This window comes from Alsobacter ponti (genome assembly GCF_024294805.1).
Taxonomy (GTDB): domain Bacteria; phylum Pseudomonadota; class Alphaproteobacteria; order Rhizobiales; family Beijerinckiaceae; genus Alsobacter; species Alsobacter ponti.
Genome location: NZ_JANCLU010000027.1, coordinates 1 through 51,947, shown reverse-complemented (window position 1 = coordinate 51,947; position 51,947 = coordinate 1). Strand labels below are relative to the sequence as shown.

General features: G+C 69.1%; 48 protein-coding genes and 1 tRNA gene. 27 read left to right on the top strand and 22 right to left on the bottom strand.

The annotated features are described in order from the left end of the window. Positions 1–239 precede the first annotated feature (239 nt). Positions 240–1,535, top strand: coding sequence for a UDP-N-acetylglucosamine 1-carboxyvinyltransferase (gene murA, locus NK718_RS20005; RefSeq protein WP_254745993.1), 1,296 nt, complete (start codon positions 240–242; stop codon positions 1,533–1,535). Positions 1,536–1,553: 18 nt separating this feature from the next. Here the strand turns inward: murA and NK718_RS20000 are convergent, their stop codons facing one another. Further along, positions 1,554–1,853 carry a hypothetical protein gene (locus NK718_RS20000; protein WP_254745991.1) on the bottom strand — a complete coding sequence of 100 codons (300 nt, stop codon included), beginning with the start codon at positions 1,851–1,853 and terminating at the stop codon, positions 1,554–1,556. 188 nt (positions 1,854–2,041) lie between these two features. Between NK718_RS20000 and NK718_RS19995 the strand changes: the two genes are divergently transcribed. From NK718_RS19995 to NK718_RS19970, 6 genes are all read left to right on the top strand, one after another. Beyond that, a complete protein-coding gene (locus tag NK718_RS19995) occupies positions 2,042–2,467 on the top strand; it encodes a DUF2948 family protein (protein ID WP_254745989.1) in 426 nt (141 codons plus the stop codon). A gap of 42 nt (positions 2,468–2,509) precedes the next feature. Next, positions 2,510–3,805, top strand: a complete 1,296-nt coding sequence (gene hisD / locus NK718_RS19990; RefSeq protein WP_254745987.1) for a histidinol dehydrogenase — start codon at positions 2,510–2,512, stop codon at positions 3,803–3,805. Between the two features lie 5 nt (positions 3,806–3,810). Next, the gene (locus tag NK718_RS19985) at positions 3,811–4,320 is read left to right on the top strand and encodes a UPF0262 family protein (protein WP_254745985.1); all 510 of its coding nucleotides are present in this window, start codon (positions 3,811–3,813) and stop codon (positions 4,318–4,320) included. A 1-nt stretch (position 4,321) separates the two neighbouring features. Then, a complete protein-coding gene (locus tag NK718_RS19980) occupies positions 4,322–4,783 on the top strand; it encodes an arsenate-mycothiol transferase ArsC (RefSeq protein WP_254745983.1) in 462 nt (153 codons plus the stop codon). A gap of 119 nt (positions 4,784–4,902) precedes the next feature. Further along, the gene (locus tag NK718_RS19975) at positions 4,903–6,534 is read left to right on the top strand and encodes an alpha-D-glucose phosphate-specific phosphoglucomutase (RefSeq protein ID WP_254745981.1); all 1,632 of its coding nucleotides are present in this window, start codon (positions 4,903–4,905) and stop codon (positions 6,532–6,534) included. Between the two features lie 103 nt (positions 6,535–6,637). Then, a complete protein-coding gene (locus NK718_RS19970) occupies positions 6,638–8,341 on the top strand; it encodes a Na/Pi cotransporter family protein (RefSeq protein ID WP_254745979.1) in 1,704 nt (567 codons plus the stop codon). Positions 8,342–8,344: 3 nt separating this feature from the next. Here the strand turns inward: NK718_RS19970 and NK718_RS19965 are convergent, their stop codons facing one another. Genes NK718_RS19965 through NK718_RS19945 form a run of 5 tightly spaced genes read right to left on the bottom strand, consistent with a single transcriptional unit; the run spans position 8,345 to position 11,915 of the window. Further along, complete coding sequence (locus NK718_RS19965; protein WP_254745977.1) at positions 8,345–8,662, bottom strand: AzlD family protein; 318 nt, start codon at positions 8,660–8,662, stop codon at positions 8,345–8,347. Next, positions 8,659–9,384, bottom strand: a complete 726-nt coding sequence (locus NK718_RS19960; protein WP_254745975.1) for an AzlC family ABC transporter permease — start codon at positions 9,382–9,384, stop codon at positions 8,659–8,661. The genes NK718_RS19965 and NK718_RS19960 overlap by 4 nt, the downstream gene beginning before the upstream one ends. Then, positions 9,381–10,067 (bottom strand): TerC family protein, encoded by a 687-nt coding sequence (locus NK718_RS19955; protein ID WP_254745973.1) that lies wholly within the window; start codon positions 10,065–10,067, stop codon positions 9,381–9,383. Before NK718_RS19955 ends, NK718_RS19960 begins: the two co-directional genes overlap by 4 nt. A 53-nt stretch (positions 10,068–10,120) precedes the next feature. Continuing rightward, positions 10,121–10,804, bottom strand: a complete 684-nt coding sequence (locus tag NK718_RS19950; RefSeq protein WP_371877330.1) for a TerC family protein — start codon at positions 10,802–10,804, stop codon at positions 10,121–10,123. Positions 10,805–10,838: 34 nt separating this feature from the next. Beyond that, a complete protein-coding gene (locus tag NK718_RS19945; protein WP_254745969.1) occupies positions 10,839–11,915 on the bottom strand; it encodes a tartrate dehydrogenase in 1,077 nt (358 codons plus the stop codon). A 135-nt stretch (positions 11,916–12,050) separates the two neighbouring features. Here NK718_RS19945 and NK718_RS19940 point away from each other — a divergent pair, with 135 nt between their 5' ends. The 9 genes from NK718_RS19940 to NK718_RS19900 all read left to right on the top strand — a co-directional run bounded on the left by NK718_RS19940 (position 12,051) and on the right by NK718_RS19900 (position 22,457). Then, on the top strand, positions 12,051–12,542 hold the full coding sequence (locus NK718_RS19940; RefSeq protein WP_254745967.1) for a tripartite tricarboxylate transporter TctB family protein: 492 nt from the start codon (positions 12,051–12,053) through the stop codon (positions 12,540–12,542). A gap of 7 nt (positions 12,543–12,549) precedes the next feature. After that, positions 12,550–14,052, top strand: a complete 1,503-nt coding sequence (locus NK718_RS19935; protein WP_254745965.1) for a tripartite tricarboxylate transporter permease — start codon at positions 12,550–12,552, stop codon at positions 14,050–14,052. A 168-nt stretch (positions 14,053–14,220) separates the two neighbouring features. Beyond that, positions 14,221–15,267: an ABC transporter ATP-binding protein gene (locus tag NK718_RS19930; protein ID WP_256515736.1), complete on the top strand. Its 1,047-nt coding sequence runs from the start codon at positions 14,221–14,223 to the stop codon at positions 15,265–15,267. Further along, the gene (locus tag NK718_RS19925; RefSeq protein ID WP_254745961.1) at positions 15,264–16,385 is read left to right on the top strand and encodes an ABC transporter ATP-binding protein; all 1,122 of its coding nucleotides are present in this window, start codon (positions 15,264–15,266) and stop codon (positions 16,383–16,385) included. The genes NK718_RS19930 and NK718_RS19925 overlap by 4 nt, the downstream gene beginning before the upstream one ends. A gap of 73 nt (positions 16,386–16,458) precedes the next feature. After that, positions 16,459–18,006, top strand: a complete 1,548-nt coding sequence (locus NK718_RS19920; RefSeq protein ID WP_371877328.1) for an ABC transporter substrate-binding protein — start codon at positions 16,459–16,461, stop codon at positions 18,004–18,006. 73 nt (positions 18,007–18,079) lie between these two features. After that, positions 18,080–19,024 (top strand): ABC transporter permease, encoded by a 945-nt coding sequence (locus NK718_RS19915; RefSeq protein ID WP_254745959.1) that lies wholly within the window; start codon positions 18,080–18,082, stop codon positions 19,022–19,024. Further along, positions 19,024–19,902, top strand: a complete 879-nt coding sequence (locus tag NK718_RS19910; RefSeq protein ID WP_254745957.1) for an ABC transporter permease — start codon at positions 19,024–19,026, stop codon at positions 19,900–19,902. The genes NK718_RS19915 and NK718_RS19910 overlap by 1 nt, the downstream gene beginning before the upstream one ends. Before the next feature lie 37 nt (positions 19,903–19,939). Then, positions 19,940–21,733 carry a gamma-glutamyltransferase family protein gene (locus tag NK718_RS19905; RefSeq protein WP_254745956.1) on the top strand — a complete coding sequence of 598 codons (1,794 nt, stop codon included), beginning with the start codon at positions 19,940–19,942 and terminating at the stop codon, positions 21,731–21,733. Between the two features lies 1 nt (position 21,734). Continuing rightward, positions 21,735–22,457: a DUF1028 domain-containing protein gene (locus tag NK718_RS19900; RefSeq protein WP_254745954.1), complete on the top strand. Its 723-nt coding sequence runs from the start codon at positions 21,735–21,737 to the stop codon at positions 22,455–22,457. On the opposite strand, the gene NK718_RS19895 is transcribed toward NK718_RS19900, so the two are convergent. Next, positions 22,442–23,104, bottom strand: coding sequence for a TetR/AcrR family transcriptional regulator (locus NK718_RS19895; protein WP_254745952.1), 663 nt, complete (start codon positions 23,102–23,104; stop codon positions 22,442–22,444). The two genes, NK718_RS19900 and NK718_RS19895, sit on opposite strands and share 16 nt — an antisense overlap. A gap of 172 nt (positions 23,105–23,276) precedes the next feature. Between NK718_RS19895 and NK718_RS19890 the strand changes: the two genes are divergently transcribed. After that, a complete protein-coding gene (locus NK718_RS19890) occupies positions 23,277–24,464 on the top strand; it encodes an HlyD family secretion protein (protein ID WP_254745950.1) in 1,188 nt (395 codons plus the stop codon). Positions 24,465–24,531: 67 nt separating this feature from the next. Continuing rightward, positions 24,532–26,106 (top strand): DHA2 family efflux MFS transporter permease subunit, encoded by a 1,575-nt coding sequence (locus tag NK718_RS19885; RefSeq protein WP_371877329.1) that lies wholly within the window; start codon positions 24,532–24,534, stop codon positions 26,104–26,106. 57 nt (positions 26,107–26,163) lie between these two features. On the opposite strand, the gene NK718_RS19880 is transcribed toward NK718_RS19885, so the two are convergent. After that, positions 26,164–26,673, bottom strand: a complete 510-nt coding sequence (locus NK718_RS19880; protein ID WP_254745948.1) for a Spy/CpxP family protein refolding chaperone — start codon at positions 26,671–26,673, stop codon at positions 26,164–26,166. Between the two features lie 546 nt (positions 26,674–27,219). On the opposite strand from NK718_RS19880, the gene NK718_RS19875 reads away from it, so the two are divergent. Next, positions 27,220–28,143 carry an MBL fold metallo-hydrolase gene (locus NK718_RS19875; RefSeq protein WP_254745946.1) on the top strand — a complete coding sequence of 308 codons (924 nt, stop codon included), beginning with the start codon at positions 27,220–27,222 and terminating at the stop codon, positions 28,141–28,143. Positions 28,144–28,150: 7 nt separating this feature from the next. Here NK718_RS19875 and NK718_RS19870 read toward each other — a convergent pair whose 3' ends face one another. The 8 genes from NK718_RS19870 to NK718_RS19835 all read right to left on the bottom strand — a co-directional run bounded on the left by NK718_RS19870 (position 28,151) and on the right by NK718_RS19835 (position 37,539). Continuing rightward, complete coding sequence (locus NK718_RS19870) at positions 28,151–30,343, bottom strand: CHASE2 domain-containing protein (protein ID WP_254745944.1); 2,193 nt, start codon at positions 30,341–30,343, stop codon at positions 28,151–28,153. A 165-nt stretch (positions 30,344–30,508) separates the two neighbouring features. Continuing rightward, a complete protein-coding gene (locus tag NK718_RS19865) occupies positions 30,509–30,883 on the bottom strand; it encodes a BA14K family protein (protein ID WP_254745942.1) in 375 nt (124 codons plus the stop codon). Positions 30,884–31,004: 121 nt separating this feature from the next. Next, a complete protein-coding gene (locus NK718_RS19860) occupies positions 31,005–32,162 on the bottom strand; it encodes a mandelate racemase/muconate lactonizing enzyme family protein (RefSeq protein WP_254745940.1) in 1,158 nt (385 codons plus the stop codon). Between the two features lie 25 nt (positions 32,163–32,187). Continuing rightward, positions 32,188–32,928 carry a ribonuclease activity regulator RraA gene (locus NK718_RS19855; protein ID WP_254745938.1) on the bottom strand — a complete coding sequence of 247 codons (741 nt, stop codon included), beginning with the start codon at positions 32,926–32,928 and terminating at the stop codon, positions 32,188–32,190. Positions 32,929–33,036: 108 nt separating this feature from the next. Next, entirely contained in the window at positions 33,037–34,134 is a 1,098-nt protein-coding gene (locus NK718_RS19850) for an ABC transporter ATP-binding protein (protein WP_254745936.1), read from the bottom strand. Positions 34,135–34,146: 12 nt separating this feature from the next. Continuing rightward, entirely contained in the window at positions 34,147–35,028 is an 882-nt protein-coding gene (locus NK718_RS19845) for a carbohydrate ABC transporter permease (protein ID WP_254745934.1), read from the bottom strand. Further along, complete coding sequence (locus tag NK718_RS19840; protein ID WP_254745932.1) at positions 35,028–35,984, bottom strand: carbohydrate ABC transporter permease; 957 nt, start codon at positions 35,982–35,984, stop codon at positions 35,028–35,030. Before NK718_RS19840 ends, NK718_RS19845 begins: the two co-directional genes overlap by 1 nt. 70 nt (positions 35,985–36,054) lie before the next feature. After that, a complete protein-coding gene (locus NK718_RS19835) occupies positions 36,055–37,539 on the bottom strand; it encodes an ABC transporter substrate-binding protein (RefSeq protein WP_307730386.1) in 1,485 nt (494 codons plus the stop codon). A 185-nt stretch (positions 37,540–37,724) separates the two neighbouring features. On the opposite strand from NK718_RS19835, the gene NK718_RS19830 reads away from it, so the two are divergent. From NK718_RS19830 to NK718_RS19820, 3 genes are all read left to right on the top strand, one after another. Further along, the gene (locus NK718_RS19830; RefSeq protein ID WP_254745995.1) at positions 37,725–38,438 is read left to right on the top strand and encodes a GntR family transcriptional regulator; all 714 of its coding nucleotides are present in this window, start codon (positions 37,725–37,727) and stop codon (positions 38,436–38,438) included. Positions 38,439–38,491: 53 nt separating this feature from the next. Next, positions 38,492–39,652 (top strand): mandelate racemase/muconate lactonizing enzyme family protein, encoded by a 1,161-nt coding sequence (locus NK718_RS19825; protein ID WP_254745930.1) that lies wholly within the window; start codon positions 38,492–38,494, stop codon positions 39,650–39,652. A gap of 79 nt (positions 39,653–39,731) precedes the next feature. Continuing rightward, entirely contained in the window at positions 39,732–40,907 is a 1,176-nt protein-coding gene (locus NK718_RS19820) for an enolase C-terminal domain-like protein (protein ID WP_254745928.1), read from the top strand. A gap of 164 nt (positions 40,908–41,071) precedes the next feature. Here NK718_RS19820 and NK718_RS19815 read toward each other — a convergent pair whose 3' ends face one another. Next, entirely contained in the window at positions 41,072–42,268 is a 1,197-nt protein-coding gene (locus NK718_RS19815; protein WP_254745926.1) for a mandelate racemase/muconate lactonizing enzyme family protein, read from the bottom strand. A gap of 272 nt (positions 42,269–42,540) precedes the next feature. On the opposite strand from NK718_RS19815, the gene NK718_RS19810 reads away from it, so the two are divergent. The 4 genes from NK718_RS19810 (at position 42,541) to NK718_RS19795 (ending at position 47,047) form a co-directional block, all read left to right on the top strand. Then, positions 42,541–43,347: a FadR/GntR family transcriptional regulator gene (locus NK718_RS19810; RefSeq protein WP_254745924.1), complete on the top strand. Its 807-nt coding sequence runs from the start codon at positions 42,541–42,543 to the stop codon at positions 43,345–43,347. After that, positions 43,344–44,495, top strand: a complete 1,152-nt coding sequence (locus tag NK718_RS19805; RefSeq protein ID WP_254745922.1) for a mandelate racemase/muconate lactonizing enzyme family protein — start codon at positions 43,344–43,346, stop codon at positions 44,493–44,495. The genes NK718_RS19810 and NK718_RS19805 overlap by 4 nt, the downstream gene beginning before the upstream one ends. A gap of 152 nt (positions 44,496–44,647) precedes the next feature. Then, positions 44,648–45,547, top strand: coding sequence for a hypothetical protein (locus NK718_RS19800; protein WP_254745920.1), 900 nt, complete (start codon positions 44,648–44,650; stop codon positions 45,545–45,547). Between the two features lie 69 nt (positions 45,548–45,616). Continuing rightward, entirely contained in the window at positions 45,617–47,047 is a 1,431-nt protein-coding gene (locus NK718_RS19795) for a DUF1254 domain-containing protein (RefSeq protein ID WP_254745918.1), read from the top strand. A gap of 75 nt (positions 47,048–47,122) precedes the next feature. Here the strand turns inward: NK718_RS19795 and NK718_RS19790 are convergent, their stop codons facing one another. Further along, positions 47,123–48,016 (bottom strand): LysR family transcriptional regulator, encoded by an 894-nt coding sequence (locus NK718_RS19790; protein WP_254745916.1) that lies wholly within the window; start codon positions 48,014–48,016, stop codon positions 47,123–47,125. A 97-nt stretch (positions 48,017–48,113) separates the two neighbouring features. Between NK718_RS19790 and NK718_RS19785 the strand changes: the two genes are divergently transcribed. After that, a complete protein-coding gene (locus NK718_RS19785) occupies positions 48,114–48,518 on the top strand; it encodes a cupin domain-containing protein (RefSeq protein ID WP_254745914.1) in 405 nt (134 codons plus the stop codon). A 93-nt stretch (positions 48,519–48,611) separates the two neighbouring features. Here NK718_RS19785 and NK718_RS19780 read toward each other — a convergent pair whose 3' ends face one another. From NK718_RS19780 to NK718_RS19765, 4 genes are all read right to left on the bottom strand, one after another. After that, positions 48,612–50,042 carry a homospermidine synthase gene (locus NK718_RS19780; protein ID WP_254745913.1) on the bottom strand — a complete coding sequence of 477 codons (1,431 nt, stop codon included), beginning with the start codon at positions 50,040–50,042 and terminating at the stop codon, positions 48,612–48,614. 156 nt (positions 50,043–50,198) lie between these two features. Further along, on the bottom strand, positions 50,199–50,627 hold the full coding sequence (gene rnk, locus NK718_RS19775; protein ID WP_254745912.1) for a nucleoside diphosphate kinase regulator: 429 nt from the start codon (positions 50,625–50,627) through the stop codon (positions 50,199–50,201). Positions 50,628–51,196: 569 nt separating this feature from the next. Beyond that, positions 51,197–51,273 (bottom strand) — tRNA-His (locus NK718_RS19770). Positions 51,274–51,371: 98 nt separating this feature from the next. Further along, a partial coding sequence (locus NK718_RS19765; protein ID WP_254745910.1) for a phasin family protein occupies positions 51,372–51,947 on the bottom strand: 576 nt, incomplete at its 5' end.

Genomic DNA, 51,947 nt, shown 5'->3' with positions numbered 1-51,947 from the left:
GGAGTGCGTGACGCTCCCTCGAACCGGCCACCGCCCCCCACCCGCATCGGCCACGCTGCAGACGCCCCTTCCTCGGGAGAGGACGAGAGCCATATAGGCATAAATTCCTTCGCATGTCAAGCGCGAAATTGCGTCGAGCCGACGGCGGTGACGAATCGGCCATAATCGGGCCATAGCTGCGCCGCATGGCTGCCGGCGGCGGCGCTCGGGCTGGCGCGCCTGATCGAACGGGGACACGCATGGATCGCATCCGCATCGTCGGCGGCCACAGGCTGAACGGTTCAATTTCCATCTCGGGCGCGAAGAACGCGGCGCTGCCCCTGATGATCGCCAGCCTGCTGACGCCGGAGACCGTGGTGCTGGAAAACACGCCGCGGCTGTCGGACGTGCGGCTGCTCATGCGCATCCTCGGCAACCATGGCGTCGACGCCTCCATCGACGGCAAGCGCGTCGGCCAGACGCAGGAGACCGGAGAAACGATCCGGCTCTCCGCCGCCAACATCGTCGACACCACCGCGCCCTACGAGCTGGTGTCGCGCATGCGCGCCAGCTTCTGGGTGATCGCGCCGCTGCTGGCCCGCATGGGCGAGGCGAGGGTGTCGCTGCCCGGCGGCTGCGCCATCGGAACGCGGCCGGTCGACCTGCTGATCATGGCGCTGGAGCGGCTGGGCGCGACCATCGACATCGACGGCGGCTACGCCGTCGCCCGCGCCAAGAACGGGCTGCGTGGTGGCGACATCGTCTTCCCCAAGGTCACGGTGGGCGGCACCCACACGGCGCTGATGGCGGCGGTGATGGCGCGCGGAACGACGGTGATCGACAACGCGGCGCGCGAGCCGGAAGTGGTCGATCTCGCCGATTGCCTCGGCAAGATGGGCGCGAAGATCGAGGGCGCGGGCACGTCCCGCATCGTCGTGGAGGGCGTCACGTCGCTCGGCGGCGCGCGCCACGCGGTGCTGCCGGACCGCATCGAGACGGGCACCTACGCCATGGCCGCCGCCATGACGGGCGGCGACGTGACGCTGCTCGACACCCGCGCCGACCTGCTAAGCGCGGCGCTCGACGTGCTGATGCGCGCCGGCGCGGAGGTGACGTCGACGCACAATTCGATCCGCATCCGGCGCGGCGACGGCCCGATCGCGCCCGTCGACGTGACGACCGAGCCCTATCCGGGATTCCCGACCGACCTCCAGGCCCAGTTCATGGCGCTGATGACGCGAGCGAGGGGCGTGTCGCACATCCGCGAGACGATCTTCGAAAACCGCTTCATGCACGTGCAGGAGCTGGCCCGCCTCGGCGCGCATATCCGGCTCGACGGCGACCTCGCCGTGGTGGAGGGCGCGCCGGCGCTGAAGGGCGCGCCGGTGATGGCGACCGATCTGCGCGCCTCGGTGTCGCTGGTCATCGCCGGCCTCGCCGCCGAGGGCGAGACCACGGTCCACCGCGTCTACCATCTCGACCGGGGCTTCGAGGCGCTGGAGAAGAAGCTGGCGCGCTGCGGGGCCGAGGTCGAGCGCATTTCGGGCGAGGGCTGAGCCCCTGCCCGCCTGGGCTCAGCGCACGCCGCCGCGCTTATTGCCGAAGCCGGGGATGTAGCAGGTGCAGGACGAGCCGACCGGCCGGGCCCGGCCCATCGCGCAGCTGCCGCGCGAGGTGATGCACATGCGGCCGTAATAGCCGGACCGGTAGTAGGGCGATTGGCCATAGTAAGGCCCGGGCCGGTAGACGCCGCCATAGGGCGGCGGCGGCGGGCGGTAGGGATCGTAATACTGCGCCTCGGCGGCGCCGGACATCAACAGCGCCCCCGCCAGCGTCGCGATGAGGGCGGTCGCGGATCTCGGGCTCGGTCGCATGCTGTTCTCCGGGTCGGCTGCGAATCTCTGTCTGAAAACGAGTGTAGCCGGGTTCCGTTGCCTTAGGCGAACGCGCTTGCGCGCCCGCGCCCGAAATGAGAATTCCCCTTTTGCGCGTCCTGTTCTACAGGATCAGCGGCGGGACGCGCCCGCCACGGCCGCCGAACGCCACGGGAGACCGATCGCGCATGGACACGCTGAAGCTCGCCGCCCTCGACCGGGACGACCTGGCCGTCGTCTCCGCGCATCTCCAGGACGCCGTGCTCAAGGTCGCGGACATGGCGTGGCTGCCGCGCGAGAAGCGCTTCGCCTTCGTCGCCAACCGCTTCGACTGGGAGTCGGCCGCTTCCGGGGCCAATCGCCGCCGGCGCACCGGCGTGCGCTTCGACCGGGTGAAGCGCGCCCAGTTCTCCAGGCTGAGGCCGGACGACAAGGAGGCCGTGCTGAACCTGCTCGCCGTCACCTTCGAGGAGACTGACCCTCCGTCGGGGTTCGTGACGCTGGTGTTCTCCGGCGGCGCGGCGGTGCGCCTGGAGCTCGAATGCCTCGAATGCGAGATGCGGGACCTCGGCCCCGTCTGGGAGACCGCCAGCCAGCCCCGCCACACCGACTGACCCCGACCTTCCGCCGGCCCGCCACAGACCAGGACGCCCTCCATGCCCATGCGGCTCGACGCCAGCTCCGCCAGCTTCGCGCGCGACTTCCAGACGCTCCTCGCCATGAAGCGGGAGGTGTCGGAGGACGTCGACGCGGCGGTCAAGGCGATCATCGAGGACGTGGTCGCGCGCGGCGACGCGGCGCTGATCGACTACACGCGCCGCTTCGACCGGCTGGAGCTGACGCCGGCGACGCTGCGGGTCACCGAGGCCGAGGTCGACGCCGCGCTGGCGCAGTGCGACCCCGACGCGGTCGCCGCGCTGCGGCTGGCGCGCGAGCGCATCGAGGCGTACCACGCCCGCCAGAAGCCCGCAGACGAGCGCTTCGTCGACGCGCTGGGCGTCGAGCTGGGCCATCGCTGGACGGCGGTGGAGGCCGCCGGGCTCTACGTGCCGGGCGGCACGGCGAGCTATCCCTCCTCGGTGCTGATGAACGCCGTGCCGGCGCGGGTCGCCGGCGTGCCACGCATCGTCATGGCCGTGCCCTCGCCGGGCGGCGAGCTGAACCCGCTGGTGCTGGCGGCGGCCCGCATCGCCGGCGTCTCGGAGATTTACCGCGTCGGCGGCGCGCAGGCGATCGCCGCGCTCGCCTACGGCACGGCCACCATCGCGCCGGTCGCCAAGATCGTCGGCCCGGGCAATGCCTACGTGGCGGCGGCCAAGCGGCGCGTCTTCGGGCAGGTCGGCATCGACATGATCGCGGGGCCCTCCGAGGTGGTGGTGATCGCCGACGACCACGCCAATCCCGACTGGATCGCCGCCGACCTGCTCGCCCAGGCGGAGCACGACACGGCGGCGCAGTCGATCCTCGTCACCGACAGCCCCGCCCTGGCCGACGCCGTCGAGGCCGCCGTCGCGCGCCGCCTCACCACGCTGCCGCGCGCCGACATCGCGGCGGCGAGCTGGCGCGACTATGGGGCGGTGATCGTCCTGCCGGACCTCGCGTCGTGCGCGCCGCTCGTCGACCGGCTCGCCCCCGAGCACCTGGAGATCGAGACGCGCGACCCCGAGGCGCTGGCCGCCGGCATCCGCAACGCGGGCTCGATCTTCCTCGGCGCGCACACGCCGGAGGCGATCGGCGACTACGTCGCCGGGCCGAACCACGTGCTGCCCACGGCGCGCTCGGCGCGTTTCTCCTCGGGGCTCGGCGTTCTCGACTTCATGAAGCGCAGCTCGATCCTGAAATGCGGGCCGGAGGCGCTGAGGGCGCTGGGGCCGGCGGCGATCGCGCTCGGCCGCGCGGAGGGGCTGGAGGCGCACGCCCGCTCCGTGGCGGTGCGACTCAACCTGGGATAAGCGGCATGGCGCAGCACGATCCGGGCAAGCAAAAGGACGCGGCCGGATCGCGCCGCCGGCTCGTCGCCGTCACCCTCGACGACGTGTCGATCGGGCGCGGCGGCCCCGAGCAGGAGCACGAGCGCGCCGTCGCGATCTACGACCTCCTGGAAAGCAACGATTTCCGCCCCGCCAACGATTCCGAAGGCCCCTACGCCCTGCACATCTCGCTGGTCTCGGGCAAGCTCTCGCTGGAGGTGCGCGGCGAGCAGGGCGAGGCGATCGCCACGCACATCCTCTCGCTGGCCCCGTTCCGGGGTGTGCTGCGCGACTATTTCATGGTGTGCGAGAGCTATTACGCGGCCATCCGCACCGCCAGCGCGGCGCAGATCGAGGCCATCGACATGGGCCGTCGCGGCCTGCATAACGAGGCGGCCGAGCTGCTGCGCCAGCGCCTCGCCGGCAAGATCGAGGTGGATTTCGACACCGCCAGACGGCTCTTCACGCTGATCATGGCCCTGCACTGGAAGGGCTGAGATGAGCGGGACCGGGCAGGAGGCGACGCGCGGAGGGCGGGTCGGCGCGGTGCTCTTCGCCTGCGCGCTCAACGCCGTGCGCTCGCCGATGGCCGAGGCCATCGCCCGCCACTATTTCGGCCGCTCCGTCTACGTGCAGTCCGCCGGCGTCCGCAAGGGCGAGCTCGACCCCTTCATGGTCGCGGTGCTCGACGAGATCGGCATCGATGCCTCCCGACACAAGCCGCGCACCATCGACGAGCTCGAGGAGTGGGAGGGCATGAACTTCGACCTCATCGTCACGCTCAGCCCCGAGGCGCACCACCGCGCGCTGGAGCTGACGCGCACCAACGCGCTCGAGGTGGAGTACTGGCCGACTCCGGACGCGACGCTGGCGCACGGCACGCGCGAGCAGGTGCTCGACGCCTACCGCGCCGTGCGCGACGGGCTGGTGGAGCGCATCAAGGCGCGCCTGCGGACCTGACGACGGAACGAAGCCGGCGCCGCGCCGGTTCACGCCCCGGCGGCTTGCGCGCCCGCCATCCGCGCGCCACAAAGCGGGCGCGATACGGCCCCGTGCGACACACGACCCGAGGGAAGACGATGCCCATCCAGCGCCTTGCCACCACCCCGTTCCCCGACCAGCGCCCCGGCACGTCCGGCCTGCGCAAGACGGTGCCGGTGTTCCAGACGGCTTGCTACGTCGAGAACTTCGTGCAGTCGATCCTCGACTGCATCGAGGGGCGCGAGGGCGCGACGCTCGTGCTGGGCGGCGACGGACGCTACTTCAATCGCGAGGTGGTGCAGATCGTGCTGCGCATGGCCGCCGCCAACGGGGTGGGGCGCGTCGTCGTGGGGCGCGACGGCCTGCTCTCGACGCCGGCCGCCTCCAACCTCATCCGCACGCGCAAGGCCATCGGCGGCATCATCCTCTCGGCCTCGCACAACCCGGGGGGCCCGCACGGCGATTTCGGCATCAAGTTCAACGCCTCCAACGGCGGTCCGGCCCCCGAGCCCGTGACCGAAGCAATCTTCCGGCGCGCCAGCGCCATCACCGAGTACAGGACGCTCGACACGCCCGACCTTGACCTCGGCCGCGAGGGCGAGACGTTGCTGGAGGGCATGCGGGTCGAGATCGTCGACCCGGTGACAGCCTACGCCGCGATGATGGAGCGCATCGTCGATTTCGATCGCATCCGAGCCATGGTCGCCGGCGGGTTCCGCATGCGCTTCGACGCGCTGAGCGCGATCACCGGCCCCTACGCCGCGGAAATCCTGGAGCGGCGGCTGGGCATGCCCGCGGGCACGGTGGTCAACGGCACGCCGTTGCCCGACTTTGGCGGCCACCACCCGGATCCGAACCCCGTTCATGCGCGCGAGCTGATGGAGCTGATGACCGGCCCGGACGCGCCGGACTTCGGCGCCGCCTCGGACGGCGACGGCGACCGCAACATGATCGTCGGCCGCGGCCTGTTCGTGACGCCGAGCGACAGCCTGGCCGTGCTCGCCGCCCACGCCCACGTCGCTCCGGGCTACCGGGGCGGGCTGGCGGGCGTGGCGCGCTCGATGCCGACCAGCCGCGCCGTCGACCGCGTCGCCGCCCGGCTCGGACTGCCGTGCTACGAGACGCCGACCGGCTGGAAGTTCTTCGGCAACCTGCTCGACGCCGGCCGCATCACGCTGTGCGGCGAGGAGAGCGCCGGCACCGGCTCCAACCACATCCGCGAGAAGGACGGGCTGTGGGCGGTGCTGCTGTGGCTGGACATCATCGCCGCGCTCGGCAAGCCGGCCGACCGCATCGTGCGCGACCACTGGCGCGAGTATGGCCGCGACTACTACGCCCGGCACGACTACGAGGGCGTCGAGACGGAGGCGGCCGACCGGCTGATGACGGAGCTGCGCGCCGCCCTGCCGGGGCTCGTCGGCAAACGATTCGGCGGGCTCACGGTGCGCGAGGCCGACGATTTCGCCTATTCCGACCCGGTCGACGGCAGCGTCACGCCGCGCCAGGGCGTGCGCGTCCTGTTCGCCGAGGACGCCCGCGTGGTGTTCCGCCTGTCTGGAACCGGCACCTCGGGCGCGACGTTGCGCGTTTATCTGGAACGCTACGAGCCGGCCGACGGACGCCACGACCTGCCGACCGCCGACGCATTGGCCGAGGTGGCGGCGGCGGCGGACGCCATCGCCGGCATAAGGCGCCATACCGGACGGGACGAGCCTTCGGTCGTGACCTGAGCAGCTTGCGTCGCCTGGGCGCAAACGGGAACAATCTTAACCGACCACTGTCATCAATCGGGGGCATGTCGCGGGGCGAAACCCGCAGGGAGTCGACGCGGCCTTGGTCCATTCCGGCGCGACGGTGCTGACCGTCACACTCATCGGCAGCGTGGCGCTCCTCATCTGGGGCGTCCGGCAGGTCAGGCTCGGCGTGACCCGCGCCTTCGGGGCGGAGCTGCGGCGGCTGCTGGCCGCCGCCAGCGCGAACCGCCTCATGGCGTTCACGGCCGGCGGCTTCATCAGCGGCCTGATGCAATCCTCCACCGCCACGGCGCTCCTGCTCGGCGCGCTCGCGGGGCGCGACCTGCTGACCCTGCCCGTGGCGCTGGTGATGATGCTGGGGGCCGACGTCGGCTCGACCCTCGCCGCCCAGCTCTTCGCCTTCGACATCAAGTGGATCTGGGCGCTGCTGATCGCCGCCGGCGTCTTCGTCGCGCAGTCGACCGAGGCGGACAAGCCGCGCGGCCTGGCGCGCATCGCCATCGGGCTCGGCGTCATGCTGCTCGCCCTGAAGGAGATCGGCGACGCCGCCGCCGCGCTGCGCGGCTCGGAGGTCTTCCGCATCGTGCTCGGCGGTCTGGAGGGCGAGCCGCTGATGGGCGTCGCCATCATGGCGATCGTCACCTGGCTCAGCCATTCCAGCCTCGCGATGGTGCTGTTCATCATGTCGCTGGTCGCCTCCGGCGCCATCGGCGCGCCGCTGGCGCTGGCCTTCGTGCTGGGGGCGAACATCGGCGGGGCCTTCGCGCCGCTGGTGTCGCTGTCGGGTTCGCCGCCGGCCGCGCGGCGCGTGCCGCTCGGCAACCTGTTGATGCGCTTCGCGGTGGCGCTGCCGCTGCTCGCCGTGCTCGGCCCGCTGGAGCAGCTCGTGAGCGAGTGGGCGTTCTTCTCGCCCGGACGCCTCGTGGTGGTCGCGCACACCGCGTTCAACGTGCTGGTGGCGCTGCTCTTCTTGCCGTTCACCGGCCTCGTCGCCCGGCTGTGCGAGCGTATGATCCCCGATGCGCCGGCGGACGGCAGCGCGCCGCGCCACCTCGATCCCAACCTGCTCGGCTCCCCCTCGGAGGCGCTGGCCTGCGCCATGCGCGAGGCGCTGGAGATGGGCAACCAGGTCGCCGCCATGCTGCGGCGCGTGCTCGACGCGCTGGAATCGTCGGACCTGCGCGTCGCCCGCGACATCGAGCGCATGGACGACCGCGTCGACACCCAGTTCGAGGCGATCAAGCTCTATCTCGTGCAGATCACGCGCGCCGAGATGCGCGACGACGAGAGCCGGCGCGCCGTCGAGATCCTGTCCTTCACGACCAATCTCGAACATATCGGCGACATCATTGACAAGAACCTGATGGAGCTGGTCGGCAAGAAGGTGCGCAAGGGCATGGCCTTCTCGCCCGAGGGGCAGGAGGAGCTTCGCCGCTTCCACGCGCTGGTGCTCGACACCATGGCGCTGGCGCTCAACGCCTTCGCCAGCCGCGACCCGCAGCTCGCCCGCCGGCTCGTCGAGGACAAGGTGACGATCCGCACCGCCGAGCGCGAGACGCTGGAGCGCCACTACGCGAGACTGCGCGCGGGGCGCGTCGAGTCGATGGAGAGCAGCGCCGTCCATCTCGACTTCATCCGCGACCTCAAGCGCATCCACGGCCACCTCGCGGCGACCGCCTACCCGATCCTCGAAGCCATCGGCGAACTGGGCGAGTCGCGCCTGCGCCAGCGCGACGACGAGGGCGCCGCCGAACCGCTCAACCCGCGCCCGGCGGCCCGCTGAGCCTCACAGCCCGAAAGCGCGCGCCCCCGAGGCGACGGCGAGCCCGACGAAAAGGGCGATCAGCTCGTTGCGCCGCACCAGCATCGCCGCCATCGCCGCCGCCAGCGCCAGCACGGCCGGCAGCCCCGCCTTCACGCAAAGCGGCAGCACGACGGCGACGACGATGGAGCCCGGCAGGGCGGCGAGGCCGTCGCGGACCGGCTGGGTGAGCGGCACGTGGGCCATCAGCCAGACGCCGAGGACGCGGCACAGATAGGTCGCCGCCGTCATGCCGAGAATGGCGGCGAACGCGCCGGGCGAGACCGAGAACGCTTCGCTCATCGCCGCGCCGCCATGCCGATCGCCGCTCCAGCCAGCGCGCCCGCGAGCGGGCCGGCTACCATGAAGGCGTAGCCCGGCACGGCGTACCACGTCGCCACCGAGACGAGGCCGGCTACGGACCAGGCGATGGTGTCGCGCCGCCCCTTCCACAGCGGCACGATCATGGCGCTGAAGAAGATCGGCAGGACGAGATCGACGCCGAAGCGCTTGGGATCGTCCATCAGCCCGCCGAGCAGCGCCCCGGGCAGGGTGAAGGCGAGCCACGCCACCCACAGCACGAGGCCCGAGCCGAGCAGGACGCCGAAATCGTCGCCGCCGCGGTCGCGGTAGCGTTCGGTGATCACCCAGTTGGCGTCCGTGAGCAGGAACAGCGTCGGCCACTTCGCCGCGCCCGGCACCTCGCGCAGCCAGGGCTGCAGCGACGCGCCCTGCAGGATCATGCGGGCGTTGACGGTGAAGGTGACGACGGCGATAGCCAGCAGGGCCGCGAAGGTCCAGGTGTCGGTCCACAGCTCCAGCCCGACGAGCTGGGACGCGCCGGCGAACACGAGGGCGCTCGACAGCGCGGCCTCGGCCACCGTCATGCCCTTCTGCTGGGCCGCCGCGCCGAAGGCGGCGGCGAACACGCAGATGCCTGGCAGCACCGGCGCGACGAGGCGCGCGCCCTCGCGCACGCCCGCCAGCGTCACGCGCCGCGCGGTCTCGGAAGGCTCCTTCGTCATGCGCCCTCCGTCGCGGCGCGACGGCGCAGCAGCAGTCCGGCGGCGACGACCAGCGCCGCGCCGGCTCCCGCCAGCGCGTACTCGACCTCGCCCAGGGCCTCCTCGCCGAAGCGGGCGACCAGCCAGGGGTCGGTGTCCAGCATCTCGCCGGCGACCCAGCCGAGCAGCGCCGCGCCCGCCCACACCAGCAGCGGGAAGCGGCCGAGCAGCGCCATGATGAGCGTCGCCCCCGCGACGATCAGCGGGATCGAGATCACCAGCCCCAGCACCAGCAGGACGGTGTTGTTCTTGGCCACGGCGGCAATCGCCAGCACGTTGTCGAGGCTCATCACCATGTCGGCGACGGCGATGGTCCACACCGCGCCCATCAGCTTGTCGCTCGCCTTCACCCGGTCCTCGTCGCCGTCCTCCTCCTCGACGAGCAGCTTCACGGCGATCCACAGCAGCAGCAGGCTGCCGGCGATGCGCAGGAACGGCGTCTCCAGGAGTTGCACGACGATCAGCGTGAACACGACGCGCATCAGCACCGCCACGCCGGAGCCGAGCACCAGGCCGAGCCGGCGCTGGCGCAGCGGCAAGCCCCGGCAGGCCAGCGCGATCACCACCGCGTTGTCGCCGGAGAGCAGGACGTTGATCCAGATGACCTCGAGGACCGCGATGAGGCCGTGCAGGCTGAAATCCATGGCCAGTGGGTTATCCCCTTGCCCCTGTGTTGGCAACCGGCGCGGGGCGCGGGTCAGCCGCGCCGCGCGGTCCGCGCGGCCGCCTTGCGCAGGGCGAACGCGATCAGCACCACCAGCACCGCGCCGAGCAGGGCGACGGGCTTGTCCCAGGCGTCCGCCGAGGGGCCCAGCGCCTGCTTCACCCAGGGGTCGGTGACGATCATCTCGCCGCCGATCCAGCCCAGCAGCGCCGCGCCGCCCCACACGAAGATGGGGAAACGGGAGATCAGCGCCATCAACAGGGTCGAGCCCATGACGATGAGCGGGATGGAGACCAGCAGGCCGAAGATGAAGAGCGCGACATTGCCGTCGGCCGCCGCGGCGATGGCCACCACGTTGTCGAGGCTCATCACCGCGTCGGCGATGACGATGGTGCGCACCGCCTGCCAGAGCGTCTCGCTCTCGCTGACATGCGCCTCCTCCTCCTCGCCGGTGATGAGCTTGACGGCGATCCAGAACAGCAACAGGCCGCCCGCCGCGCCGAGGAACGGCACGCCGAGCAGCCAGGTGATGACGAGCGCGAACAGGATGCGCAGCGCCACGGCGGCCCCGGAGCCCAGCACGATGCCCATGCGCCGCTTGCGCGGCGGCAGCGAGCGGCACGCCAGCGCGATGACCACGGCGTTGTCGCCCGACAGCAGCAGGTCGATCCAGATGATCTGGAGGACGGAAACCAGGGTCTGGGCGTTGAACTCGATCATGCGGGGTCCGTTCGCTCGCGGGGGAGGGCGGTCAGCCCAGGGCTTCGACGACGGCCTTGCCGCATTCCACCGTGTTGGCGCGCCCGCCGAGGTCGCGCGTGCGCAGCTTCTCCTGCGCCAGCACGCGCTCGATGGCGGCCTCGATGCCGCGCGCGGCGTCGTGCTCGCCGAGATGGTCCAGCATCATCGCCGCCGACCAGATCTGCGCGATCGGGTTGGCGACGCCCTGCCCGGCGATGTCCGGCGCCGAGCCGTGAACCGGCTCGAACAGCGAGGGGAAGGTCCGCTCCGGATTGATGTTGCCCGAGGGCGCGATGCCGATGGTGCCGGTGCAGGCGGGGCCGAGGTCGGACAGGATGTCGCCGAACAGATTGGAGGCCACCACCACGTCGAACCAGTCCGGATGCAGCACGAAATGGGCGGTGAGGATGTCGATGTGGAACTTGTCGACGTTCACGTCCGGGAAGGCGGCCGCCATCGCCTCCACCCGCTCGTCCCAGTAGGGCATGGTGATGGAGATGCCGTTCGACTTGGTGGCCGAGGTCAGGTGCTTCTTCGGCCGCCTGTTCGCGAGGTCGAAGGCGAAGCGCAGGATGCGGTCGACGCCGACGCGCGTCATCACCGTTTCCTGCATCACCACCTCGCGCTCGGTGCCGGGGAAGATGCGGCCGCCGATGGAGGAATATTCGCCCTCGGTGTTCTCGCGCACGACGAAGAAATCGATGTCGCCCGGCTTGCGGCCTGCGAGCGGGCAGGGCACGCCGGGCATCAGCCGCACCGGGCGCAAATTGACGTACTGGTCGAACTCGCGGCGGAACTGGATCAGCGAGCCCCACAGCGAGACGTGGTCCGGGATCTTGGCCGGCCAGCCCACGGCGCCGAAGAAGATGGCGTCGTGCGAGCCGATTCGCTCCTTCCAGTCCTCCGGCATCATGCGCCCGTGGCGGGCGTAATAGTCGTAGGAGGCGAAATCGAAGCTGTCCTGCTGGAGGGTGAAGCCCCAGCGCTTCGCCGCGGCTTCCAGCACGCGCAGGCCTTCCGGCACGACTTCCTTGCCGATGCCGTCGCCGGCGATGACCGCGACGCGGTGGACCCTGTTGCTCGTCATGCGTGTCTCTTCCCAAAGGCGCCGACGATCGGGGCGACGCCCCGCCGCCCGCCGGCTTGACTTGCAGTTCTCTATTGCAACAACTGCCGCTCAACAACAGCGCGGGACGCGGGACCGCCGGGCACGGACAGACCAATGACGCCAGCCGAAGGTGGTTCCGGAGACGAACCCGGCGCGCCGCTCAGCGACCGCGCGTCGCGCGACGTCGCGGCGGGGCTGGTCCTGGTCGCCGTCGCCCTGTTCGCGCTGTGGGCGGGGGCGGACCTTCCGCTCGGCACGCTGAGCGCCATGGGCGCGGGCATGCTGCCGCGCTCGCTCGCGGTGCTGGTCGGCCTGTTCGGGGTCGCCATCGCCGCCTCGGGCTGGCTGTCGGCGGGCGAGGGGCTGGGGCGCTGGAGCCTGCGCGGCCCGTTCTTCATCCTCGGCTCGGTGGTGGTGTTCGCGGCGACGGTGCGCTCGCTCGGGCTCGCCTTCGCAGGGCCGCTGTCGATGCTGGTCGGGTGCCTCGCCAGCCACGAGACGCGCTGGGGCGAGGCGGCGCTGTTCTCGGTGGCGCTGACGGCGTTCTGCATCGTGCTGTTCAGGTCGCTGCTCGGCCTGCCGATCCCGATCGCCTGGTTCCTGTAGGCGCCGCGTGGGAGACCTGTTCGGCAACCTCCAGCTCGGCTTTTCCGTCGCCCTCGGCTGGCAGAACCTCGCGCTGTGCTTCGTCGGCTGCCTGGTCGGCACGCTGATCGGCGTGCTGCCGGGCGTCGGGCCCATCGCCACCATCGCCATCCTCCTGCCGGTGACGTTCAAGCTGGACCCCGCCGGGGCCCTGATCATGCTCGCCGGCATCTTCTACGGGGCGCAGTACGGTGGTTCGACCACGGCGATCCTCGTCAACATCCCCGGCGAGGCCACCTCCGTCGTCACCACGCTGGACGGCCACCAGATGGCGCGCCAGGGCCGCGCCGGCGTGGCGCTTGGCATCGCCGCGCTCGGCTCGTTCTTCGCCGGCACGGTGACGACGGTCATCGTCGCCGCGCTCGGCGGCCCGCTCACCGCGCTCGCTTTGCTGTTCGGCCCGGCGGAATATTTCTCGCTGATGGTGATGGGCCTCGTCTTCGCCGTGGTGCTGGCCCGCGGCTCGCTCCTCAAGGCGCTGGCGATGGTGCTCACGGGGCTGCTGCTCTCGACCGTGGGCACGGACCTGGAGAGCGGGCAGGCGCGGATGACGCTCGGGCTCGAGGCCCTGATCGACGGCATCGACTTCGCCGTGCTCGCCATGGGCGTGTTCGGCTTCGCCGAAATCCTGCGCAACGTCGAGACGCCGGAATCGCGCGACGTGGTGCGCGGGGAGATCGGTCCGCTGCTGCCGGACCGCGCCGATCTGCGCCGCTCCGCCTGGCCCGTGGTGCGCGGAACGCTGGTCGGCGCGCTGCTCGGCATCCTGCCCGGGAACGGCGCGGTGCTCGGCCCCTTCGCCTCCTATACGCTGGAGAAGCGGCTGGCGCGCGACCCGCGCCGCTTCGGCCGGGGCGCCATCGAGGGCGTGGCCGGGCCGGAATCGGCCAACAACGCCGGCGCGCAGGCCTCCTTCATCCCGCTGCTGACGCTCGGCATCCCGCCCAACGCCGTGATGGCGCTGATGGTGGGCGCCATGACCATCCACGGCATCATCCCCGGCCCGCAGGTGATGACCAAGAACCCGGACCTGTTCTGGGGCATGGTCGCCTCGATGTGGATCGGCAACGCCATGCTGCTGGTCATCAACCTGCCGCTGGTCGGGGTGTGGGTGCGGCTGCTGAAGGTGCCCTACCGGCTGATGTTCCCGGCCATCCTGCTGTTCTGCTGCATCGGCATCTACTCCATCAACAACAACGTCATGGACGTGGCCCTGGCGGCGTTCTTCGGCGGCGTCGGCTATGTCCTGATCAAGCTCGGCTTCGAGCCCGCGCCGATGCTGCTCGGCTTCGTGCTCGGTCGGCTGATGGAGGAAAAGCTGCGCCAGGCGCTGATCCTCTCGCGCGGCAGCTTCGCCACCTTCGTCGAGCGTCCGGTTTCGCTCGGTCTGCTGCTCGCGGCGGCGGCAATGCTGGCGATCGCCGTCGTCCCGGCGATCCGCAGGGGGCGCGACGACGTATTCACCGAATGATCGGGCGCGGCGCGCCGCCGTCCGGTTCCACCTTCCGGGATTCCTCGACCCTGGGCCTCCCCGGCCCGCCTTTCGCCGCCCGATAACCCGCCTGCCGGGGTCGAGCGGGGTTGAAACCGATTTCATGCGGCTTAGGATCAGCGCGTGCCCGCAACCAAGAACACCGACATGCCCTTTTCGTCGTCCCTGGCGCCGCGCCCGTCCGAGGCCGGAGAACCCGTGCTGCGCGTCGAGGGCCTCGGCGTGGCCATCGGCCCGGCCGAGCGGCCGGTGACGCTGGTCGAGGACGTGTCGCTGGAGATCGCGGCGGGGCGCACGTTGTGCGTGGTCGGCGAATCCGGCTGCGGCAAGAGCCTCACCTCGCTCGCCATCATGGGGCTGCTGGCGACGCCGCCGCTGCGCGTCGCGTCCGGCCGCGTGCTGTTCGAGGGGCGCGACCTGCTGACCATGGAGCCGCGCGAGCGCGCCGACCTGCGCGGCGACCGCATGACCATGATCTTCCAGGAGCCGATGACCTCGCTGAACCCGGCCTTCACCATCGGTGACCAGATCGCCGAGGTCGTGCGCCGCCATCGCGACATTTCCGCCGAGGCGGCGCGGGCCACGGCGCTGGAGATGCTGCGCCGCGTCCGCATCCCATCGCCCGAGAAGCGGCTCGACGAATATCCCCACCAGATGTCGGGCGGCATGCGTCAGCGCGTCATGATCGCCATGGCGCTGGCCAACGGCCCGCGCCTGCTGATCGCCGACGAGCCGACCACGGCGCTGGACGTCACCATCCAGGCGCAGATCCTGTCGCTCGTCCGCAATCTCCAGCGCGAGACCGGCACGGCGCTGCTGCTGATCACCCACGACCTCGGCGTCGTCGCCGAGGTCGCGGACGAGGTCGCCGTCATGTATGCCGGCCGCATCGTCGAGCGCGGGCCGGTCGAGGCCATCTTCGACGACCCGCAGCACCCTTATACGATTGGCCTGATGGGCTCGCTGCCCTCGCTGGCCGGCGACCAGGAGCGGCTGGTGACCATCCCCGGCTCCGTGCCGCCGCCCGAGCGCATGCCGCGGGGCTGCCGGTTCTCGCCGCGCTGCCCCTTCGCAATCGCCGGGTGCCACACCGCGCCGCCGCCCTTGGCCGAGATCACGCCCGGTCACTGGGCGGCCTGCATCCGCGCGCCGCTGGAGGCGTTCGTCGGAGCGCCCGCCGGGGAGGCCGCATGAGCACGATCCTCGAGGCGACCGACCTCACCAAGCACTTCCGCAGCGGCGGCGGCCTGTTCCACAAGCCGACCATCGTGCGCGCCGTCGACGGCGTCAGCTTCGCCGTCAGGACCGGCGAGACGCTCGCCATCGTCGGCGAATCCGGCTGCGGCAAGTCGACCGTCGGCCGGCTGGCGCTGCGCCTGCTGGAGGCGACCTCGGGCTCGGTGAAGTTCGAGGGCAAGGACCTCGCGTCCATGGACGAGGACGCGCTGCGCGGCCTGCGCCGCGAGATGCAGATGGTGTTCCAGGACCCGTTCTCCTCGCTGAACCCGCGCATGACGCTCGGCGACATCGTCGGCGAACCGCTTTGGCTTCACGGCATGGGCTCGGCGCGGGAGCGGCGCGAGCGGACGCGCGAATTGCTGAGCATCGTCGGGCTGCGGCCGGAGCACGCGCAGCGTTATCCGCACGAGTTCTCGGGCGGCCAGCGCCAGCGCATCGGCATCGCCCGGGCGCTCGCCTCCAACCCGCGCCTCGTCATCGGCGACGAGCCGGTGTCGGCGCTGGACGTGTCGATCCAGGCGCAGGTCATCAACCTGCTGGAGGATCTCAAGGATCGCTTCTCGCTCACGCTGGTCATCATCGCCCACGACCTGGCGGTGATCCGCCACATGAGCGACCGTGTGATAGTCATGTATCTCGGCAAGATCGTCGAGACCGCGCCCACCGCCGCGCTCTACGCCGAGCCGCTGCACCCCTATACGCGCGCATTGCTGGCAGCGATCCCGCTGCCCGCGCCGGGGCTGCGCGCCGAGCGCAAGCTGCTGGAAGGCGACATCCCGAGCCCGGCCAACCCGCCGTCCGGCTGCCGCTTCCACACGCGCTGCCCCTTCGCGCAGGCGCGCTGCCGCGAGGAGGAGCCGGCGCTGCGCGACGCGGGAGGCCGCGAGGTCGCCTGCCACTTCTACGAGACGCTGCCACGCGCCGACGCGGAGCGCGCCGTCGCCATCCCGGAAAGCGCCGCGAAGCGCCGCCGCATGGCGCTCTATCGCGAGCACCGGGACCGTCAGGAATCGGACGCCGCCGCGGCGGCGCCCGCGGCTACCGCCGGCCGCGCCCTGGAGCCTTCGGCCTGAGGGTGCGCCGACGCAGACAGGCTCGCGGCCGGCCGACGCCGGCCCGCGCGTCATCAACGAGGGGAGACGAACGATGAAGCAATCACCACGCAGACAGCGCCGCCTGGGGGCGTCGCTGTTCCGGGCCGCGCTGCTCGGAACCCTGGTCGCCGGTTTCGCCGGGGCGGCGGCGGCGCAGTCGCTGCGCGTCGGCCTCGCCGAGGATCCGGACGTGCTCGACCCGCACCAGGCGCGCACCTTCGTCGGGCGCATCGTCTTCACGGCGCTGTGCGACAAGCTGGTCGACATCACGCCGGAGCTGCAGTTCGTGCCGCGCCTCGCCACCTCGTGGGAGTGGGGGCCGGACACCAAGTCGCTCACCTTCAAGCTGCGCGAGGGCGTCAAGTTCCATGACGGCGAGCCCTTCAACGCCGAGGCGGTGAAGTTCAACATCGAGCGCGCCAAGACCCTGCCGGAATCCCGCCGCAAGAGCGAGATTACCTCGGTCGCCAGCGTCGACGTGGTCGACCCGATGACGGTGCGGCTCAACCTGTCGCAGCCCGACGTCACCGTGCTGGCCCAGCTCTCCGACCGCGCCGGCATGATGCTGTCGCCCAAGGCGGCCGCGGCCGCGGGCGCCAACGCCGGCGCCAAGCCGGTCTGCTCGGGCCCGTACAAGTTCGTCGAGCGCGTGCAGAACGACCGCATCGTGCTGGAGCGGTTCCCCGACCACTGGAACAAGGGCCAGTACGCGTTCGAGAAGATCACCTACCTGCCGATCCCGGACTCCACCGTCCGTCTCGCCAACCTGCGCTCCGGCGACCTCGACATCATCGAGCGGCTGGAGCCCACCGACGTGAAGACCGCCAAGGGGGACGCCAACCTCAAGACCGCCTCGGCGGTCGGCCTCGGCTACCAGGGCCTCAACATCAACGTCGCAAACGGCGAGCGCGCCAAGAACCCGCTCGGCCAGGACAAGCGCGTGCGCCAGGCGCTTGAGGCGTCGATCGACCGCGACGCCATCAACCAGGTGGTGTTCGAGGGCCAGTTCACCCCGGGCAACCAGTTCTTCCCGCCCAACAACCCGTATTTCGCCAAGGACATCCCGATCGGCGCGCGCGACGTCAAGAAGGCGCAGGCGCTGTTGAAGGAAGCCGGGGTGAAGACGCCGGTCGCGGTGGAAGTGACGATGTCCAACAGCCCGCGCTCGCTGGCCATCATGCAGGTCATCCAGTCGATGGCCAACGAGGCCGGCTTCGACGTCAAGCTCAAGTCGACCGAGTTCGCCACCATGCTCAACGAGGGCACCAAGGGCGACTTCCAGGCCAACCAGTACGGCTGGTCCGGCCGTCCCGATCCGGACGGCAACATCCACGCCTTCGTCACCTGCAAGGGCGGGCTGAACGACTGGAAGTACTGCAACCCGGAGGTTGACAAGCTGCTCGACCAGGCCCGCACGGTCGCCGATCCGGCCAAGCGCAAGGAGCTCTACACGGCGGCGCAGAAGATCCTGCACGAGGACCTGCCGATCATCCACCTCTACCATGAGAGCTGGATCTGGGGGATGAAGAAGAAGCTCGAGGGCTTCACCCCGCATCCCGACGGCATGATCCGCCTCGAAAACGTGAAGATGGCGTCGTGACCGCCTCCGCCAGTCGGCGCGGCCGCGAGCCGCGCCGACCGGCGGCCCGTTCCATCCACCAGCGCGGGGACTGATGATCTCCTTCATCGCACGCCGGATCGTCATCGCGATCCCCACCATCGTGCTCGTCTCGATCTTCGTGTTCGCGCTGCAGAAGATGCTGCCGGGCGACCCGATCCTCGTGCTCGCCGGCGAGGAGCGCGACCCCATCGTCATCGAGGCGCTGCGCGAGAAGTACCGCCTCAACGATCCGCTGCCGGTGCAGTATTTCGCCTGGGCCTGGCAGGCGCTGCACGGCAATCTCGGCATCTCGCTGCGCACCAACGCGCCGGTGCTGGACCTCATTCTCGAGAAGCTGCCGGTGACGCTGCAGCTGGCCGCGATGGCGATGAGCTTCGCGCTGCTGATCGGCATTCCCGCCGGCGTCATGGCGGCGGTGAAGAAGGGCACGGCGTGGGACTACCTCGCCACCGGACTGGCGCTGTGGGGGCTGTCGATCCCCAACTTCTTCCTCGGCATCATGCTGATCTTCCTGGTCTCCGTACAGCTCAACTGGCTGCCGGCCTCCGGCTACGTGTCGCTCGGCGAGAGCGTGTCGCAGAACCTGCGCACAATGATCATGCCCGCCTTCGTGCTCGGCAACGCGCTCGCCGCCAGCATGATGCGCCACACGCGCAGCGCCATGCTGGGCGTGCTGAAGCAGGACTATGTGCGCACGGCGCGCGCCAAGGGCCTGCTGGAGCCGCGCGTCATCCTCAAGCACGCGCTGCGCAACGCGCTCGTACCGGTCGTCACCGTCGGCACCCTGCTGTTCGGCGAACTGCTCGCCGGGGCGGTGCTGACGGAGCAGATCTTCACCATCCCGGGCTTCGGCAAGCTCATCGTCGACGCCGTGTTCAATCGCGACTACGCCGTGGTGCAGGGGGTGGTCCTGTGCACGGCGCTGGGCTACATCGCGCTCAACCTGCTGGCGGATGTGCTCTATGTCGTGCTCAATCCGCGCCTGAGGGCCCGCTGATGTCCATCGCACTCGAAAGCGCCGCGCAGCAGGAGGCGGCGGTTCCGCGCAGCCGCTTCTGGGGCAAGCTGCTGCGCAACCGCTCGGCCGCGATCGGCCTGACGCTGGTCGGGCTGTTCCTGCTGCTGGCCATCGTCGGGCCGTCGCTCGTGCCGTGGGATCCCATCGCGACGTCGTGGACCACGGTGCGCAAGCCGCCGAGCGCGGCCCACTGGTTCGGCACGGACGAGCTGGGACGCGACGTGCTGGCGCGCGTGCTGTCGGGCGCGCGGGCGTCGCTGACGGCGGGCGTCATCTCGGTCTCCATCGCGGTCGCCATCGGCGGGCCGCTCGGCGTCGCCGCCGGCTATTTCGGCGGCTGGACGGACACGATCATTTCGCGCTGCACCGAGGCGCTGCTGGCCTGCCCGTTCCTGATCCTCGCCATCGCGCTCGGCAGCGTGCTCGGGGCGAGCCTCACCAACGCGATGATCGCCATCGGCATCGCCGCCGCGCCGATCTTCATCCGCCTGACGCGCGGCCAGACGCTGAGCGTCAAGACCGAGGACTTCGTCGAGGGCGCGCGCGCCATCGGGCTGCCGCATCGATGGATCATCGCGCGCTACATCATCCCCAACATCTTCGCGCCGATCCTGGTGCAGGCCACGCTGATCGTGGCGCAGGCGATCATCGCGGAGGCGAGCCTCTCCTTCCTCGGCCTCGGCCAGCAGCCGCCGGCGCCGAGCTGGGGCGCGATGCTGAGCACGGGCAAGAACTTCGTGCAGCAGGGCCAGTGGTGGATGTCGGTATTCCCGGGGGTGGCGATCTTCTTCACCGTGCTCGGCTTCAACCTGCTCGGCGACGGCCTGCGCGACGCGCTCGACCCTCGCGAGAGCTGATTCCAAAATTCACAGGAAACGTCCAGGAGTTCGATCCGTGTTCACTACCCGCCCCGAGATCCTCGGCACATTCGGCGTCGTCACGTCGACGCACTGGATCGCGTCGTCCGTCGGCATGTCCATTCTCGAGAAGGGCGGCAACGCCTTCGACGCCTGCGTAGCGACGGCGCTCGTGCTGCAGATCGTCGAGCCGCACCTGGTCGGCCCCGGCGGCGACGTGCCGGCCATCATTCACTCGGTCCGCACCGGAAAGACCGAGGTGCTGTGCGGGCAGGGCGTCGCGCCGGCCCGCGCCACCATCGAGGAATACCGCTCGCGCGGGCTCGAGCTGGTGCCGGGCTCCGGCCTGCTCGCCACCGTCGTCCCCGGCGCGTTCGACGCCTGGATGCACCTGCTGCGCGACCATGGCACGATGACGCCGCGCGAGGTGATGGAGCCGGCCATCCACTACGCGCGCCACGGGCATCCGATGCTGCCGCGCGTCGCCGACACCATCGCCCAGCAGGCGGCGTTCTTCGAGAAGGAATGGCCGACCTCCTACGCCACCTGGCTGCCCGGCGGCCAGGCGCCGCAGGCGCGCAAGCCGTTCCGCAATCCGGTGCTGGCCGACACCTACGAGCGTATCTGGCGCGAGGGCGAGGCGGCCGGCGGCAGCCGCGAGCGCCAGGTGGAAGCGGCGCGCGCCGCGTTCATGAAGGGCTTCGTGGCCGAAGCCATCGACCGCTTCTGCCGCACGACCGAGGTGATGGACAATAGCGGCCAGCGCAATTCGGGCGTGCTGACCGGCGACGACATGGCGCGCTGGCAGTCGACCTTCGAGCCGCCGCAGACCTACGACTATCACGACTGGACGGTGTGCAAGACCGGCCCGTGGGGCCAGGGCCCGGCCTTCCTGCAGTCGCTGTCGCTGCTGAAGGGCTATGACATCGCCGCGCTCGATCCCAAGGGGGCGGACTTCATCCATCTCGTCACCGAGGCGATGAAGCTCGCCTTCGCCGACCGCGAGGCCTATTACGGCGACCCCGCCTTCGTGGACGTGCCCATGGATCGCCTGCTGTCGGACGCCCACGCGGCCGAGCGGCGCGCGCTGATTGGCGACACCGCCTCCCGCGAGCTGACGCCGTCGCGCCTGCCCGGTTTCGAGGCGCAGGTCGACGCAACCCTGGCGGCGCTGGCCGGCATCTCCAGGCCGAAGACGGCGCAGGACGCCGACGAGCCGACCATGGCTCAGATGCGCAGCGCCAAGCGCGGCGACACGGTGCACATCGACATCATCGACCGCTGGGGCAACATGATCTCGGCGACGCCCTCGGGGGGCTGGCTGCAGTCCTCGCCGGTAATCCCCGAATTGGGCTTCCCGCTCAATTCGCGCGCCCAGATGTTCTGGCTGACGCCCGGCCTCGCCGCCAGCCTCGCGCCCGGCAAGCGGCCCCGCACGACGCTGACGCCGTCCCTCGCCCTGCACGAGGGCAAGCCGCGCCTCGTCTTCGGCACGCCCGGCGGCGACCAGCAGGACCAGTGGCAGCTGCCGCTGTTCCTGCGCCGCGTCCATCACGGGCTGAACCTGCAGGAGGCCATCGACCTGCCGCTGTTCAACACGTCGCATTTCCCCTCGTCGTTCTTCCCGCGCGAGTCGAAGCCCGGCCATCTGATGGTCGAGGAGACGGTCGGCGAGGCGACGCTGGAGGAGCTGCGCCGGCGCGGCCACGCCGTCGAGGTCGCGCCCGCCTGGACGCTGGGCCGCCTGACCGCCGCCGAACGCGATCCGGACGGCCTGCTGCGCGCCGCCGCCACGCCGCGGCTGATGCAGGCCTACGCGGTGGGGCGCTGACATGACCTGGTCCATCGTCGCGCGCGACACGGCGACCGGCGGCTTCGGCGTCGCGGTGGCGACGCGCTTCTTCGCCGTCGGGGCGCTGTGCCCCAACGGCGCGGGGGGCGTCGGCGCGCTGGCCACGCAGGCGCTCATCAACCCGCTCTACGGCCCGCGCGGCGTGCGCCTGCTCGCCGACGGCTTTGCCGCCGCCGACGTCGTGGCGGCGCTGACCGGCAGCGACCCCGGGCGCGAGTCGCGGCAGCTCCACGTCATCGACGCGCACGGCCGCAACGCCGCCTTCACCGGCGCGGAGTGCGTCGACTGGTGCGGCCACGCGCTGGCGGAGAACGTGTCGGTGGCCGGCAACATGCTCGCCGGGCCGGCGGTGGTCGCCGACACGCTGGCCGCCTACCAGGCCCATGCCGGGCTGCCGATGGCCGAACGCCTCATCCGGGCGCTCGAGGCGGGCGAGGCGGCGGGCGGCGACAAGCGCGGCAAGCAATCCGCCGCGCTGAAGCTGTGGGGCGGCGAGGAATACACCGCGCTCGACCTGCGGGTCGACGACCACCCCGATCCGCTGGCCGAGCTGCGCCGGCTGTATGAAGTGGCGAACGAGCGCTTCGTGCCGTTCTCTCGCGCCTTCGCGACGCGCGACAATCCCGGCGGCGTCACCGATCGCTCCGAAATCGAGCGCTTCGTGGCCGAGCACCAGGAAAAGCGCGATCAGTCCCGCCGATAGGCGCGCATGAACATTGCCACCGCCGCGTCGACCACCCGGTCGACGACGGCCTGGCGCTCGGAGTCCGCCAGCTCGACCCCGAACAATGCGGGGCGGATGACGCCGCTCTGGCACAGATCCAGGAACTGCGCGGCGGCGAGCGTGCTGTCGGGGATCGCCAGTTCGCCAGCCGCGACGCGCTCGTCGAGCCAGGCCGCGATGCGGCGAATGGTGGAGGCCGGTCCGCGCTCGTAGAAGCCGCGTCCGACCTCGGGCATCCGCTCGGCGATGGCCATGGCGGTGCGCATGGCCCGCAGCACCTTGGGCTGGCTGAGGAACAGCACGAGGCCGCGCCCGAAGCGGCGCAGCGTCTCCGCGGTCTCCAAGCCGGGGTCCGGGACGAACTCCGCCTTGAAATGGAGGCGGCGCTCCTGCTCCATCATGGCGACGAAGAGCTGCTCCTTGTTCTCGAAATAGACGTAGAGAGTGCCCTTGGAGACGCGCGCCGAGCGGGCGATCTCGCCCATGCTGGCCCCCTCGAAACCCCGGTCGAGGAACACGCGGCGGGCGCCATCGAGGATCTGCTGGCGCTTGGCCGGATCCTGCCCGTCGCCGGAGGGCGCGGGCGGCGGCGGGGCGGCGGATTTCGACCTCGACGCGGTCTTCACGTCTTCGCGACTCCTGAAGGGCGGGGGAACGGAACGGATGCGTTCGCGTCCAAGTGCGCGGGCTGCGGGACTTGATATCGCAGGGAACGACCTATATGACAAGGCGAGATTGACCGAACCGTTCGGTTCGATCAGGTGGCGCGGCCCGGCCCGCCCAATTCAAGAGACCACCATGTCCGACGCCAAGTCCCCCGAGGCCGCCGCCCAGGCGGCGACGCCCCCGGCTTCCCCGTCCCAGGAGGTGGCCATGCCCGCGCGGGCCGGCCATCCCGCCGGGCTCGAGGGCGAGGTGCTGCGGCCGCGCCGCTCGCGCAAGCGCCTGATTCTGCCGCTGGTGGCGCTCGCCGCTCTCGGCGCCGGCGGCTACTACGGCTACGGCTACTACACGACGGGCCGCTTCATCGTCTCCACCGACGATGCCTACGTGAAGGCGGATGTCACGACGCTGGCGGCCAAGGTGCCGGGCTACATCGCCGAGGTGGCGGAGCCCAACAGCCACGTCCGCGCCGGCGACGTGGTCGCGCGCATCGACGACGGCGACTACCGGCTGGCCGTCGAGGCGGCGCGCGGCAAGCTCGCCACGCAGCAGGCGACGGTGGAGCGGTACTCCCGCCAGATCGAGGCGCAGCAGGCGACGCTCGCCCAGGCGCGCGCCCAGCTCACGGCGGCCGAGGCCGACGCCGCACGCGCGGAGGCCGATTTCCAGCGCGCGACCCAGCTCGCCGCCGCCGAGTACGGGTCGAAGCAGCGGCTCGACGCCGCCCGCGCGGAACGCGACCGGCTGCAGGCGGGCGTCGAGGCGGCCCGCGCGGCGATCGCCACGGCGCAAGCCAATATCGAGGTCACCCGCGCCCAGCAGGAGGAGGCGCGTGGCGCGCTCGCCGAACTGCGCACCGCGCTGGCGCGGGCCGAGCGCGACCTCTCCTTCACGGTCGTCACCGCCCCGGTGGACGGCGTGATCGGCAACCGCGCCGCCGAGCGCGGCAACTACGCGCAGGCCGGCGCGCGTCTGGCCGCGCTGGTGCCGCTGCACGCGGTCTATGTCGAGGCCAATTTCAAGGAGACGCAGCTGGCGCGGCTGAAGCCGGGGCAGGCCGTCGACATCGACGTTGACGCGCTGCCCGGCCACACGATCCATGGCCGCGTGGAGAGCTTCGCGCCGGGCTCGGGCTCGGTGTTCAGCCTGCTGCCGCCCGAAAACGCCACCGGCAACTTCACCAAGATCGTGCAGCGCGTGCCGGTGCGCATCTCCATCCAGTCGCCTGTCGACGAGGGCGCGCTGAGGCCCGGCCTGTCGGTGGTGGCGCAGGTTCGCACGGCCGATCCGGTGTCGGCGTCCAAGGAGCTGGCGGCGCGCTGAGCGCCGCGTTCCGCTCGCGGGGATCAGGTCCATGAGCGTAGCCACATCCGCGCCAGCCCGGCCGCCGCTGGCCGCGGCGGCGTCGGCGGGGCCGGGTACGCACGCCGCCGCGCACATGCCGGCGCGGCGGGTGTTCGCGTTCCTCGCGATGGTCTTCGGCATGTTCATGGCGATCCTCGACATCCAGATCGTGTCGGCGTCGCTCGCCGAAATCCAGGCCGGCCTGTCCGCCTCGGCGGAGGAGATCGCCTGGGTGCAGACGAGCTACCTGATCGCCGAGGTCATCATGATCCCGCTGTCGGGGTTCCTCGGCCGCGTGCTGTCGACGCGCATTCTGTTCGCCGTGTCGGCGGCCGGCTTCACGGCGGCGAGCGCGCTGTGCGCCACCGCCGGCAGCCTCGAGCAGATGATCGTCTACCGCGCCATCCAGGGCTTCATCGGCGGCGGCATGATCCCCAGCGTCTTCGCGGCCGCCTTCACCATCTTCCCGCCCTCGCGGCGCAACATCGTCTCGCCGCTGATCGGCCTCGTCGCGACGCTGGCGCCGACCATCGGCCCGACGGTCGGCGGCTACCTCACCGACCTGTTCTCCTGGCACTGGCTGTTCCTAGTGAACCTCATCCCCGGCATCGGCGTGACGCTGGCGACGTGGTTCCTGATCGACTTCGACCAGCCGCACTTCGAGCTGATGCGGAAGTTCGACTGGTGGGGCCTGCTGTTCATGGGCCTGTTCCTGGGCACGACCGAATACGTGCTGGAGGAGGGCGTGCGGAAGGACTGGTTCCAGGACGACCTCATCCTGACGCTGACCGTCGTCGCGGCGACGTCGGGGGCGGCGTTCTTCTGGCGCGCGCTGACGGCTGAGGAGCCGATCGTCGACCTGCGCGCCTTCAAGGACCGCAATTTCGCCGGCGGCTCGCTGTTCTCCTTCGTGCTCGGCATCGGCCTTTACGGGCTCACCTATCTCTACCCCGTCTATCTCGGGCGCGTGCGCGGGCTCAGCGCGCTGCAGATCGGCGAGACGATGTTCCTCACCGGCCTGTGCATGTTCCTCACCGCTCCGCTCGCCGGGCGGCTGATGGGCAAGCTCGACCCGCGCGTCATGCTCAGCCTCGGCCTCGCCGGCTTCGCGGCGGGCACCTGGATCGCCTCCGGCATCACCAAGGACTGGGACTTCGACGAGCTGATCTGGCCGCAGGTGCTGCGCGGCGTGTCGCTGATGTTCTGCATGGTGCCGATCAACAACCTCGCGCTCGGCACGCTGCCGCCGGCGCGGATGAAGAACGCCGCCGGCCTCTACAACGTGATGCGCAATCTCGGCGGCGCGGTCGGCCTCGCCGTCATCAACACCGTGCTCAACCAGCGCATCGATTTGCACGTGGAGCGGCTGCACGAGCGGATTGCCTATAGCCGGGGCGTCGCCGTCGACACGCTGGCGGCCATGCAGCAGTCGCTGTCCCGGCTCGGCTCCGACGCCGAGACGGCGGCGCTCGCCAAGATGGCGGCGCTGGTGCGCCGCGAGGCGCTGGTGATGGCCTTCGGCGACGCCTTCCTGCTGCTGACCGTGATGTTCGTCGCCATCGCCGCGATGGGCTTCCTGCTGAAGAAGCCCGGGGCCCCGGCGGGCGGCGGCGGCCACTGACACGGAGAACGCCGTGTCCCGGTGGGACACGGCGTTGCGGGCGTCGGCGCGGGAGGGTCAGCCGCGGCGGCCGCCGCCCCAGCCCGGGCCGCGGTCCATCCAGCGCAACTGGTCGCGCTGCTTGTCGGTGAGCTTGGCGTAGAGCGCGTTGAACGGCTCCTTCACCGTCCGCAGCGCGTCCAGCCCGGCGGCCATGCGCTTCTCGGCGAGGGCCAGGCGAGCCGGGGGCGTGCGGTCGGCCAGCTCCGCGTCGGTCGGGCAGGCGGCCTTGAGGTCGCTTTCGGCCTTGGTCATCGCCGTCTTCAGCGCCTCGAAGGCGGCCTTCTGGTCGTCGGTCAGCTTGAGCCGCGACTCAAAGCGCGCCGAGACGCGCGGCACGACGGACTCCTTGGCCTCGCACAGCCGCGAGCCCATCATCATGGGCCCCACCGCCATGTGCCTGCCGCCCATCATCCCGTCGTGGCCCATCGGCCCGTCGTTCATGCGGCCCTGCGCCAGCGCGTAGCCGCCCGCCGAGACGGTCGCGGCGAGCGCGAGGGCGATCGCTGTGTTGCGTGAGAGCGCCATTGGAAAGACCTCCTGTCCGGCGCCCGATGCGCCGGGTCACCCCACGACACGCCCGGACGCCCTTCCGCGCTGCTACGGCCGGATTAAATTTCGGCAATGCTGGACGCGATCACCTGGAAATGAACGTTCCGTTGCCGGAACGGGTGTAATATGTGTGAATTATCCATGCGCCCTCTCCAGAGGAGGATGCGATGACCATGGACACTATTGGCAACTGGTTGTTCGCAACGCTGCTCGCACTGTCCCTCGGACTCGCGGCGCTGCTGCCCATCTGACCCCGTCCCCGTTAACACTGTGTGTGCTCGCGCACACGCCGATCCGGCGCGATTGCGGCTAAAAGCCTTGATCTGCGTTCAGTTATTAGCCGTTGGCAGATCAGTAGGGTTAATTTTTAAAGCTTTTGCGTAAAAGCTTTCGTCCAACGGCTCAAGACCGGCCGTCCGACGCCTTGCCTGTACGCGGCAAACGGGCTTTTGTCAGAGCCAAGCCGCTGGAAAGGTCGGCTGCGGATCGGGCGGCGCGGGGTCGTCGCCGAGGGACGTGAACATGAGCATCACAGGGCGCGCCGGACTTGCGGTCCAGGGCGCAACCCCCACTACCTGCGAGGAAGCGGGCCTCTTCGACGGCATCTCGGTGCGCTTCTGGGGCACGCGAGGCTCGTTCCCGGTCGCCGACTCGCGCTTCATGCGCTACGGCGGCAACACCTCGTGCGTCGAAGTCAGGGTGGCGGGCCGCCTGTTCATCCTCGACGCCGGCTCCGGCCTGATCGGCCTCGGCCAGATGCTCCAGCACACCGGCCCCATCGACCTGCTACTCAGCCACCTCCACCACGACCACGTCACCGGCCTCGCGTTCTTCCAGCCCCTCTTCAAGCCCTGCACGACGCTGCGCATCCATTGCGGCAATCTCGGCGGGGAATCGGCCCGGGCGGCGCTCGACCGCATGTTCGACGAGCCGCTGTTCCCGCTGCGCCTCGACCAGCTCTCCGCGCGGATCGAGCATATCGGCTTCGAGGCCGGGGAGACGCTGCATTTCGAGGACGGGCTGAAGGTGCGCACCTGCCCGCTGGTGCATCCGGGCGGCGCGACCGGCTACCGCTTCGACCATAATGGCCGCAGCCTGTGCTACGTCAGCGACGTCGAGCACGCCGCGAACGGGCCCTCGCCCTCCCTGGTGTCCTTCGTGGAAGGGGCCGACCTGGTCATCTACGACACCACCTACACCGAGCAGGAATACGTCAATCATCGCGGCTGGGGCCACTCGACGTGGGAGGCCGGCGTCGAGCTGTGCAAGGCCGCCGGCGCGCGTTCGCTGGCGGCGTTCCATCACCATCCCTTCCGCGACGACGCGGCCCTCGAGGCCGTCGAGGCGCGCCTGGCCGAGGCCTTGCCCGGCTCGTTCGTGGCGCGCGAAGTCCAGTCCTGCGTGCTGAGCACGCACCACGAATACCCGTTCATGATCGGCGTCTGACGCCGGCTCAGGCCCGCGCCTCGGCCGTTTGGGCGACGCGCCTGTCCAGCCTGCGCTCCCACTCGTCGTAGGCGCGCCCGTAGGCCGCCGCTTCCGGCCGCGCGCGCAGCCGCGCCAGCAGCCTGCGGGCGCGCGGCTCTCGCCCCATCACCGCCTCCAGGGCCGCCTCGTGCTCGGCCAGGAACGCCGCGAAGTCCGGCGGACAATCCTCCATCCGCCCGTGCAGCGCGTAGACGCGTGTGAAGCGCGCCTTGCCCTTCAGGCGCACCGTGTCGAGGGGCACGAAGGCGAAGCCGCGCGCCGCCAGCGCCACCGGCTCCGACACCAGGATCGGCACGCCGTAGACGCGCGTCAGCGGCTCCAGGCGCGCGGCGGTGTTCACCGTGTCGCCGACGGTGGAATAATCGAAGCGCAGGGCGGAGCCCATGTTGCCGACGCAGGCCATGCCGGTGCCGATGCCGATGCCCAGCTCCAGCGGCCCTCGGGCCGCCGCCTCCGGCCCGATCTCCTGCGCCAGCCTGCGCTCGATCTCGGGCAGCCGCCGCTGCATGGCGAGCGCCGTGCGGCAGGCGCGCTCGACGTGATCGGGGAGGTCGAGCGGCGCGTTCCAGAACGCCATGAGGCCGTCGCCGATATATTTGTCCACCGTGCCGCGCTCGGCCAGCACGGCCTCGGTGAGCGGCGTGTGCAGCAGGTTGAGCAGGCGGATGACGCTCTCGGCCGGCATGTCCTCCGAGCGCGCCGTGAAGTCCCGAAGGTCGGAAAACAGCACCGTCAGCGGCTTCGTCTCGCCGCCGAGCTTGAGGCGGCTCGGGTCGGCGGCGATGGCGCGCACCACCTCCGGCGCCACGTAATGGGCGAAGGCGGCGCGGATGCGCCGGCGCTCGCCGTCCGATTGCAGCACCTTGAGCACCGTGGCCGTGACGTAGACGCCGAGCGTCGCCAGCGCGGGCGCGATCCCGTCGATGAGCAGCCCCAAGCGGTCGAAGGCGAGCCAGCTCCCCGCAGCCATCGCGGCGAGGCTCGCCGCCACGACCGCCGCGGCCGGGGCCGGCGCGACCAGCCGGGCCAGAGCGCCGGCCAGCAGCGCGCCGAGCGCCGCCAGCGCCAGCTCGAGGCCCGGTGCGTAATCCGGCCGCACCAGCGACACGCCGGCCAGCATCTGCTCCAGCAACTCGGCGTGAATCTCGACGCCCGGCACGCTGCTCTGCGCGGGCGTCGACCGGATGTCGGAGAGCGCCGAGGCGCTCGACCCCACCAGCACGATGCGCCCGCGCACCTCGTCGGGCGCGAGTTGGCCCGCCGCCAGTCGCCAGAACGGCAGCACCCTCTCGGGCCGGGAGCCCGCGTAGCGGATGCGCAGCGAGCTGTCGCGGTCCGTCGCGAAGGTCAGTTCGCCGACGCGCACCGCGTTGACGCCGCTGTGGACGCCGAACGCCTGTTCGCCGCTGGCGTTCGACGCCTTGACCATGATGGTGGAGGCGTCCCGCGCCACGCGCAGCGTCTCCAGCGCCAGGGCGGGCGCGATGCGCTGCCCAACGGCGAACAGCAACTGGACGCGCCGCACGATCAAGTCGCGGTCCGGAGCCCAGTTGACCGCGCCGACGCCCGTCGCCGCGGCCGCGAGGGGAGGGAGCGGATCCACCGCGCCCCGGAACCGGTGCAGGAACTGTGAGGGCTCGTCCCCCGAGGTTGCGAACGCCGCCTTCACGGTGGGGGCGCGGTCGCTGTCGTTGACCAGCGCGACGCCGAGCGCGCTGCGCGCGTCGGCCAGCGCGGCGGCCAGCCTGTCGTCGTGCGAGCGCCCGGCCACGAGCTCCGCGACCCGGGCCTTCTCAGGTCCGTCCGGCAGTTCGCGCAGCAGCCGCTCGGGCGAGGTGCGGTCGGGCTCCGCCAGCACGAGGTCGAGCGACACGGCGGCCGCGCCATACGTCGTGAGCTTCGACACGGCGTCGGCCAGAACGTCGCGCGGCCATGGCCACTGCCCAAGCCGGCGCAGGGATTCCTCGTCGATGTCGAGGATACGGACGGGGGACGCGGGGTCGTAGCGACGCGGGGAGAGCCGCTGGAACGCGTCGAACACGCCCTCGCGGACTGCCTCCACGGCCGGCCCGCCCGCCACGACGAGCGGGGCGACCGCAAGCGCCGGCAGGGCGATGACGAGAGCCTCGAGAAGAAACCTTCCCGCCGAAAAGCGCATCCGCAATCCATGACGCGCGCGAGGCGCGCGGAAATCAAATCAAGCAATCGGGGGCAGCATAATCGGCAACGCCGCCGGGGCCAAGCGCCGGCGGGCGGGGGGCCAGTCTGTGAATCCGCCCGGGCGGCGTCGCCGCCCGGGCCGAGAGGTCGCCCTAAGCGACGGTTACTGGCAGAGATGGACCATGCCGTCCTCGCCGACGAACATGCCGGTCGACGGGTCGAAGCTCTTGTACAGCTTGGCGCAGCGGTCCCACGCGTCCTGCGTGCGGCGGTCCATGACGATCACGCCGCCCGGCGCGATGGAGCCCGTGGCCATCGGCTCGGACACGACGTAACGCGGACGCGACGCGTCCACGGCCGTTCCGGCCGCCATGCCGGCCATGCCGCCGACTACCGCGCCCACCGGCCCGCCGACCAGCGCGCCCGTGGCGACGCCTGCGGCCGTGCCGCCCACGACCGCGTTCTGGGCCATGGCCGGCCCGGACGCGCCCGCCCCGAGGGCCAGCGCGAAGACAGCTCCCGCAATCAGACGTTTCATGACGATCTCCTTCGTTCGAGAACCGTCGAAACGCCATGTCGCCGGGGTCGGTTCCGGCAAAGTCCCGGCCGACGCCGTCCGCGCGGCGCTGTCTGGGCCTGGAATCCCCTTGCGTGAAACCCTATTCGAAGACGCCGTAGCCCGGGACGGCGTGCTTGCGGACGCCCTCCATGTTCAGCTCCACGCCGATGCCCGGCGCATCGGGAAGGGCGATGTGGCCGTCCTTCACGATGGACCGGCCGCCATCGGGAACGTGGACGTAGCTGTCCCACACCTCGCGCTCCTCCAGCGCGTGCCATTCGAGGACGAGGAAGTTCGGCACCGTCCCGCAGACATGGCATGTCGCCATCGTGCCGAGCGGCGTCGAGACCAGATGGGGCGCGAACGGGATGTAGTAGACCTCCGCCAGATGGGCGATCTTCCGGCTCTCGGACAATCCGCCGCACTTGGGAACGTCCGGCATCACCACGTCGGCGCCCTGCTGCTGGAACAGCTCGCGGAAGCCCCAGCGCAGATAGAGGTTCTCGCCGACGCAGATCGGCGTCTTGCTGCGCATGCGGATCTGCTTCAGCGCCTCGACGTTTTCCGCCGGGATGGGCTCTTCCAGCCAGAGCAGGTTGAAGCGCTCCATCTCGCTCGCGATGCGGCAGGCGCTCAGCACGTCGTAGCGGGCGTGGAGGTCGATGCACAGGTCGATGTCGGGCCCGACCGCGTCGCGAACGGCCGCCACGCGCTCCACCATGGAGCGCAGTTCCGCCCCGTTGATCGTGTGGTTGACCGCGTCGAACTTGGCGGGGTGCTTCAGATCGTCGATGTCGAACTTGAGGGCGGTGAAGCCCTCCGCGACCATGCGCCTGGCCCTGGCGGCGCAGCCCTCCGGCGAGCCGGACGGATCGTCACCGTCGCCGCAATCGGCGTAGAGGCGGATGCGGTCGCGGAACTTCCCGCCGAACATGCGATAGAGCGGCTGGCCGGCCGCCTTGGCGGCGAGATCCCACAGCGCCATCTCGATGCCGCTCAGCGCGATCAGGAAGACCCCGGACTGCGCGCCGGAGAACACGTGCTTGCGCCGAAGCTTCTCCCAGCAATATTCGACGTTGCGAGGGTCCTCGCCCAGCAGTTCGGATTTCAGCTCGGAGATCAGCCCCACAATGGCGGCGGCGCCGGCGTCGGGGTTCGCCTCGCCGAAGCCGGATATTCCGGCGTCGGTGTCGATGCGCACCAGCGTCGCCTTGCCGTGATAGGCGACGACGGCTGTCTTGATATCGGTGATCTTCATCGGTCTGGGGCTCTCGGTCCGCGGATCAGGACTTCCTGTTGGCGGCCCGCCAGGCCTCGTACTCGTCGTTGGCGCTGGGATGCAGCGGGTAGTAGCGCTGCAACGGCGCGCCCTGCATGAGCTTCTCGCGCGAGAACTCTTCCCACTCGTGATGCTTGTGCGCTTCGTCGATCACCGCCCTCGCCATCGAGACGGGCACCACCACCACCCCGTCGTCGTCGGCCACGATGATGTCGCCGGGCATCACGGTCACGCCGCCGCAGGCGATCGGCACGTTGACCGCGTTGGGGAAGATGCTCGTCTGCACGTGGTAGTTCGGCGTCCAGCCGCGAAGCCAGAGCGGAAGGTCGAGCTTCTGGACGTTGGGCCGGTCGCGCATGCAGCCGTCGATCACGATGCCTGCCCCGCCCCGTCCCTTGAAATAGGTCGACATCATGTCGCCGAACACGCCCGAGCTCATGTCGCCGCGCGCGTCGACGACCACCACGTCGCCTTCCTGGGCATGATAGAGCACGTGCCGGTGCAACTGCGTTTCCGGATCGGCGTACTCGCCTTCGGAAAACAGGTCCGGCCGCTGCGGCAGGAACTGCAAGGTCAGCGCCGGCCCGACGATCGACTTGCCGGCGTTCTGCGCCACCGGTCCCACCATATGCGGGTTGCGATACCCCATGTGCCCCAGCGTGCCCGCCACGGTCGCGGCGCCGATCTCCTTGAGGCCGTCGATCAGGTCCTTGGGAGGGCGAACGATGTCGGATGTGTGCGTCATGGTGACCTCGGCTTCACGCTGGTTCCGTTGGAGTTCTGGTGGCGCCGCCATGGCTGCGCCGCCGCCCGAAAGCGCGGGCGCTCCCGGGGCGGGTCGTATCGGTCCGCCTCAGTCGGCCTCGAGAGCCATCTCGGTCGCGCCGTCGAACAGGTGCATGCGCTCCTGGTCGAACTCCAGCCAGATCGGCTGGTCCGGCGCGACGGGCATGGTGGGCGGCACGCTGATGTTGACGACGGCGCCGGACAGCAGGGCCTGGACGAAGGTGATGTCGCCGGTCGGCTCCACCGTGTAGGCCTTGGCGGGGATCGCGCCGGGAACGGGGCTGGTGGAGAGCTTGATCGTGGAGTGGCGCGCCCCGAGCACGACCTTCTTCGTGGTCGAGCGCTCGACCTTCCGGGCGTTGTGGGGCGAAAGCTCGATGCTCCAGCCTTCCTCGCCGGTCAGCACGGTCCGGCCGTTCGCCGAGGACGCCTCGAGCGGGATCAGGCTCATGGCCGGGCTGCCGATGAAGCTCGCCACGAACATGTTCACCGGATGGTTGAACACCTGCGCCGGCGAATCGTATTGCTGCAGGAAGCCGCCGTTCATCACGGCCATCTTGTCGGCCATGGTGACGGCTTCGAGCTGGTCGTGCGTCACGTAGATGATCGTGGCCTCGAGATCCTGGTGGAAGCGCTTGATCTCCGAGCGCATCTGCACGCGCAGCTTGGCGTCGAGGTTGGACAGCGGCTCGTCCATCAGGAAGACGGCGGGGTCGCGCACCAGCGCCCGCCCCAGCGCGACGCGCTGCTGCTGTCCACCCGACAGCTCGCGCGGCTTGCGTTCCAGCAGGTGCGTCATGTCGAGCACACGCGCGGCTTCCTTCACCTTGCGGTCGATCTCGTCGCGCGGAAGCCGGCGCATCTGCAGCGGGAACGCCAGGTTCTTGTAGACGGTCTTCTGCGGGTAGAGCGCGTAGTTCTGGAAGACCATCGCGATGTCGCGATTTTTCGGGTCGACGTCGTTGACCACCCGGTCGCCGATGGAGATGTCGCCCGACGTGATCGGAATGAGCCCGGCGACGAGGTTGAGCGTCGTCGTCTTGCCGCAGCCGGACGGTCCGACCAGCGCGACGAATTCCCCGTCATTGACCGTCAGCGACACGTTGTTGACGGCCGTGTGGGGGCCGTAGGTCTTGACGAGATTCCTCAGGACCACATGGGCCATGCGACCTACCTTCTAGTGTTTGACGGCGCCTTCGGTGAGGGCGCGGACGAAATAGCGTTGCAGCAGGAGGAACAGCACGACCACCGGCACGCTCATCATGAAGCTCGCCGCCATCAGGCCGGGGAAGTCCGTCGTGTTCTCGGAGAAGAAGCGCTGGATGCCGATCGGCAGCGTCAGTTGGTCGTTCTTGTTCAGGAACGTATAGGCGAAGATGTACTCGTTCCAGGCGCCGATGAAGGAATAGATCGCCGTCGCGATGATCCCCGGGGCCGACAGCGGCATCACGATCAGGATGAAGGCCTGGAACCGCGAGGCGCCGTCGATGCGGGCCGCCTGTTCGAGCTGGTGGGGGATGTTGTCGTAGAAGCCCTTGAGCAGCCAGATCGCGAGCGGGAGGCCAAAGGTCAGATAGGTGAGGACCAGCGAGCCGTGCGTGTTCACGAGGCCGAGCAGGCGCATCAGGATGAACAGCGGCACGAGGAAGATCACCGCCGGGAACATGTTGCGCAGCAGCACCGTGAAGAACAGGAACTTGCGCCCGGGGAAATCGAACCGCGAGAAGGCGTAGGCCGCCGGCACCGCGACGATGACCGCCAGGATCGTCGTCGAGACGGACACGAACAGGCTATTCCAGAAGAAGCGCAGGAAGTCGTTGCCCACGCTGCTGGTGGGATCGAGGAGCTTGTAGTAGCTCGCCAGCGTCGGCTCGTTCGGCCACCACTGGGGCGGGAACTGCATCGCCGCGAAGCCCGACTTGATGGACGTGATCAGCATCCAGATCATCGGCACGGCCGTGTAGAACAGCATCAGCGCCAGGAACAGGCGGCCGACCCAGCGCCAGCCGTCGATCGACTTGCGCGGCCTGGTCGCGACATTGGAGGGCATCGACGTCATCAGCCGCGATCCTTCCTCTCGGCCCCGCTGAGGGCGCGCACGTAGAAATAGCCGAGCGTCATCATGATGATGAACAGCAGCACCGAGTACGCGGACGCGATGCCCCAGCGCTGACGCCCGAAGGCGAGTTCGTAGATGTGCGTGATCCAGATGTGGGACGCGTTGGACGGTCCGCCGCCGGTCATGATCCACGGGATGATGAACGAATTGAAGTTCGACACCGCGAGCAGGAGGATCGTGACTGTCGACACGCCCTGGAGGTGAGGGAACGTGACGTGCCAGAAGCTCTGCCATGCGTTGGCGCCGTCCACTCGCGCCGCGCGCAGCAGTTGGTCGGGAACGGTCTGCAGCCCCGCCATCAGCATGATCATGGCGAAGGGGAACTCGCGCCACACGTTCACGACGATGAGAGAGGGGAGAACGGTGCTGACGCTGTCGATGAAATTCGGCGGGCGGTCGGTGATGCCGAGGCTGACCAGCACCGCGCCGATGACGCCGAAATTGGAGTGGTAGATCCACTTCCAGATATAGGAGGCGGCGACGGCGCTGATGACCCACGGGATGATGAGAATGGCGCGCAGCACGCCCCGCCCGACGAACTCGTGGTTCAGCGCGAGGGCGGTCCCCAAGCCGAGGACGAAGGCGGCGAATGTCGAGACGATCGTCCAGATGAAGGTGTTGGCGGTGACGCGCCAGAACACGTCGCTGGTCAGGATCAGCGAATAGTTGTCCAGCCCGACGAAGATCTTGTCACGCAGCTGGAGGCTTGGCGGCGTGGTGAAGAACGACAGTTCGATCGTGTAGTAAATCGGATAGGCGATGACGATGAGCATCACCACGATCGAGGGCAGCACATAGAGATAGTCGGCGCGGTTGATCCACGCCCGCTGAAGGACGCCCGGTTCCTTGGAATTTTCGCGCAAGGGTGCGTCAGCCAGGCGTGTCGCCAAGGTCATCAGAGAGCCCTTTTGGCTGTCGGGGAAAACGACCGGCGGCGAGCGCCGCCGGTCGCGTAGGCGGGCTCCGTCAGAGCTTGCCGCCGCTCATGATGTTCTGGATCTTCTTGGTGGCGTCCTCGGCCGCCTGGTCGACCGTCATCGAGCCCGTGAGCGCGTTCTGCAGCATGTCGGGCACGACGATGTTCATGATCTCGGGAGTCTCCGGGATCGTCGGGAACGGGATGCCGTAGGGCAGCATCGACGTCGTCACGTCCAGGAACTTGATCTTGTCCAGGCGCTCCTTCATCCACTTCGTCTTGAAGCCGTTGAGGTTGCCGGGGTTCGATCCCGCATAGGCCATCTTCAGCGACCATTCCGGGCTCGTCCAGAAGCAGATGAGCGCCTTGGCCGCGGCCTGGTCGACCTTTCCGCCGTCGACATATTCCGGCTTCAGGATGTGCATGTTCGAGCCGCCGAAGACAACGGCGCGCTTGCCGTCCGGTCCCGTCGGGATCAGGCCGTAGCGCATGTTCTCGATGACGGTTTCGGCCTTCTGCAGGTCGCTGCCGGTCGCCTTCTTCTTCAGGTCCTGCATCACGTCGTAGTCGGACGGATGCGAGATCATCATGCCGAGCTGGCCGGCCAGGAACAGCGGCTGATTGTCGGCCTGCTGGTTGGTCAGGGCCGAGACCGGCACGGACTTGTCGCGCACGTACATGTCGTACGACGCCTGCAGGGCCTTCTTGCTCGCCGGGCTGTTCAACTGGATCTTGGAATAGTTGGGGTTCGGCGAGGCTTCGTCGAACACGCCGCCGCCATAGGCCCAGAGCTGAGGCAGGAAGCGATAGGGCGTGTTGCCGGCGTTCTTGCGCGCGACGAGGCCGTAGCCGGCAATGCCGAGCTTGTCGTGGATCTGCTTGGAATACTTGACCACGTCGTCCCACGTCGCCGGCGCCTTGTCCGGATCGAGACCGGCGCGCTTGAACACGTCCGCGTTCCAGATCAGCGCCATCGTCTCGTTGTTGGTCGGGACGCCGTAGGTCTTGCCCTTCCACATGTTGGACTTCATGGCGCCGGGCCAGAAATCCTCGGTCGAGTAGCCGACGTCCTCGGGCTTCAGCTCCTGGAGATAGCCCTTGGCGGCGAATTCGACGCCGCCGAGAATCTGCAGCCGCACCACCATCGGACCGGCGTTGCCCAGCAGGGCCGTGCGGAACTTGTCGAGGAGGTCGTTATAGGTGAGCGCCTGCTCCTGGAGGTCGATGTTCGGATAAGTCTTCCGGAACGCGGCGAAGAAGTCCTTGTAGTACTGGCGCAGCAGATCGGGGTCGCCCTCGAACACGCCCTGATACCAGAAGGTCAGTCGGCCCTTGTAGTCGAGCGGCGTGACCTTGCCGCAATCGGCGGCGGTGTCGAAGTCCTTCGTGCCCGCGATCGAACGCACGTATTCCGGCGACCACTTGCTGAGGTCAACCGGAGGCGCGGCGAAAGCGGTCGATGACATCAGCATCGCGGCGGCGGCGGCGGTCGAAACACCGCGACGAATGGCGCGATTGAAGCCGAAGCTCGTCATTCTCTCCCTCCCTAATCGCCAGTGAGGTCTGGCGCTGGTCCTGTGGGTCCCCACCCAAAACTGGAGCGTTTTTAGTTATCTGCTCCGTCATGCAAACGGTCGCAGAACCTCACTTGCGTGTCAATCCGGCCGGATCGTATATTGTCGTGGCCGATCCGCACACGATCGGGCTGGGGGAGGACAGATTGGACGAGGTGGCCGACTACAAGGCGGAACCGCCCGTAGGCGTCGAACCCATCGGCGCCTCCACTGACTCCGCCGCGCTCCTCTACAAGACGATCCGCGAGGACATCGTCTCGGGTCGTCTCAAGGCCAATCAACGGCTCGTGGTGGCCGACCTCGCTCGGTGCCACAACACGTCGACCACGCCCGTGCGCGAGGTTCTGCAGCTTCTGCGCGGCGAGGGCTTCGTCATCTTCACCCGCAACCGCGGCGCGCGCGTGCGGCCCATCGACCGCGACTTCGTCCGCGACATCTACGAGATCGGCGTGCTGATCGAGCCCGCCCTCACACGCTGGTTCGTCGGCATGGCGACCGAGGCCGACATCGCGGAGCTGGAAGAGGTCCAGGCCCAGATCGAGGCCAACAATTTCGCCGACCAGATCAAGCACAGCGACCTCGACACTAAGTTCCACACCCTCATCTACCAGCGCCACTACAACCAGCATGCCGCCGAGCTGTGGTGGAAGCACCGCGAGGTGCTTCGCGCGGTGAGCCGCAGGTTCGACTTCACGCTGGCGCGGCGGGCGCAGGTCATGCGCGATCATCGTGAGCTCATCGCGCTCATCAAGGCGGGCGACGCCGACCGCGCGGCCGAACTGGTGGCGCGCCATGTCGAAGGGTCCGGACTCCACATTCTCGAGCACATGCGCGTCATGGAGGCCGCCCGGGCAAGCTGAACGGCCTGCCCGGGCGACGTTCGACTTCACGTCTTCACAGGAAAGCCAAGCACATGAAGATCACAAGCGTCAGGCCGTGGCTCATCAAGTCCGGCGCCTCCTACTGGGGCGAGTTCCTGTTCGTCGAAGTCAGCACGGATGAAGGCATCACCGGCTGGGGCGAGATCACCACGACGACGAAGATCGCCAACCGCGCCCTCACGGCGATGCTGCGGCAGATCGACAAGATGATGGTCGGCGAAGATCCCGCCCATATCGAGCGCCTGTGGCACAAGCTGTTTCGCAGCTTCACCTACATGGGCAGCCGCGGAGCGGCGGTGGAGTGCCTCAGCGCCATCGACATCGCGCTCTGGGACATTCGCGGCAAGGCGCTCGGCAAGCCGATCTACGAATTGCTCGGCGGCCCGGTGCGCGACGAAGTCGCTCTCTACACACACCCCGACCAGCGCAAGTTCACAAGCAAGGAAGGCGTCATCGCCGAGATCCGGGACATCGTGAAATCGGGCCACACCGCGCTGAAGTTCGACCCGTTCCCCTACCAGGGCCCCAGCGCGGACGGCAGGGCGCGCGAGCAGCGCGACGGCTATCTCGACGGCAGCATGACGCGCAAGGACGAGCGCGAGGCTGCGGAGTTGACGGCGCTGATTCGGGAAACCGCCGGCCCCGACATCGAAGTGCTCATCGACGCGCATGGCCGCTTCGACGTGCCCACGGCCATCAGGCTGTGCCGCACGCTCGAGGAAGCCGGGAACATCGACTGGTTCGAGGAGCCTTGCCCGCCGGAGAGCGTCAACGCCCTCAAGCAGGTGCGCGAGAAGGTCAACGCGCCGATTTCATGGGGCGAGAGGGGCCACACCAAGTGGGACTTCGTCCCGATCCTCGAGAACAAGCTGGCCGACTTCATCATGCCCGATGTGACCTGGACGGGCGGCATCACCGAGCTGAAGAAGATCTCGGCGCTCTGCGAGGCCTACTACATCCCCGTGTCGCCCCATGACGCTGCCGGGCCGATCAACGTCGTCGCGGGCGCGCAGGTGATGATGACGGTGCCGAACTTCTACAAGCTCGAAACCTCCGAGTGGAACCTGTCGAAATACGATCACCTGATCGACGTGCCGCTCGACAATTCCAACGGCAGCCTCAAGCTCAACCGCGCTCCGGGGCTCGGCATCGAGATGAACCGCGAATTCCTTGAGGCCAACGTCGTCGAGTGAGGCGCGAGCCTCGCCGAGCCGAATGTGAAATCGAGACAAAAACGCGCGTCCAAGCCGCGGAACAGGGAGAGAAAACCAGATGAAGATCGAGGGTATCGAGACCGTCGTTGTCAACGCCGTCCAACGCAACTGGATCTTCGTCAAGGTCTTGACGGACCAGCCGGGGCTGCACGGCTGGGGCGAAGCGACGCTCGAATGGAAAACCCGGGCGGTGAAGGGGGCCATCGACGATCTCGCGCCGTTCGTCGTCGGGGAGGACCCGATGAACATCGAGCACCTCGTCAACAGGATGGCCCGCTTCAGCTTCTGGCCACTGGGCTCGATCGGGCTGACAGCGCTCTCCGGCATCGAGCAGGCCCTCTGGGACATCAAGGGCAAGGAACTGGGCGTCCCGGTCTGGCAATTGCTCGGCGGCAAGGTGCGCGACAAGGTGCGCGTCTATACCCATCTCGGGCGCGGCGCGGTGGGCTTCCAGGTGCCCAATTCGGATGTCAGCGCCTATTGCGACGCGGTGCAGAAGACGGTCGAGATGGGCTACGACGCCATCAAACTCGGCTTCGTCCCCGTCAACGGCTACGACGCGCCGATCAAGGCGGTCCGGCACACCGAGAAGCTGGCGCGTGCGGTCCGCGAGCGCGTCGGCGACAACGTCGACGTCATGGTCGATTTCCACGGCCGTCCCGACTCGCTGGACGCCGCCATCGCCTACGTCAACGCCATCGCGCCCATCAAGCCGCTCTTCTGCGAGGAGGTGATCCAGCCCGGCGACGCCCGCGCGATGGCGGATATCGCGCGCCGGGTCGATTGCCCGCTCGCGACCGGCGAGAGGCTGTTCACGCCCCGCGAGTTCGCCGAGATCGCGGAAGCGCGCGCCGTCGCCTACGTCCAGCCCGACCTCGCGCACTGCATGGGCATCTCGGGCGGGCGCAAGATCGCCGCCATCGCCGAAGCCGCGCACATGGGCGTGTGCCCGCACAATCCGATGGGCCCCGTGGCCGGCGCCGTGGCGCTCAACTTCGACGTGGCGACCACCAACTTCGTCATCCAGGAAGAGGCGGTCGGCATCGTGCCGTGGTTCGAGGAGGTCTGCTCGGTCCATCCCTTGCGGCTGGCGGATCGCTGCTGGGCGGTGCCGGACGCGCCGGGCCTGGGCATCGAGATCGACGAGGTCGCGGCGGCCAGGCACCCGTTCCAGCAGGAAGTCATCCCCGCCACGGATTCCGTGCTCTGGGACGGGCGCATCGCGAACTGGTAAAGACAGCCACCGCGATCGAGCCCACCTTCGACGCGCCGGAAAGGGGCGGCCCTCGCGCCGCCCCGTTTCATGACCCGCCTGCTCGTGCGCCGCCCCGGTGGCGGAACGGCGGGAGCGGAGCGCAAACGACGGCGCGCTCGCCGTGGGGCGGCGCGCCGACCGCCTCAGTCAAAGAACGTTGCGTCGGCCTCGGAGAGGTAGCGGCGCGCGCGCTCGGGGTTGATCTCGACGCCCATGCCGGGGCGGTCCCACACCTCGATCATGCCGTTCTTGACGATCTGCTCCGGCAGGCCGTCGACGATGTCGTACCACCACAGCGGGTCGCCGCCGGGATACTCGAAGGCGATGAAGTTGTGCGGCAGCGTCGCGCACACCTGCACCAACGCCGCCATGCCGAGCACGCCGTTGCCGGTGCCGTGCGGGGCCATCAGCACGCCGTGCAGGTCGGCGTACTCGGCAATCCACTTCAGCTCCGCGATGCCGCCGACATCGCACGGGTCCGGGCCGACGACACGCACGGCCTTCTTCTCGAGCAGATCCTTGAAGTTCTGGCGCAGGTAAATCTGCTCGCCGGTGTGGATCGGCGTCGAGGTCGAGCGGGTCAGCTCGCGGTACACGTCGGCGTTGACATACGGCACGTAGTCGCCGGTCAGCATGTCCTCGAGCCACATCAAATGGTGCTTCTCGACCGCCTTGGCGAAGCGGATGGCGTCGGCCAGCATCCACCCCGGGCCGCAGTCGAGCGCGAGGCCCACCTTGTCGCCGAGCGCCTCCTTCATCGCCGCCACGCAGTCCAGCGTGTAGGCCATGCCGCGCTCGGTCAGCACACCGCGGTCGAGCGCGCCGTGGAACGGGCTCTCGTTCGCCTTGCCGTAGTAGTAGTCGGGGAACTCGCGCTTCATCGGGCTGTGGAACGAGATGCCCTGCTTGACGATGGTGAAGCCCTCGGGCAGCGCCATCATGCGCTTCATGTCCTCGGCGTAGTCCTCGGGCCGGAAGCTCGTCATCGGCTTGCGCAGAGAGCCGTTATAGACGCGCACGTGGTCGCGCACCTTGCCGCCGAGCAGCTTGTAGACCGGCAGTCCCGCCGCCTTGCCAGCGATGTCCCACAGCGCCATTTCGATGGCGCTGACGGCCGCGCCGTAGGGCTTGAAGGCGCCGCGCTGGCGGATCTTCAGCATCACCCGCTCGACGTTGGTCGGGTCCTCGCCGATCAGCGCATCGCGGAAGAACAGCACGAAAGGCGTGAGATAGGGCTTGTACTGCTCGACTTCGCCGTAGCCGCTGATGCCCTCGTCCGTGACGATGCGCACGATCGGGTTCTTGCCGATGACGGCGCACTTGAGGTCGACGATCCTCATTTCGGCATGTCCTCCCTTTGCCGGACCCTGCCGGCCCTGGCTCCGCCGCGGCGCGTCTCGCGGGCCGGCAGGTCACGGTCCGCGATGGACCGTGACGCCGGCCGGAACCCGGGACAACGCATTTCGAGCGAAGTGACACGAGGATTAGGTATGATGTATCGTCGTGTCAATCGACGGGGCTGCCGTTGTCGACGGCGTCATTCGGAGAGACGGCTTCCGCGCATTGAGGTGTTCGCCTCGGTTCCCAATCCCGCGCCGCGAGAGTGTTCCGGATGTCCCAGTTGTCCGAAGGTGCGGTCAAGGACATTGTCCATCGGATCGGCAGCCGCATCGTCTCGGGTGAGCTGAAGGAAAGCAGCATCCTTCCCCGCGAGGCGGAACTGGCGAGCGAATACGGCGTCGGCCGCAGCACGCTGCGCGAAGCGGTGAAGGTTCTCTCCGGCAAGGGGCTGATCCGCACGGTGAGACGCTTCGGGACGCAGGTCTGTTCATCCGATGAATGGAACTTCCTCGATCCCGACGTGCTCGGCTGGTACGCCGCCGTGCCGGCCAACGTGCCCGCGCTCATCTTCTCAATCATCGAACTGCGCAGCGCCATCGAGCCGGCCGCGGCGGCGCTCGCCGCGCGCCGGGCCTCGCCGCGCGAGGCCGCCGACATCCTGCGCCACGCCGAGGCGCTGCTTGCCGTGCTCCCGAGCGCGCCGTTCGAGTTCGACGTCGCTTTCCACCTCGGAATCCTGAACGCGACCCACAACGTCCTCTTCCGGGGCCTCGGCGCGTCCTACGAGGTGCTGCTGCGCGCGCAGTTCGAGGCCGCGTGGCCGCGGCTCTGGGGCGAGGCGCGCTATCACCCGGACGACAAGCACGTCGCCCTCGCCCGCGCCATCATGGCGCGCGACGCCGCCGGCGCGTCGCGCGTCGCCCGCGACATGATGCGCACCATGCGCCACAACACCGGGGTCATGGCCGAGAAGATGGGCGTGCCCGCCCATCCCGACCGGCCGGGGCCCCGCGCTTCCACCCTGTTCGCCGGCGGCGCCGGCGCGAAGCCAACCCCCGCCACAGGACGACGCCCATGAAGATCACCGCCATCAAGGCCTACCCCGCGTGGGTGGGCATCCGGAACCAGCTCCTCGTCAAGGTGGAGACCGACGAGGGCATTTACGGCTGGGGAGAAAGCGGCCTCTCGGGCCGCGAGAAGGCCGTGGTCGGCGCGCTCGAGCACTACGCCGAGTTCCTGCTCGGGCGCGATCCCATGCGCGCCGGCGCGCTGTGGCAGGAGATGTACCGCAGCCAGTATTTCGAGGGCGGGCGCGTGCTCACGGCTGCGATCTCCGCGATCGACCTGGCGCTGCACGACATCAAGGGCAAGGCGCTCGGCGTGCCGGTCTACGAACTGCTCGGCGGCCGTCACCGCGACCGCATCCCGACCTTCGCCACCACATCGGCTCCACCCGGCCCGGAGATGATCGAGCAGGGCAGGCTGCTGATGGACAAGGGCTGGACGTGCTTCCGCCTGTCCTGCGCCGACCACGAGACGAAAAGCCTGTACGAGCCGCGCGAGTCCATCGCCGTCACGGCGCGGTGGCTCGTCAAGGCGCGCGAGGCGCTGGGTGACGCCGTCGTGCTGGGCGTCGATTACCATCACCGGCTGTCGGTCGCCGAGGCGGCGTCGTTCTGCCAGAAAATGCCTTCCGGAACGCTCGACTTCCTCGAGGAGCCGATCCGCGACGAGAGCCCGCAGGCCTACGCCTCGCTGCGCGCCATGGTCGACGTGCCCTTCGCCATCGGCGAGGAATTCGCCTCGAAATGGCAGTTCCTGCCCTACATCGAGCAGGGACTGCACCAGTTCAACCGGCTCGACATCTGCAATGTCGGCGGCTTCACCGAGGCGATGAAGGTGGCGGGCTGGAGCGAGGCCCATTATGTCGACCTGATGCCGCACAATCCGCTCGGCCCGGTGTGCACGGCCGCCTCGGTGCACTTCTCGGCCGCCGTGCCGAACTTCTCCTGGCTCGAATGCCGGGCCGCTCCCACCGAAAATCTCGGCTTCGACGACCGCGATTTCTTCCCCGTCCAGATGGTTCTCGACGGCGCGGACTACATCGTTCCGGACACGCCGGGCCTGGGCGTCGAGGTCGACGAGGCGCTGCTGGCGCGCCAGGACTTCAAGTTCTGGGAAGCGCCGCATCTGCGCCGCCGGGACGGCTCCTTCACCAACTGGTGAGCGGGCCCCTCCGGCGACGATTTTTCGCCTCGCTGTCCCGTATTGGAAAACGGCCACGCTCAAGCCGGGCGTAATCTCCGCGGGATGCAACGAGGGGACGCACGGCGCGCGGGTCCGCTAGAGGGCGGACGCCGCGTTCGGCGATGGTGCGCATGAATCGGTTCGGTGCGGCAGTCGCCGGTGCGGCGCTGGTGCTTGGAGTGTCCGCCGGCGTCGCCGCCGCGCAGGCGACGGCCGAAAAGCCGAAGCCGAAGGCCAGGAAGCCGGCGATCGCAACGGCCGTCGTCGCTCCGAAGGCGGAGGCGCCGACGACTGAGGCGGGAGGAGGCGACATCAACAGGCTGCGCCACGCGGCGCAGAACCCCGTCGCCGACCTCATCAGCGTGCCGCTGCAGAACAATACGAATTTCGGCTACGGCCCGTACCGCCGCCCGCAGAACGTGCTCGATTTCCAGCCGGTGATCCCGTTCAAGATCACCCCCGAGTGGAACGTGATCACGCGCTGGGTGACGCCGATCGTTGACCAGCCGCGCCTGAGCCCGACCGAAAACGCCGATTTCGGGCTCGGCAATGTGCAGCCGTCGATCTTCTTGTCGCCGGCCCAGCCGGGCAAGATCATCTGGGGCGCGGGGCCGGTGTTCTGGTTGCCCACCGCGACGGGCCGAACGCTCGGCGTCAACAAATGGGGCGCGGGGCCGACCGCTGTGGCGCTCACCATCGAGGGCCCGTGGGTCGCGGGCGTGCTCGTCAACAACATCTGGGCCGGGACGCACAACCAGCGCGTCAACCAGATGCTGCTCCAGCCCTTCGTCAACTACAACCTGCCCGACGGCTGGTATCTCACGTCGAGCCCCATCGTCACCGCCGACTGGCTGGCGGACTCGGGCGACCGCTGGAAAGTGCCGATCGGCGGCGGCTTCGGCCGCCTGTTCAAGATCGACCGCCTGCCGGTCAACGCCCAGATCCAGGCCTTCTACAACGTCGTTCGCCCCGACTACGGGGCCACGTGGACCCTGCGCTTCCAGGTGCAGGCCCTTTTCCCGGCCATTTGAGCCGGGCCGGGCGGCCGTCATCCGGCGGCCGCCTCGTTTCGCCAACAGCTTTATCAGAAGGAGGACGTCATGAAACTCACACGCCGGGACGCTATCGGGGCCCTGACGCTGACCGCCGCGACGGGCATGGGCGCGGGCGCTCGCGCCTTCGAGGGGCCGCTGATGGACCTCGTGGCCGGGTCCGAGGACTTCGAGATGGCCACCGACGCCTATGTGTTCGGCTATCCGCTGGTCACCATGGAGATGACGAGGCGCGTCGTCACCAATGTCGCCGGCCCCGTCGGCACGCGCGCCCCGATGGGCCACGTCATCAAGCTGCGCAGCTATCCGGACGCCACCTTCCGCGACGTCACCGCTCCCAACGCCGACACGCTGTACACCACCTCGTTCTTCGACGTGGGCGACGAGCCGTGGGTGCTGAGCATCCCGGACATGAAGGGCCGCTATTTCCTGCTGCCCTTCCTCAACGGGTGGACGGACGTCTTCCAGGTGCCGGGTACGCGCACCACCGGCACGCAGGCCCAGACCTTCCTGATCTCCGGCCCCAACTGGACCGGCGCCGTGCCGGCGGGGATGCGCCAGCTGAAGTCGATCACTTCGATCGTCTGGTTGCTCGGCCGCATCTACTGCACCGGCACGCCGCAGGACTACGCCGAGGTGCATGCGCTGCAGGACCAGTTCAAGCTGCAGCCGCTCAGCACGTGGGGCAAGGACTGGACGGCGCCGGCCGGCAAGGTCGACCCGGCCATCGACATGAAGACGCCGGTGCGCGAGCAGGTGAACAAGCTCTCGACGGTGGAGTACTTCACCCTGCTCGCCGAGCTTCTGAAGCGCAATCCGCCGGCCGCCGCCGACGCGCCCGCGCTCGAGCGCTTCAAGCGGATCGGCCTCGAGGTCGGCAAGAGCTTCGACCCGCAATATCTCGAGGGCGCCTGGGACAAGCGCGTGCCGCAGGTCGCGCAGGACCGCATCCTGCTCCACTTCATGTCGCGCGATGGCGACATGTCGCGGGTGAACGGCTGGAACTACACCGTCAAGGCCGGGGTCTACGGGACGAACTATGTGCAGCGCGCGCTGGTGACCTATATCGGCCTCGGGGCGAACCGGCCGCAGGACGCCGTCTATCCGACTTCGCTGAAGCCCTCGCTGGTGGAGAACTACGACGGCTCGCGCAAGTACACGATGCGCTTCGCCAAGGGCGAGCTGCCGCCGGTGAAGGGGTTCTGGTCGCTGACCATGTATGACGAATCGCTGTTCTTCGTCGCCAACCCCATCAACCGCTACTCGATGAGCCTGCGCACCAACCCGAAGTTCGAGGCGGACGGTTCGCTCGTCATCTACATCCAGAACGAAAGCCCGGGCCCCGACAAGGAAGCCAACTGGCTCCCCGCGCCGAAGGGCAAGTTCCACCTGATGCTGCGCCTGTACTGGCCGGAGGAAGACCAGCCCTCGATCCTCGACGGGTCGTGGAAGATCCCGCCGGTGACCAAGGCCGGCTGAGCCGAGACGCCTTCCCCCGCGCTCCGATGCGGGGGAAGGCTCTTTCCGCCGTTGCTGGGCACGGAGCCGGATGTCCTAGCCGATCAGCGCTTTGCGCAGCGCCGGCAAATCGTCCAGCACGCAGTCGACGAAGGCGGCGATGCGCGGCAGCTTGCGCGCGTCCGCCGGGGTCAGCAGATACCAGGCGCGGGTGAGTTCCTGGATCGGCGGAAGCACCTGGACGAGCGTGTCCTCCGCGTCCCCGAGCGTGGTCGGCAGCGGCGCGATCCCGATCCCGGCCTTCACCGCCGACACGGCTCCCAGAATGCTCGACGTGCGACTGACGATCCGGGCGTCCGGAGCGACGGTGGGCAGCCACTTGGCGACGCGATGGCCCTGCATGATGCCGTCGAAGCCGATCAGCTTGTGGCCGGACAGATCGGCCGCCCGCAGGGGCTGGCCGTGATGCTGGATATAGCTCCTGCTGGCGTACACGGCCCAGGTGGAATCGCAGATCTTCCGGCCGACGAGCGTGTCGTCCACCGGCTCTCCCGAGCGGAAGGCGACGTCCGCTTCGCCCTTGGCGAGGTCGAGGTAACGGTCGCTCGTGATGAACTCGACGGTGAGCCCCGGAAACCGCTCATGGAAGCGATCCAGCAGGCCCGAGGCCGCGATGCGGGAGACGGTCGGCTCCGGGCATGTCAGCCGGATGGCGCCCCGCAGATCGAGTTTCAGCGTCTCGATCTTCCGCTCGAGCTTCTGCACGGCGTCGCCCACCGAAAGAACGTCCTCGATCAGCGCCTCGCCGAGTTCCGAGAGGCGGTATCCGGCCGGCTGGCGCTTCACCAGGCTCAGGCCGGCGCGCCGTTCGAGCTCCACCAGGCGGCGGTGGACCGTCGACTGGTTGACGCCGAGCATGCGCGCGGCCGCCAGCGTGCTCCCGGCGCGCGAGACCGCAATGAGGTAGCGAAGGTCGTTCCAGTCGAACACGCGGCCACTATGCGCTTTTGCGCGACCATTTTGCAGTCCCGCGGCTGCCGGCCCGTCTCGTCCACGGCTAGCGTCGGGCTCTCGAAGGAGGCTCGCCATGCACGAGAAAAGCGATGTCGGCACCATGATCGCCGCCCTGACCGTTGGCGTCACCCGCAGCGCCCAGGACGCGGGGCTCGCCAAGCTCACTCCGCTTCACCGCGAAACCGTCGCGGGGATGCCGACTTCGTCCGAGCAGGAAATCCGTGTCCTGTTCGCCACTCTGCTCCCCGGCGACGTCACGCCCCATCACTCGCACCGCCATCCCGTGACGGTGTACATGCTCGAGGGCGTGTTCACCCTGAAGCTCGCCGACCGCGAACCGGTCCACATCGCGGCCGGCCACGTTTTCGTCGAGCCCGCCGGCATCGCCATGACGGGCGCGAACGAGGGCGAAGTCCCCGCGCGGATGGCCCTGTTCTACGTCTGCGACCCCGACGAGCCCTTCGCCGACCCGGCGTGAGTTGGGTGGGCGCAAACCGGTCAACGGATTGCGGATGGAGCCGTCACGCGGGACAGCTCCCTCTTCAACGCCATCGGGTTGGGGTGTCCGGCCTCAACTGACGATGACGTTCCCGAACTGCCAGGGGTCGTCGAAGTCCACCCGCTCGCTGAACAGCGTGTTGCGGCCCTCGACAGGGGTCCACGCGGTGTACTCACCGACCAGCGAACCCAAATAGGGGCGTTGAATCTCGAGACAGCGTTCGAAGTCGAGATCGTCGGCTTCGACGAGTCCCATTTCCGGGTTCTCGATCGCCCAGACCATTCCGGCGATGATCGCCGAGGTCACCTGCAATCCCGTGGCGTTCTGGTAGGGAGCCAGCCTGCGCGTTTCCTCGATGGAAAGGCGCGATCCATACCAGTAGGCGTTCCGCTTGTGGCCGTAGAGCAGGACACCCAGCTCGTCGGCCCCGTCGGAGATCTCCTCGGCGGACAGGATCGTCCAGTCCGATGGCGCGCGCCATTCGTGGCCGGCCATCTCGTGGAGCGAGATCACCGCCAGGTCGCAGGGATGATAGGCATAGTGGCAGGTCGGTCGATAAACGACCCTGCCGCCCTCGCGCACGGTCAGGTAATCGGCGATGGAAATCGATTCGCTGTGGGTGATCAGGAAGCCGTGCATCGGCCCTGCCTGAGGGGTCCAGGTGCGGACCTTCGTGGCCGCGCCTCGCCGGTTGAGGTAGATCGCCGCCCCGCAGCCGAAGTCGTGCACACGGCCGTCTTCCGGGAGTTCCTTCTCGTGGGTTCCCCACCCCAGTTCGGCCGGCTGCACGGCCTCGGCGACAAAGCCTTCGACGGACCAGGTGTTGACGAAACGACCCGCCCGCTTGGCGATCATCGAATGCTGGGTGTCGCGCTCGGCGATGTGGATTCCCTTCACGCCGAGCCGGAGAGCCAGTTGAGCCCAGTCCTCCCGGCGCCGCGGAGCCGAATTGACGGCTCCGCCAGTGTCGCGCGCGAGGTTGATGAGCGCCTGCTTCGTCAGCCACGAGACCATTCCGGGATTTGCCCCGCAGGTCATGACGGCGGTCGGCCCCCCGGCGAACGCGTCGCGCAGGCTGAGCATCTGCTCGCGAAGGGCGTAGTTCGACCGCTCGGCCGCCGACAGCCGGGCATCGGTGTAGAAGCCGGCCCAGGGCTCGCTGACGGTGTCGATGTAAAGCGCGCCGAACTCGCGGCAGAGCAGCGCCACGTCCCGCGAGGAGACATCGACCGACACGTTCACGACGAAAGCCGGAGCGTCCCCCGTCAGCAGCGGCGACAGAATGCTCCGGTAGTTGTCGGGCGTGAGCGCCAGTTTGCGGAACTCGACTCCTCGATCCGCGGCGATGTCGCGGTGCATGGCGTCGGGAGAAATGACGGTGATCTTCGCGTGGTCGCACGCGACATGGCGCAGGATGAGCGGCAGCAGGCCGGAACCGACCGAGCCGAAGCCGATGATCACGATAGGCCCGGCCCAGCGTGCGTGAAGAGACGTGTGGTTCATTCTGTCATCCTGGTTCAGTCGCGCGATCGCAACCGGCGGCAGCACCGTCGGGAGACCGCGAAGTGATTTGGGGAGCCGCCTCGCCAGTCTTGGCCGACAGCGGCGCGGGCGAGGCGCTCGACCGGCGCTTCGCTCGCGGAGGCCGGTCGACCTCGTTCAGGCGTCCATTAGCGCTCTGCCCGAGCTCAGCACGGTGAGGTTGCGGGTCTCGCCCGAGCGCGTTCTGAACGTGATGGAATTGCCGGCAGCCACGCCGAGCAGGGCGGCTCCGACCGGGGTCAGGACCGAGATCCGTTTCCGCTCGATATCGGCATCGCCCGGGTAGACGAGCACGACGTCCTGAACGCGTCCCGTGCTTTCGTCGCGGAATTGCACGCAACTCCCGATGCGAACGACATTCGCGGGCAACGACCCCGGGCCGACGATGCTGGCACGCTCCAGCTCGCGGGAGAGGTAGTCGCTCAACTCGGGCATGGTTGTGCTTGCGGCAGCCGCGAGCGCGGAGAGCCGTCGGTAGTGGTCCGCCTCGATCAGGATCGGCGGCATTTGATCGGATGTCCGATTGGACGTGGCGCGTTGCTTCATGGCGAAGACCTGTCGTTAGGCGGCGCGCGGACCCGGATCCGGGTCGGGCTCGCGGGGAGGGGAGTTGTCGTCGTGCGAACGATGCTGCGCGTCTCGAGGCTTGGGCCTGCGAGAGGCGAGCGGCACGATCGTCGCGTCGGGGCGCGGCTGTGCCGACCCCGGTTCTGACGGATGTGGAGGTGCGGTTCTGTCGGGCATGGCGAACTTCCACGCGCGGACGAGCCGAGTTAACGGCCGGCGCGTTCAAGATGAGGAGAAGTTTTGAAGGAGCCGCTGCCAATGAGGCTTGGCGTCCAAATCCCCGAACTCGTCAGCCTTTAGCTGCGAGTCGGGGCTACATGCCCGCGATCAGCACACCCGTGAAGCGCTTGAAGCGCGAAATGATCGGTCGATTCAACATGATGGCGCTACCCTACATTGGCAGCCATCAATGTCAATTGGGATCGACTTCCCCGGTTGTCGCGAAGAACAATGCTGGCCAAGAAGAAAGCGGTGGAACAGTCATCCGACGCGCCTTCCAACACGCAGCCCGTGCAGCGCGTCGAAGTTCAGCCATGTCAGGAAAGGAGTGGTACAGCTGCCCCGGCTCGAACGGGGGACCCCCAGATCCACAATCTGGTGCTCTAACCAACTGAGCTACAGCTGCACTCGCTTGCGCGGCGAGACTGATAGGCTGTCCCGCGCCGCGTTTCAAGTCGAAAAAGCCCCGGCCCGCAAGGCGGGCCGGGGCTCGATTTTAGGGCTTCAGCCCTTGTGCGACAGGGCCGCGCGGACAGGCTTGGCGGCCTCGTCGAGCGTCTTGGTGGCGATGCCGGCAAGCGTCTTGGCCTGGCTCCGCGCCGCCTCGAACTGCTGGCGGGCGTGGCGCGACTGGATCTCGATTGCCTCGGAGAGCGTGCGCACCCCGGTCATCGCCTTGAGGAAGCCGAGCGTGGCGTCGGCGTTGGCCTGCATCGCGTCGAGCACGCTCGCCGAGAAGCTCTGGAGCCCCTTGCTGGCGGCGTGGCCGCTGCTCTCGAGGCCGGTCGTCATCGTCTCGGCCGACTGGCGGATCGTGGCGTAGGCCTCGCGCGCCTGGGTGAGACCGGTGGTCGCCAGGTCCTGAACCGCCTTGGGCAGCACCTCGCCGACCGGAGCCGTGGCGAACCGCGCATGGAATGCGAAGGCCAGCGGCTGCTCTTCCGTGGCGCGCGCCTTGCGGGGCGGCAGCACCTCGACGGTCGCCGGAGCGACGGCAGCGGGCTTGGCGGCGGCCGGAGCGGGCGCGGGCGCGGCCGGCGCGACGACGGGCGCCGGAGCGGCGGGCTTCGCCGGAGCCGC

Excerpts from the sequence above, each read along its gene's own strand:
- NK718_RS19980 (WP_254745983.1), top strand. The coding sequence starts at position 4,322 with ATGAGCGGGACCGGGCAGGAGGCGACGCGCGGAGGGCGGGTCGGCGCG.
- NK718_RS19860 (WP_254745940.1), bottom strand. The coding sequence starts at position 32,162 with ATGAAGATCACCGATATCAAGACAGCCGTCGTCGCCTATCACGGCAAG.
- NK718_RS19960 (WP_254745975.1), bottom strand. The coding sequence starts at position 9,384 with ATGACGAAGGAGCCTTCCGAGACCGCGCGGCGCGTGACGCTGGCGGGC.
- NK718_RS19945 (WP_254745969.1), bottom strand. The coding sequence starts at position 11,915 with ATGACGAGCAACAGGGTCCACCGCGTCGCGGTCATCGCCGGCGACGGC.
- NK718_RS19920 (WP_371877328.1), top strand. The coding sequence starts at position 16,459 with ATGAAGCAATCACCACGCAGACAGCGCCGCCTGGGGGCGTCGCTGTTC.
- rnk (WP_254745912.1), bottom strand. The coding sequence starts at position 50,627 with ATGAAGCAACGCGCCACGTCCAATCGGACATCCGATCAAATGCCGCCG.
- NK718_RS19900 (WP_254745954.1), top strand. The coding sequence starts at position 21,735 with ATGACCTGGTCCATCGTCGCGCGCGACACGGCGACCGGCGGCTTCGGC.
- NK718_RS19975 (WP_254745981.1), top strand. The coding sequence starts at position 4,903 with ATGCCCATCCAGCGCCTTGCCACCACCCCGTTCCCCGACCAGCGCCCC.
- NK718_RS19825 (WP_254745930.1), top strand. The coding sequence starts at position 38,492 with ATGAAGATCACAAGCGTCAGGCCGTGGCTCATCAAGTCCGGCGCCTCC.
- murA (WP_254745993.1), top strand. The coding sequence starts at position 240 with ATGGATCGCATCCGCATCGTCGGCGGCCACAGGCTGAACGGTTCAATT.
- NK718_RS19930 (WP_256515736.1), top strand. The coding sequence starts at position 14,221 with ATGCCCTTTTCGTCGTCCCTGGCGCCGCGCCCGTCCGAGGCCGGAGAA.
- NK718_RS19985 (WP_254745985.1), top strand. The coding sequence starts at position 3,811 with ATGGCGCAGCACGATCCGGGCAAGCAAAAGGACGCGGCCGGATCGCGC.
- NK718_RS19835 (WP_307730386.1), bottom strand. The coding sequence starts at position 37,539 with ATGACGAGCTTCGGCTTCAATCGCGCCATTCGTCGCGGTGTTTCGACC.
- NK718_RS19995 (WP_254745989.1), top strand. The coding sequence starts at position 2,042 with ATGGACACGCTGAAGCTCGCCGCCCTCGACCGGGACGACCTGGCCGTC.
- NK718_RS19870 (WP_254745944.1), bottom strand. The coding sequence starts at position 30,343 with ATGCGCTTTTCGGCGGGAAGGTTTCTTCTCGAGGCTCTCGTCATCGCC.
- NK718_RS19840 (WP_254745932.1), bottom strand. The coding sequence starts at position 35,984 with ATGACCTTGGCGACACGCCTGGCTGACGCACCCTTGCGCGAAAATTCC.
- NK718_RS19810 (WP_254745924.1), top strand. The coding sequence starts at position 42,541 with ATGTCCCAGTTGTCCGAAGGTGCGGTCAAGGACATTGTCCATCGGATC.
- NK718_RS19965 (WP_254745977.1), bottom strand. The coding sequence starts at position 8,662 with ATGAGCGAAGCGTTCTCGGTCTCGCCCGGCGCGTTCGCCGCCATTCTC.
- NK718_RS19890 (WP_254745950.1), top strand. The coding sequence starts at position 23,277 with ATGTCCGACGCCAAGTCCCCCGAGGCCGCCGCCCAGGCGGCGACGCCC.
- NK718_RS19820 (WP_254745928.1), top strand. The coding sequence starts at position 39,732 with ATGAAGATCGAGGGTATCGAGACCGTCGTTGTCAACGCCGTCCAACGC.
- NK718_RS19850 (WP_254745936.1), bottom strand. The coding sequence starts at position 34,134 with ATGGCCCATGTGGTCCTGAGGAATCTCGTCAAGACCTACGGCCCCCAC.
- NK718_RS19845 (WP_254745934.1), bottom strand. The coding sequence starts at position 35,028 with ATGACGTCGATGCCCTCCAATGTCGCGACCAGGCCGCGCAAGTCGATC.
- NK718_RS19875 (WP_254745946.1), top strand. The coding sequence starts at position 27,220 with ATGAGCATCACAGGGCGCGCCGGACTTGCGGTCCAGGGCGCAACCCCC.
- NK718_RS19795 (WP_254745918.1), top strand. The coding sequence starts at position 45,617 with ATGAAACTCACACGCCGGGACGCTATCGGGGCCCTGACGCTGACCGCC.
- hisD (WP_254745987.1), top strand. The coding sequence starts at position 2,510 with ATGCCCATGCGGCTCGACGCCAGCTCCGCCAGCTTCGCGCGCGACTTC.
- NK718_RS19925 (WP_254745961.1), top strand. The coding sequence starts at position 15,264 with ATGAGCACGATCCTCGAGGCGACCGACCTCACCAAGCACTTCCGCAGC.
- NK718_RS19955 (WP_254745973.1), bottom strand. The coding sequence starts at position 10,067 with ATGGATTTCAGCCTGCACGGCCTCATCGCGGTCCTCGAGGTCATCTGG.
- NK718_RS19865 (WP_254745942.1), bottom strand. The coding sequence starts at position 30,883 with ATGAAACGTCTGATTGCGGGAGCTGTCTTCGCGCTGGCCCTCGGGGCG.
- NK718_RS19785 (WP_254745914.1), top strand. The coding sequence starts at position 48,114 with ATGCACGAGAAAAGCGATGTCGGCACCATGATCGCCGCCCTGACCGTT.
- NK718_RS19780 (WP_254745913.1), bottom strand. The coding sequence starts at position 50,042 with ATGAACCACACGTCTCTTCACGCACGCTGGGCCGGGCCTATCGTGATC.
- NK718_RS19915 (WP_254745959.1), top strand. The coding sequence starts at position 18,080 with ATGATCTCCTTCATCGCACGCCGGATCGTCATCGCGATCCCCACCATC.
- NK718_RS19910 (WP_254745957.1), top strand. The coding sequence starts at position 19,024 with ATGTCCATCGCACTCGAAAGCGCCGCGCAGCAGGAGGCGGCGGTTCCG.
- NK718_RS19880 (WP_254745948.1), bottom strand. The coding sequence starts at position 26,673 with ATGGCGCTCTCACGCAACACAGCGATCGCCCTCGCGCTCGCCGCGACC.
- NK718_RS19855 (WP_254745938.1), bottom strand. The coding sequence starts at position 32,928 with ATGACGCACACATCCGACATCGTTCGCCCTCCCAAGGACCTGATCGAC.
- NK718_RS20000 (WP_254745991.1), bottom strand. The coding sequence starts at position 1,853 with ATGCGACCGAGCCCGAGATCCGCGACCGCCCTCATCGCGACGCTGGCG.
- NK718_RS19815 (WP_254745926.1), bottom strand. The coding sequence starts at position 42,268 with ATGAGGATCGTCGACCTCAAGTGCGCCGTCATCGGCAAGAACCCGATC.
- NK718_RS19940 (WP_254745967.1), top strand. The coding sequence starts at position 12,051 with ATGACGCCAGCCGAAGGTGGTTCCGGAGACGAACCCGGCGCGCCGCTC.
- NK718_RS19800 (WP_254745920.1), top strand. The coding sequence starts at position 44,648 with ATGAATCGGTTCGGTGCGGCAGTCGCCGGTGCGGCGCTGGTGCTTGGA.
- NK718_RS19805 (WP_254745922.1), top strand. The coding sequence starts at position 43,344 with ATGAAGATCACCGCCATCAAGGCCTACCCCGCGTGGGTGGGCATCCGG.